Annotated in this window: 64 protein-coding genes (2 of these 64 only partly in view); 30 read left to right on the top strand and 34 right to left on the bottom strand. The window is 57.2% G+C overall.

Going from position 1 to position 53,340, the window contains the following annotated elements:
• From GOV88_RS19180 to GOV88_RS19170, 3 genes are all read left to right on the top strand, one after another.
• Window positions 1–70, top strand: the end of a protein-coding gene (locus GOV88_RS19180) for an Lrp/AsnC family transcriptional regulator (RefSeq protein WP_171241407.1). Its footprint begins 383 nt before the window's first position; the window shows 70 of its 453 coding nt (coding positions 384–453); the start codon falls outside the window, past its left edge; its stop codon occupies window positions 68–70.
• A gap of 116 nt (window positions 71–186) precedes the next feature.
• The gene (locus GOV88_RS19175) at window positions 187–765 is read left to right on the top strand and encodes a PA14 domain-containing protein (protein WP_171241406.1); all 579 of its coding nucleotides are present in this window, start codon (window positions 187–189) and stop codon (window positions 763–765) included.
• Between the two features lie 704 nt (window positions 766–1,469).
• On the top strand, window positions 1,470–2,687 hold the full coding sequence (locus GOV88_RS19170) for a hypothetical protein (protein ID WP_171241405.1): 1,218 nt from the start codon (window positions 1,470–1,472) through the stop codon (window positions 2,685–2,687).
• Window positions 2,688–3,097: 410 nt separating this feature from the next.
• Here GOV88_RS19170 and GOV88_RS19165 read toward each other — a convergent pair whose 3' ends face one another.
• Complete coding sequence (locus GOV88_RS19165) at window positions 3,098–4,105, bottom strand: AraC family transcriptional regulator (RefSeq protein ID WP_171241404.1); 1,008 nt, start codon at window positions 4,103–4,105, stop codon at window positions 3,098–3,100.
• 132 nt (window positions 4,106–4,237) lie between these two features.
• Here GOV88_RS19165 and GOV88_RS19160 point away from each other — a divergent pair, with 132 nt between their 5' ends.
• The 4 genes from GOV88_RS19160 (at window position 4,238) to GOV88_RS19145 (ending at window position 8,096) form a co-directional block, all read left to right on the top strand.
• Entirely contained in the window at window positions 4,238–5,635 is a 1,398-nt protein-coding gene (locus tag GOV88_RS19160) for an amidohydrolase family protein (protein WP_170337131.1), read from the top strand.
• Between the two features lie 26 nt (window positions 5,636–5,661).
• A complete protein-coding gene (locus GOV88_RS19155) occupies window positions 5,662–6,426 on the top strand; it encodes a DUF3299 domain-containing protein (RefSeq protein WP_170568696.1) in 765 nt (254 codons plus the stop codon).
• Window positions 6,423–7,601, top strand: coding sequence for a carbohydrate porin (locus GOV88_RS19150; protein WP_170568695.1), 1,179 nt, complete (start codon window positions 6,423–6,425; stop codon window positions 7,599–7,601). The genes GOV88_RS19155 and GOV88_RS19150 overlap by 4 nt, the downstream gene beginning before the upstream one ends.
• 114 nt (window positions 7,602–7,715) lie before the next feature.
• Window positions 7,716–8,096, top strand: a complete 381-nt coding sequence (locus tag GOV88_RS19145) for a hypothetical protein (protein WP_170568694.1) — start codon at window positions 7,716–7,718, stop codon at window positions 8,094–8,096.
• Window positions 8,097–8,743: 647 nt separating this feature from the next.
• On the opposite strand, the gene GOV88_RS19140 is transcribed toward GOV88_RS19145, so the two are convergent.
• Window positions 8,744–9,706 carry an L-malyl-CoA/beta-methylmalyl-CoA lyase gene (locus tag GOV88_RS19140; RefSeq protein ID WP_171241403.1) on the bottom strand — a complete coding sequence of 321 codons (963 nt, stop codon included), beginning with the start codon at window positions 9,704–9,706 and terminating at the stop codon, window positions 8,744–8,746.
• A gap of 295 nt (window positions 9,707–10,001) precedes the next feature.
• Between GOV88_RS19140 and dgcN the strand changes: the two genes are divergently transcribed.
• The 3 genes from dgcN (at window position 10,002) to GOV88_RS19125 (ending at window position 12,905) form a co-directional block, all read left to right on the top strand.
• Complete coding sequence (dgcN, locus tag GOV88_RS19135; RefSeq protein WP_171212662.1) at window positions 10,002–11,003, top strand: N-acetyltransferase DgcN; 1,002 nt, start codon at window positions 10,002–10,004, stop codon at window positions 11,001–11,003.
• 65 nt (window positions 11,004–11,068) lie between these two features.
• Window positions 11,069–12,034 carry an N-acetyl-D-Glu racemase DgcA gene (gene dgcA, locus GOV88_RS19130; protein WP_171241402.1) on the top strand — a complete coding sequence of 322 codons (966 nt, stop codon included), beginning with the start codon at window positions 11,069–11,071 and terminating at the stop codon, window positions 12,032–12,034.
• Window positions 12,035–12,044: 10 nt separating this feature from the next.
• Window positions 12,045–12,905 (top strand): D-amino-acid transaminase, encoded by an 861-nt coding sequence (locus GOV88_RS19125; protein WP_171241401.1) that lies wholly within the window; start codon window positions 12,045–12,047, stop codon window positions 12,903–12,905.
• Window positions 12,906–12,949: 44 nt separating this feature from the next.
• Here the strand turns inward: GOV88_RS19125 and GOV88_RS19120 are convergent, their stop codons facing one another.
• From GOV88_RS19120 to GOV88_RS19110, 3 genes are all read right to left on the bottom strand, one after another.
• On the bottom strand, window positions 12,950–13,264 hold the full coding sequence (locus GOV88_RS19120) for a DUF1244 domain-containing protein (protein ID WP_171241400.1): 315 nt from the start codon (window positions 13,262–13,264) through the stop codon (window positions 12,950–12,952).
• Between the two features lie 74 nt (window positions 13,265–13,338).
• On the bottom strand, window positions 13,339–13,578 hold the full coding sequence (locus tag GOV88_RS19115) for a DUF6868 family protein (protein WP_171126911.1): 240 nt from the start codon (window positions 13,576–13,578) through the stop codon (window positions 13,339–13,341).
• 59 nt (window positions 13,579–13,637) lie between these two features.
• Window positions 13,638–14,375, bottom strand: a complete 738-nt coding sequence (locus GOV88_RS19110; protein WP_171241399.1) for an N-formylglutamate amidohydrolase — start codon at window positions 14,373–14,375, stop codon at window positions 13,638–13,640.
• 133 nt (window positions 14,376–14,508) lie between these two features.
• Between GOV88_RS19110 and pyk the strand changes: the two genes are divergently transcribed.
• The 5 genes from pyk to rplT all read left to right on the top strand — a co-directional run bounded on the left by pyk (window position 14,509) and on the right by rplT (window position 18,953).
• Window positions 14,509–15,954: a pyruvate kinase gene (gene pyk / locus GOV88_RS19105; protein ID WP_171212658.1), complete on the top strand. Its 1,446-nt coding sequence runs from the start codon at window positions 14,509–14,511 to the stop codon at window positions 15,952–15,954.
• 234 nt (window positions 15,955–16,188) lie between these two features.
• Complete coding sequence (locus tag GOV88_RS19100; RefSeq protein WP_171241398.1) at window positions 16,189–16,626, top strand: universal stress protein; 438 nt, start codon at window positions 16,189–16,191, stop codon at window positions 16,624–16,626.
• A gap of 13 nt (window positions 16,627–16,639) precedes the next feature.
• Complete coding sequence (locus GOV88_RS19095) at window positions 16,640–18,190, top strand: sodium:alanine symporter family protein (protein WP_171241397.1); 1,551 nt, start codon at window positions 16,640–16,642, stop codon at window positions 18,188–18,190.
• Between the two features lie 182 nt (window positions 18,191–18,372).
• Entirely contained in the window at window positions 18,373–18,573 is a 201-nt protein-coding gene (gene rpmI, locus GOV88_RS19090) for a 50S ribosomal protein L35 (protein WP_010443552.1), read from the top strand.
• A 14-nt stretch (window positions 18,574–18,587) separates the two neighbouring features.
• Window positions 18,588–18,953: a 50S ribosomal protein L20 gene (gene rplT / locus GOV88_RS19085; RefSeq protein WP_008756009.1), complete on the top strand. Its 366-nt coding sequence runs from the start codon at window positions 18,588–18,590 to the stop codon at window positions 18,951–18,953.
• Window positions 18,954–19,069: 116 nt separating this feature from the next.
• On the opposite strand, the gene GOV88_RS19080 is transcribed toward rplT, so the two are convergent.
• A complete protein-coding gene (locus GOV88_RS19080) occupies window positions 19,070–19,843 on the bottom strand; it encodes an ankyrin repeat domain-containing protein (protein WP_171241396.1) in 774 nt (257 codons plus the stop codon).
• 181 nt (window positions 19,844–20,024) lie between these two features.
• Window positions 20,025–21,416, bottom strand: coding sequence for an aspartate aminotransferase family protein (locus GOV88_RS19075; RefSeq protein ID WP_171241395.1), 1,392 nt, complete (start codon window positions 21,414–21,416; stop codon window positions 20,025–20,027).
• 221 nt (window positions 21,417–21,637) lie between these two features.
• Here GOV88_RS19075 and GOV88_RS19070 point away from each other — a divergent pair, with 221 nt between their 5' ends.
• The gene (locus GOV88_RS19070; RefSeq protein ID WP_171241394.1) at window positions 21,638–23,266 is read left to right on the top strand and encodes an acyl-CoA synthetase; all 1,629 of its coding nucleotides are present in this window, start codon (window positions 21,638–21,640) and stop codon (window positions 23,264–23,266) included.
• Here the strand turns inward: GOV88_RS19070 and GOV88_RS19065 are convergent.
• The 9 genes from GOV88_RS19065 to hmgA form a co-directional block, all read right to left on the bottom strand.
• A complete protein-coding gene (locus tag GOV88_RS19065) occupies window positions 23,263–23,604 on the bottom strand; it encodes a DOPA 4,5-dioxygenase family protein (protein ID WP_171212654.1) in 342 nt (113 codons plus the stop codon). The genes GOV88_RS19070 and GOV88_RS19065 overlap by 4 nt on opposite strands.
• 87 nt (window positions 23,605–23,691) lie before the next feature.
• Window positions 23,692–24,327 (bottom strand): maleylacetoacetate isomerase, encoded by a 636-nt coding sequence (gene maiA / locus GOV88_RS19060; RefSeq protein ID WP_171241393.1) that lies wholly within the window; start codon window positions 24,325–24,327, stop codon window positions 23,692–23,694.
• An 18-nt stretch (window positions 24,328–24,345) separates the two neighbouring features.
• Window positions 24,346–24,543 (bottom strand): DUF2783 domain-containing protein, encoded by a 198-nt coding sequence (locus GOV88_RS19055; RefSeq protein WP_171241392.1) that lies wholly within the window; start codon window positions 24,541–24,543, stop codon window positions 24,346–24,348.
• Window positions 24,544–24,548: 5 nt separating this feature from the next.
• The gene (locus tag GOV88_RS19050) at window positions 24,549–26,159 is read right to left on the bottom strand and encodes an FAD-dependent oxidoreductase (protein ID WP_171241391.1); all 1,611 of its coding nucleotides are present in this window, start codon (window positions 26,157–26,159) and stop codon (window positions 24,549–24,551) included.
• 136 nt (window positions 26,160–26,295) lie between these two features.
• On the bottom strand, window positions 26,296–27,246 hold the full coding sequence (locus GOV88_RS19045; RefSeq protein ID WP_171241390.1) for an MBL fold metallo-hydrolase: 951 nt from the start codon (window positions 27,244–27,246) through the stop codon (window positions 26,296–26,298).
• A gap of 3 nt (window positions 27,247–27,249) precedes the next feature.
• Window positions 27,250–27,786, bottom strand: coding sequence for a dihydrofolate reductase family protein (locus GOV88_RS19040; RefSeq protein WP_171241389.1), 537 nt, complete (start codon window positions 27,784–27,786; stop codon window positions 27,250–27,252).
• A gap of 3 nt (window positions 27,787–27,789) precedes the next feature.
• Window positions 27,790–29,046 (bottom strand): fumarylacetoacetase, encoded by a 1,257-nt coding sequence (fahA, locus tag GOV88_RS19035; protein WP_171125374.1) that lies wholly within the window; start codon window positions 29,044–29,046, stop codon window positions 27,790–27,792.
• Between the two features lie 24 nt (window positions 29,047–29,070).
• Complete coding sequence (locus GOV88_RS19030) at window positions 29,071–29,691, bottom strand: LysE family translocator (RefSeq protein WP_171241388.1); 621 nt, start codon at window positions 29,689–29,691, stop codon at window positions 29,071–29,073.
• A complete protein-coding gene (gene hmgA, locus GOV88_RS19025) occupies window positions 29,691–31,046 on the bottom strand; it encodes a homogentisate 1,2-dioxygenase (RefSeq protein WP_171125370.1) in 1,356 nt (451 codons plus the stop codon). The genes GOV88_RS19030 and hmgA overlap by 1 nt, the downstream gene beginning before the upstream one ends.
• Window positions 31,047–31,103: 57 nt before the next feature.
• Between hmgA and GOV88_RS19020 the strand changes: the two genes are divergently transcribed.
• Entirely contained in the window at window positions 31,104–31,556 is a 453-nt protein-coding gene (locus tag GOV88_RS19020; protein ID WP_171125368.1) for a MarR family winged helix-turn-helix transcriptional regulator, read from the top strand.
• A 61-nt stretch (window positions 31,557–31,617) separates the two neighbouring features.
• Complete coding sequence (locus tag GOV88_RS19015; protein WP_171241387.1) at window positions 31,618–32,847, top strand: adenylate/guanylate cyclase domain-containing protein; 1,230 nt, start codon at window positions 31,618–31,620, stop codon at window positions 32,845–32,847.
• Here the strand turns inward: GOV88_RS19015 and GOV88_RS19010 are convergent.
• Window positions 32,844–33,653 carry a division plane positioning ATPase MipZ gene (locus GOV88_RS19010; RefSeq protein ID WP_171125364.1) on the bottom strand — a complete coding sequence of 270 codons (810 nt, stop codon included), beginning with the start codon at window positions 33,651–33,653 and terminating at the stop codon, window positions 32,844–32,846. The genes GOV88_RS19015 and GOV88_RS19010 overlap by 4 nt on opposite strands.
• A 210-nt stretch (window positions 33,654–33,863) precedes the next feature.
• Between GOV88_RS19010 and GOV88_RS19005 the strand changes: the two genes are divergently transcribed.
• Together GOV88_RS19005 and GOV88_RS19000 are read left to right on the top strand one after the other, a co-directional pair.
• Window positions 33,864–34,751 carry an AEC family transporter gene (locus GOV88_RS19005; protein ID WP_171241386.1) on the top strand — a complete coding sequence of 296 codons (888 nt, stop codon included), beginning with the start codon at window positions 33,864–33,866 and terminating at the stop codon, window positions 34,749–34,751.
• Window positions 34,752–34,829: 78 nt separating this feature from the next.
• Window positions 34,830–36,413 carry an MFS transporter gene (locus GOV88_RS19000; protein ID WP_171241385.1) on the top strand — a complete coding sequence of 528 codons (1,584 nt, stop codon included), beginning with the start codon at window positions 34,830–34,832 and terminating at the stop codon, window positions 36,411–36,413.
• Between the two features lie 152 nt (window positions 36,414–36,565).
• Here the strand turns inward: GOV88_RS19000 and rpmE are convergent, their stop codons facing one another.
• Window positions 36,566–36,787, bottom strand: coding sequence for a 50S ribosomal protein L31 (rpmE, locus tag GOV88_RS18995; RefSeq protein WP_170388151.1), 222 nt, complete (start codon window positions 36,785–36,787; stop codon window positions 36,566–36,568).
• 11 nt (window positions 36,788–36,798) lie between these two features.
• Entirely contained in the window at window positions 36,799–37,182 is a 384-nt protein-coding gene (gene rplS / locus GOV88_RS18990) for a 50S ribosomal protein L19 (protein WP_039541573.1), read from the bottom strand.
• A 380-nt stretch (window positions 37,183–37,562) separates the two neighbouring features.
• Here rplS and GOV88_RS18985 point away from each other — a divergent pair, with 380 nt between their 5' ends.
• Window positions 37,563–38,360, top strand: coding sequence for a GH25 family lysozyme (locus GOV88_RS18985; protein ID WP_171241384.1), 798 nt, complete (start codon window positions 37,563–37,565; stop codon window positions 38,358–38,360).
• Here the strand turns inward: GOV88_RS18985 and trmD are convergent.
• The 11 genes from trmD to GOV88_RS18930 all read right to left on the bottom strand — a co-directional run bounded on the left by trmD (window position 38,357) and on the right by GOV88_RS18930 (window position 45,352).
• Window positions 38,357–39,154, bottom strand: coding sequence for a tRNA (guanosine(37)-N1)-methyltransferase TrmD (gene trmD / locus GOV88_RS18980; RefSeq protein ID WP_171126891.1), 798 nt, complete (start codon window positions 39,152–39,154; stop codon window positions 38,357–38,359). The two genes, GOV88_RS18985 and trmD, sit on opposite strands and share 4 nt — an antisense overlap.
• Window positions 39,151–39,966, bottom strand: a complete 816-nt coding sequence (locus tag GOV88_RS18975) for a hypothetical protein (protein WP_171241383.1) — start codon at window positions 39,964–39,966, stop codon at window positions 39,151–39,153. The genes trmD and GOV88_RS18975 overlap by 4 nt, the downstream gene beginning before the upstream one ends.
• The gene (rimM, locus tag GOV88_RS18970) at window positions 39,966–40,469 is read right to left on the bottom strand and encodes a ribosome maturation factor RimM (RefSeq protein WP_171241382.1); all 504 of its coding nucleotides are present in this window, start codon (window positions 40,467–40,469) and stop codon (window positions 39,966–39,968) included. The genes GOV88_RS18975 and rimM overlap by 1 nt, the downstream gene beginning before the upstream one ends.
• Complete coding sequence (locus GOV88_RS18965) at window positions 40,462–40,608, bottom strand: hypothetical protein (protein ID WP_171125351.1); 147 nt, start codon at window positions 40,606–40,608, stop codon at window positions 40,462–40,464. The genes rimM and GOV88_RS18965 overlap by 8 nt, the downstream gene beginning before the upstream one ends.
• Before the next feature lie 4 nt (window positions 40,609–40,612).
• Window positions 40,613–41,248 carry a 5,6-dimethylbenzimidazole synthase gene (bluB, locus tag GOV88_RS18960; RefSeq protein ID WP_171125350.1) on the bottom strand — a complete coding sequence of 212 codons (636 nt, stop codon included), beginning with the start codon at window positions 41,246–41,248 and terminating at the stop codon, window positions 40,613–40,615.
• A gap of 12 nt (window positions 41,249–41,260) precedes the next feature.
• Window positions 41,261–41,650, bottom strand: a complete 390-nt coding sequence (gene rpsP, locus GOV88_RS18955) for a 30S ribosomal protein S16 (RefSeq protein ID WP_170350323.1) — start codon at window positions 41,648–41,650, stop codon at window positions 41,261–41,263.
• Window positions 41,651–41,747: 97 nt separating this feature from the next.
• Complete coding sequence (locus GOV88_RS18950) at window positions 41,748–42,044, bottom strand: chorismate mutase (RefSeq protein ID WP_170380494.1); 297 nt, start codon at window positions 42,042–42,044, stop codon at window positions 41,748–41,750.
• Window positions 42,041–42,592 carry a GNAT family N-acetyltransferase gene (locus GOV88_RS18945; RefSeq protein WP_171125348.1) on the bottom strand — a complete coding sequence of 184 codons (552 nt, stop codon included), beginning with the start codon at window positions 42,590–42,592 and terminating at the stop codon, window positions 42,041–42,043. Before GOV88_RS18945 ends, GOV88_RS18950 begins: the two co-directional genes overlap by 4 nt.
• The gene (locus GOV88_RS18940) at window positions 42,589–43,125 is read right to left on the bottom strand and encodes a GNAT family N-acetyltransferase (RefSeq protein WP_171241381.1); all 537 of its coding nucleotides are present in this window, start codon (window positions 43,123–43,125) and stop codon (window positions 42,589–42,591) included. The genes GOV88_RS18945 and GOV88_RS18940 overlap by 4 nt, the downstream gene beginning before the upstream one ends.
• A gap of 3 nt (window positions 43,126–43,128) precedes the next feature.
• Window positions 43,129–44,634 (bottom strand): signal recognition particle protein, encoded by a 1,506-nt coding sequence (gene ffh, locus GOV88_RS18935; protein WP_170418150.1) that lies wholly within the window; start codon window positions 44,632–44,634, stop codon window positions 43,129–43,131.
• A 208-nt stretch (window positions 44,635–44,842) separates the two neighbouring features.
• Complete coding sequence (locus GOV88_RS18930; RefSeq protein ID WP_171241380.1) at window positions 44,843–45,352, bottom strand: hypothetical protein; 510 nt, start codon at window positions 45,350–45,352, stop codon at window positions 44,843–44,845.
• Between the two features lie 90 nt (window positions 45,353–45,442).
• Between GOV88_RS18930 and GOV88_RS18925 the strand changes: the two genes are divergently transcribed.
• Window positions 45,443–45,973, top strand: a complete 531-nt coding sequence (locus GOV88_RS18925; RefSeq protein WP_171241379.1) for a prolyl-tRNA synthetase associated domain-containing protein — start codon at window positions 45,443–45,445, stop codon at window positions 45,971–45,973.
• Here GOV88_RS18925 and GOV88_RS18920 read toward each other — a convergent pair whose 3' ends face one another.
• Window positions 45,974–46,714, bottom strand: a complete 741-nt coding sequence (locus GOV88_RS18920; protein ID WP_171241378.1) for an aspartate/glutamate racemase family protein — start codon at window positions 46,712–46,714, stop codon at window positions 45,974–45,976.
• Between the two features lie 73 nt (window positions 46,715–46,787).
• Window positions 46,788–47,369: an FMN-dependent NADH-azoreductase gene (locus tag GOV88_RS18915; protein ID WP_171241377.1), complete on the bottom strand. Its 582-nt coding sequence runs from the start codon at window positions 47,367–47,369 to the stop codon at window positions 46,788–46,790.
• Between the two features lie 121 nt (window positions 47,370–47,490).
• On the opposite strand from GOV88_RS18915, the gene GOV88_RS18910 reads away from it, so the two are divergent.
• Genes GOV88_RS18910 through GOV88_RS18900 form a run of 3 tightly spaced genes read left to right on the top strand, consistent with a single transcriptional unit; the run spans window position 47,491 to window position 49,743 of the window.
• Window positions 47,491–48,369, top strand: coding sequence for a LysR family transcriptional regulator (locus tag GOV88_RS18910; protein WP_171126881.1), 879 nt, complete (start codon window positions 47,491–47,493; stop codon window positions 48,367–48,369).
• On the top strand, window positions 48,366–49,286 hold the full coding sequence (locus GOV88_RS18905) for a DMT family transporter (protein ID WP_171241376.1): 921 nt from the start codon (window positions 48,366–48,368) through the stop codon (window positions 49,284–49,286). Before GOV88_RS18910 ends, GOV88_RS18905 begins: the two co-directional genes overlap by 4 nt.
• A 43-nt stretch (window positions 49,287–49,329) precedes the next feature.
• Window positions 49,330–49,743 (top strand): universal stress protein, encoded by a 414-nt coding sequence (locus GOV88_RS18900; protein WP_171241375.1) that lies wholly within the window; start codon window positions 49,330–49,332, stop codon window positions 49,741–49,743.
• Window positions 49,744–49,748: 5 nt separating this feature from the next.
• Here GOV88_RS18900 and GOV88_RS18895 read toward each other — a convergent pair whose 3' ends face one another.
• The gene (locus GOV88_RS18895) at window positions 49,749–50,081 is read right to left on the bottom strand and encodes a metalloregulator ArsR/SmtB family transcription factor (RefSeq protein ID WP_171125509.1); all 333 of its coding nucleotides are present in this window, start codon (window positions 50,079–50,081) and stop codon (window positions 49,749–49,751) included.
• A gap of 231 nt (window positions 50,082–50,312) precedes the next feature.
• Between GOV88_RS18895 and GOV88_RS18890 the strand changes: the two genes are divergently transcribed.
• The 5 genes from GOV88_RS18890 (at window position 50,313) to GOV88_RS18870 (ending at window position 52,883) form a co-directional block, all read left to right on the top strand.
• The gene (locus tag GOV88_RS18890) at window positions 50,313–50,645 is read left to right on the top strand and encodes an AtpZ/AtpI family protein (RefSeq protein ID WP_171212633.1); all 333 of its coding nucleotides are present in this window, start codon (window positions 50,313–50,315) and stop codon (window positions 50,643–50,645) included.
• A gap of 2 nt (window positions 50,646–50,647) precedes the next feature.
• A complete protein-coding gene (locus tag GOV88_RS18885) occupies window positions 50,648–51,406 on the top strand; it encodes a F0F1 ATP synthase subunit A (RefSeq protein ID WP_171126877.1) in 759 nt (252 codons plus the stop codon).
• Window positions 51,407–51,454: 48 nt separating this feature from the next.
• Window positions 51,455–51,679, top strand: a complete 225-nt coding sequence (locus tag GOV88_RS18880) for a F0F1 ATP synthase subunit C (RefSeq protein ID WP_005981269.1) — start codon at window positions 51,455–51,457, stop codon at window positions 51,677–51,679.
• An 86-nt stretch (window positions 51,680–51,765) separates the two neighbouring features.
• Window positions 51,766–52,317: a F0F1 ATP synthase subunit B' gene (locus GOV88_RS18875; RefSeq protein WP_171125327.1), complete on the top strand. Its 552-nt coding sequence runs from the start codon at window positions 51,766–51,768 to the stop codon at window positions 52,315–52,317.
• Between the two features lie 5 nt (window positions 52,318–52,322).
• A complete protein-coding gene (locus tag GOV88_RS18870) occupies window positions 52,323–52,883 on the top strand; it encodes a F0F1 ATP synthase subunit B (protein ID WP_171125325.1) in 561 nt (186 codons plus the stop codon).
• An 83-nt stretch (window positions 52,884–52,966) separates the two neighbouring features.
• On the opposite strand, the gene GOV88_RS18865 is transcribed toward GOV88_RS18870, so the two are convergent.
• Window positions 52,967–53,340, bottom strand: the 3' portion of a protein-coding gene (locus tag GOV88_RS18865) for a hypothetical protein (RefSeq protein WP_171241374.1). It continues 301 nt past the right edge of the window; only the last 374 of its 675 coding nucleotides appear in the window; its start codon lies off the right edge, out of view; the stop codon is at window positions 52,967–52,969.

Here is a 53,340-nt window from a genome sequence, read left to right as displayed (position 1 = left end):
AACGCTGCCCCATGTCACGTCGATTACGTCTTATGTCGTCATGGATTCGCCCAAAGATATGCGTGCTTAGCCTTGCGATTGTGATGTTTAACCGTCTTGCGGGGTTAATTTTCACACCCTAGTGTCAGTTAATGACCTAATTTGACGGGGAACATACCCCGCGGGATGACTCTCAGGGAGGAGAAAATGAAACTCTTCAGAACAGGGGCGCTCGTCGCAGTATTCGCGATGATTGCCGGTGCGGCCATGACAGCGCCGCTCAAGCTGCAACCTGCCAGCCCCCAGCCCAGTCCAAAAGCGGGGCTTAACGTGAAATATGCATGGGAGGGTAATCCTCCACGCAAGATCCAAAACCTGTCCAAGGTTGATTTTCTGCTGAAAAAGGCCAAGCCGGGTCAGCCGTTGCGCGGGTTGGACTACCGCGATACGTCAGAAGGCGACCCGGTGCTGACGTTCAACGAAGCGTTCAACGTCGCGGCTGAGATCACCGGGTATATCAAGTTCAACGCGCCCGGTGTCTACGAGCTTGAGACATGGTCCAATGACGGGATCGACGCTTGGGTCGGCGGGCAGCAGATCGGGTATTTCAATGGTCGTCAGGGTTGCGATGCAAACCAGAGGACCGAGGTCGAAGTCCCGCAGCCTGGATGGTACCCCCTGAAGATCAAGTATTTTCAGAAATACGGAACGTCTTGCCTGATGATGAAATGGGGCAAGAAAGGCGAGCGGTTCACCTGGACCCCCAACGACGTCTTTGGCCGTTAAGAAAAAGGCGCCCTTCGGGCAAGGCCTTGTAGCTAAATGTTGACGATATCCCACCCAGCGGCAAGCCTGCTGGGTGTTTTCGTTGAATATTAAGGGGATGTTGTTTGCCTAACTTGTCGGACCTCTCGCAAAAAGCTGCGAGGCAGGAGCGATATCGCCTACCTCGGCTTGTTGGCGGCTATTCAGTCAATTTTTGTCGCAACCCAGTTTGCGAAATGTTCGGCGTTCTACCCGACCGCAGGGATGGTCGAGGTCGACGCTCCCAACCAGGTTCGAACATCGGACGAGGCCGCGTAATCGGTTCTGGTGATGAGCGAACCTTTGTTTGCCCCGCTTGCGACCGATCCAGCATCGTAAAATCCAACAAGGCTATTTTCGAAGAGTATGCGAGACTGTCTCGACTGCATAGGAGAACAAAACGTGAAAGTTGTCCAAGTGTTGCGTGTATCAATCATGGGGCGACAATTTCACTTATGCCTAGCCGCTACAGAAAGTTTGGCAAGACCGCAAAGGGCGACCCGAGGTTTCAATGTAAAGCTTGCAAGAAAACCTTCTCTTTGGGTAAGTCAAGCAGACGTCATTTCCGCAACGATCTGAATGGGAAAGTTCTGAGGAGTATTGTTAATGGAATGACGATCTCTGCGATTTGCCGGACACTGGATGTCTAGCCGGCAGAAGTTTACCGCAAGATCGACTTTATTCATGTGCAGTGCCAAGCCTTTGCTGCCGAACGAGAAAGGCTGTTACCAAGTGCCATTGCGGGTCAATCACCCTACTTCGCCACTGATACGCAAATTCTTCAGGTAAATTGGCCGGACAGGGGAGTTCGAAAGGCTGTTGAAGTTCGCCATATCTGCACTGTCGCGCGTGACAGTAATTACGTGGTCGCCTCTACAACAGATGTAGATCCCGACGTTCAGCCAGCGGCAATTGAAAAGGTCATGGAAATTGTAGGTGACCTAGAAAAGCCCCGCTCAATGAGAGAAAATGCGAGGGTCTGGTTTGCGACCGAATACTTAAAAAATCTGCGTGATAAGCATGATGCTTTGAACAAGTCCCGAGGCGGGACGGAGAAGGGAGCCTTCACGGCATCCGAGGAAGATGTGAAGCTTCTGGAGAAAGCAGCAAGGGTAAGACAGGACGCAGCTGAATTCGCCCATATCATGCTGGTCAAGAAAAAGCTGGGGAGCAAGTATGCAAAGTTGAATTTTTCAACTGACCGTGATGCTGGCCTTTCTGCTGCATACGCAGCTGTATTTGCAAATGAAGTAAAGGCCAAGCGTGTCAGAATTGCGGATATCGCAATTACGAAATATCTGGTTACGGACCAGCGAAAGGCGTTGGTCGCAGAAGGAAACAAGGAATACAGCAGACTTCAGAGAGCTCTTGATCGCTCAAACGTCGTTCTGGGTACAGGCGATCCGGTGTCACCCAGGAAGCAAGACGGTGTCATGGAAGTTTTAGTGCGCTCCTTATTGCAGCAACGCCCGCCAGAGGACTATCTGCACGAATTGATGAATTATTTCGGCGAACGAGAAAGCAGGGATGAGGGGCTGCTATATCCGTTCCATTTCATCAATGAACCTGAGAAGCGCGTAATCTTCAAAACGAACCCAAATGACTTGAACTATACTCAAATTGCCCAGTTCGCTGTGAGGTCCGGGACTCATCCCGTTGATATGTATCATGCGCGGGCCAGAACGAAGATCATGGGTTTTGAACGCGGTCTGGTATCTTCTGGACGCGGTCGGCTCTGGTACTATAAGCAATATTACAACCCCGTCATGGTTTCGAAAATGGTCGATATTCTGAGGTTTGCCCACAACTATACGAACCTGATGAACAAAGCTAAGGATACACCAGCCATGAAGATTGGGCTCGCCAAGGGTTTTGTTTATGAGCGAGACCTATTTGCGTTTTAACACGTCAAGCGACCCAGTGTTCTAAGTAGCGAAATGCCAAAAACTTCGATTGGGTTATCGCGACTGGTATCCACAAACTGACCGCCCTGATGGCTTTCAACTGTTTACAGAACTCTGAAACGGCACCAGAGCTGACCTTCGCTGCACGGTCCACGAATTGGAAAGACGCGGACAAAGTTGCCATAGGCTCAATGGTTGTTGAGGACCGGTCTCAGCCCGAAGCGGACCTTCGCAACCAAGCTTTGCTAACTCCGAAATACACAACGAAACGGCCAGTTGCAGAGGTTGTATCGGCGGTGGCAACCAACCATTCATGTCGTCGACTAACCTGTTCAACGTCGCACTACAACTTCTCCGAACTGATCCCACGAGGACCTAATCTTCGAAGCGTTCATTTGGCTCGACCACATTTACTTGCTTCGGAACTTGGTCGGTGTCATTCCGGTCTGACCTCGGAAAAAGCGAGTGAAATGAGACTTGTCGGAATAGCCGAGCATCAGACCAATCTCTGCAATTGTCATATTATCATCTGTGAGGTGCTCCTTGGCGACATCGATACGCAGCCGTTTGATTTCGCGCGGTAGCGTTGTGCCTTGTTTTTGAAGCGCTTTCAGAAACCGTTCCGGTTGTATTCCCAGCATTCCAGCCACCATCTCTGGTCCCAAATCGGTTTCATCCAGTTTGTCGCGTAAGACAGATCGCAAAGCTGCCACCACGGTTACTTCTTCATCTTGTCGAAGTGATGCTATGGGCTTGGCAGAACCCTCAGAGACGTGGTGCAAAAACAACCATTCCACAGGAAAACTAATTTGCATTCCGGGATCAGTCCCAAGGCCAACCTCGATCCCTTTGTAGTCGATAGGCAGCCCATTGATGTATCTGCTTTCCCATCGCACACGGGAAGAGTCCCAGGACTCTCCGACGACGGTCTGCAATAGGCGTACATAGATTGCGGCACCAAAACCGGTCACCTGAATGGGTGGGACGGTTGGTTCCTGTTGCCTCTCGATACGATAAGTCGCTTTGTCTGCTTCAATGACAAGGCTGTGCCGCACAGAATTGGACTCCTGCGGCACGAGCTCAACAAAGCGGGTAAAAAACTCGAACAGCGTTTTTGTAGATTGCAAGGCTTGAGCGAAGGGCGGCCATCCTTGTAGGTCAAACGCTTCCCCTACATTCAGTCCTAGGTATCGATCCCCTGATACTTCTGAGAAAGCATTTACCAAGCCGTAAACCAACTCGGAGTGAACGAACACGGATGGGTTAGTCATCAGTTCAGCTTTCAAGCCGACCTGATCCAATGCTGGTTGCGGGTTGATCTTACGTTCGGTGAGATATTGCAGAAAGGGAGCGGCTAAAGAGAGGCGAACAAAGCCCTCGCTACGCTCTCGGGAGGTGGAGTTGAAAGGCAAGCTCATAACCCTTGTTGGATTAGCTTTAAGAAGTGGCCATTTTTGCAGTCACATTCGTACATCCTAATTCAAAAGGGGCAACCGAGCCAATGAATTCCAGACTATAGTTGGCAAAACATGAATATGAAGGGAGTACTTATGTCCGGCTTACGAATGTCTCTTTGCTCGACGGCAATTGTCGCGGCAGTTCTTTCTTTTTCGGCGACCGCGCAGGCTCAGGATCAAGAAGAACCCCAAACGCTGTTTACCAACGTGCATGTCTTCGACGGTGTGAATGAGCAACGCATTGAAAATGCCAGTGTTCTGGTCGAGGGCAATCTGATCAAGTCCGTCTCAACCGATGCCATTGATGCGCCGAGCGCGACGGTTATCGACGGCGGTGGGCGCACTCTGACACCGGGCTTTATAGAGAATCACGCGCACCTGATGCTCATGGGGCCATCGATTGCCGAGATGGAAACCAACTCGACCTGGGAGGATTTCGCCATCCACGGGACCCGGATGGCCGAAATGTACCTGATGCAGGGCTTCACGACCGTTCGCGATGCCGGGGGCGCTGGCGGCGGGCTGCGGCGCGCAATTGACGCCGGCCAGATCGTCGGCCCCCGCTTTTATCCTTCCGGGGCATTTCTCGGAACACGTGGTGGTCACGCCGATTTCGCATCCTTCACATCTCCGCCGGGTGGGGTGACCAACTTTGGGACTCTGAATATGGCCCAACAGGTCAACGGTGTTGACGAAATTTACATGTATGGCCGCAACAACCTGCGCATGGGTGCCACGCAATTGAAGTTCATGCAATCAGGTGGGGTGATTTCGGCATTCGATCCATGGCAGTTGCTCGCCGGTTCGAAAGAAGAGATCGAGGCCGCTGTTCAGGTTGCCAACGAGTACGGCACCTATGTCATGGCACATTCCTACCGCAAAGAAGCGATCATCAATGCCCTGAATGCAGGGGTCAGAACCATTGAACACGGATTTCACTTTGACTGCGAGATTTCTGCTTTGATGAAAGAAAAAGGAGCGTACATCACGACGAACATCACAGCATTTGATCCAGGCCTACTTGATGTTCCTTCCGTGAAAAACAACCCCAACAGTTTGAGGAAGGCCAAATCGGCCTCGGCGACCTTCGAAGCCTACATTCCAAGTATGAAGGAATGCCCGGCGCCGCGCGGTTTCCAAACCGATTGCGTCGGCTCGGTCGAAGCGTGCAACATCCAGATCGCCTACGAGAAACATCTGAATAACCATTTCTTCGGCCCCTATGCGTCGATGGTAACCCTAACTTCGGTAGGTGGCGAGATCGCGGCACTTAGCGGTGATTTCATGAACCCCTATCCGGAAGGCAAACTGGGTGTGATCGAAGAAGGCGCCTATGCCGACATCCTGCTGATAGACGGCAACCCCCTCGAAGACTTCTCTGTCGTTGGAACAGGCGATCAGTGGTTCGGTGCGGACCCGAGGCCGGACAGCCCGGAAACAATCCGCCTGATCATGAAGGACGGTGTGATCTACAAAAACACACTGGATTGACCAGATAAAGCAGCCGGAGAGCATTCATGCGAAATTGGTTTTGCTCCGCAGTATTTGCAGGGTTGGTTTTGTGCGGTTATGATGCTGCGGCGACGCCTGGAACCGCGTTGGACTGGGCAGATCTGCCAGATCCGTCTGCGCAGGTCTTTGATGACCCCTATCGTGAACTCAGCCCCGAACAGTTCGACGATGTTCTTTTCGTTGTGCGTATACGCGGCAGGTTGCAGCAGGAGGTTGGCAGCGCCGAAGAACGGCAGAAATGGCAATTGCTTTTAGCAGAGACCGAAGACGCCTTGGTGTCAGACGGAATTGACGTCGACTGGTTACTCGATCAGCGCGAGGTTGTGACTGAACGTCGAAGAAAGGCTGGAACGAGCGGAAACCCGCAATTCGACGGCAGAACAATCACACTCGCGGGCTTTGCCATTCCTGCTCCAAGCGATCCGGACGGTCGACCTGTGGCGTATTTGGTGCCAGAAAGAGGGATGTGCAGCCACGTGCCTCCACCTCCGCCTAACCAGATGATCCGTGTGCGGTTGAACGGGGACTGGGCGCCTAGCTATTTCCACGAACCCGTTCGGCTGACAGGCACGCTGACTATCGATCCTTCCGTTCACAATATGATGGTTGTGGATGGCCTCATGCCTATGAATGCGACTTTCCAGCTAGAGGCGGAACGTGTCGAAACTCTGGAAACCGAGGCAGACAGGTTGGAATGGAAGCAGCGTGCTGCTGATCGCATCCGCGCGGCAGGAAATCGCAAGACCGGTGGGGCACAGGCGTCAAAATGATAAGACTTCTGGTTGCCGCATTGAGCCTTGCATTTGCTGGCGCAGCGTCGGCTCAGGGACTATCCGGGCCATCTTCAGTCGAAGCCGATCTTGCGCCCGGAGACGGGCTCACCGATCCGCAATATCGTTCCGATTTTCCACGCAACATCGCACCGGGTTGGTTTCAGTGGAAAGACCGACTGGCTGAGGGTGGTTTTCGGTTCAACATTGACTACCTGGCATTGGGCCAAACCACGGATGCTGATCTGGGAACCGGCGAAGCAGCCAGCGGAATTGCGCGGTTCTACGGCAGTTGGCAGGCAACTGAACGGGGGTCTCTGACATTCAAGATCGAAGACAGGCACAGTTATACTGACGTTGCTCCGCAATTTCTCGGGCTGGATGGCGGAGCCCTTTCAATCACGGGAACAGCCTTCAATGACAACGGTTTGCTTCTGACCAATTTGTTCTGGACCCAAAGGGCTGAGAATGGGTCGTGGGCGCTGCAAGTCGGCCAGATTGATGTAACGGACTTTGTGGATATCTACGGGTTGGTAAGCCCCTACAGTGGTTTTCAAAACCTGTCTTTCAATACCAACCCGACAATCAACACGCCCAACCAAGGCCTTGGTATTGCCGGTGGGGTAAAGCTGAGCGAGAACCTCTACGCCGTTGCCAGCGTATCAGACGCAAACGCCGACCCGTCCGATCCAAACTTTGATGTGTTTAGCGACGGCAATCTCTTCAAGTCGCTCGAACTTGGGTACACGTCCGACTTTGATCGCATCTACTTCGACAATATCCATCTGACCCTCTGGCATGCGGATGCGGCTGACGATGGCAGTCGAGCAGAAGATTACGGCGCAGCGTTTTCCGCCGCATGGTTTGTTGACAATAAATGGATGCCGTTCTTCCGTGCAGGGGCCTCTAAGGGAACCGCAGCGCTTTATGAACGGTCGATTTCTGCCGGTCTCGGTTACTATGGTCGCAACACCGATTTGGCCGGTCTGGGCCTAAACTGGGCCGAAGCAAGAGGCATAGATGGCGATCAGTTCACGCTTGAAGCTTTCTACCGCTTTTCAATCTCACCCGGACTGCAGATCACGCCATCGGTACAATTCATTTCCGACCCGCTTCTAAATCCCGATCAGGACCGGATTACCCTGTTCGGTCTAAGAACCCGGATCGTTTTCTAATGCGGGGTGAAGGCAGTCACTAAGGGGTGTGCCAAAGGGCAACTAAGAGAGATCAAGCGCGTGCCGGAATTTTCAACGCCGGTCGAATGAAGTTGGGAAGCAAAGGAACAATCTATGAAGATTGCATACGGAATTCTTGCAGCCTTAGCAGTTGTGTTTTTCATCCTTGGAGGCAGCGATGCCCATGCCAAAGACAACAAGGGTAAAAAGCCGAACAAGGGGGGCAAGAACGGTGATGTCAGCATTCAGATAGAAGACAAACCCGGCATAGGCCCAAAAGCTGTACCACCTGGACAGATCAAGCGCTACACGCGCGGTGCCAAGCTCCCATCTGACCTGGAGTTCGAGGATATTGGGGACCTTTCCAAATGGAAGCTTGGGGAGCCGGGCAAAGGAAACCGCTACATTCTGGTCGATGACGAAGTCCTCGAAGTTACGAATGACCTGTCTACCGTGGTCGATGCCGTCGGCATCGTCGGTGATCTTCTAAATTAGGCGAAAGTACGATGTTTCAGGGCAAGAACTACCTCGTTTGCCCTGACGCTGGCCGGGGCGATCATTTGTGAACCCCGGCCCAAGTTCAAAACCCGGATCCGAGGCGCTACGATGATAAAGGCCCTTCTTGTTCTTTTTGCGCTTGCTACCTTTTCGTCAGCACGCGCCCTACTCGCTCAGGAAAACGGTGCAACTGAAGTCCCGCAAACAATACGCTTTGAGGGCTATGTATAGCCCAGTCGCGAAGCAGAACTGTCGCCTTTGGTGGACAATGTGGTCAACCGGACTTTGCAAAGTCTGCTTTCTGCGCATTGCTGTCATTGGAGTTTCGCGCAGCATCAGTCAATTTTGGGCTCTCTCGTTGGCTCCGCTGCGCTTTGCCTGAACGGCTGCTTATCCGAAAATCGCTTAGAGGGGGATTAAGCAAAGAGCCGCACATTACCCTTCTAACAACGGTCTAGAGACGCTGTTCATGAAATCTGACAAGCAAGCAATGGAACTGCTAAAGAGCGGTAAGAACATTGATTTGGGCGAGCTGGATGCCGTTTGAAATTCGAATTCAACCTTGAAGCAGAAATGGGAGGCCACTTTGACCTCCCATCAACATTTTACCACAAGGCCTTGCCCTTCGGGGCGCCTTTTCAGTTTCAACCGTTTGCGGCGATCAATTCAGCCTGCGCCACGATGACCTCGGCCTGTTTGATCGACGCGATGTCTACCAGACGCCCCTTGTAAACCGTTGCGCCTTCGCCGTTGGCCTTTGCCTGTTCCATCGCAGCAAGGATTTCGCGGGCCTCGGACACGGCCTCGTCCGACGGGGTGAAGACCTGATTGGCCAGCGCGATCTGCTTGGGATGGATCGCCCATTTGCCGACCATGCCCAAAGTGGCCGAGCGTTTGGCCTGCGCGATATAGCCTTCGTCATCCGAGAAATCGCCGAACGGCCCATCCACGGGCAACACGCCATGGGTGCGGCAAGCGGCGACGATGGCGGCCTGCGCCCAGTGCCACGGATCAGACCAGTGCTTTTCGCCCTCGCGCAGCATGTAATAGTTTTCCTGCGTGCCACCGATGCCGGTGGTCTGCATCCCCATCGAGGCGGCAAAGTCCGCAGCACCGAGGCTCATGGCCTGCATACGGAGCGAAGAGGCCGCAATTTCCTCTACATGGGCGATGCCTGCGGCGGATTCGATGATGACCTCAAAGCTGACGGGCTTGGTGCGGCCCTTGGCGCGCTCGATCGCTGTGACCAGCGCGTCTACAGCGTAGACATCTGCTGCGCATCCGACTTTAGGGATCATGATCTGGTCCAGACGATCGCCTGCCTGTTCCAGCAGATCAACCACGTCACGGTACCAGTAAGGTGTGTCCAGCCCGTTGATGCGGACGGACATATACTTGCCGCCCCAGTCGATGGTGTTCAGCGCTTCGATTACATTGGCGCGGGCTGCATCCTTGTCACTAGGTGCGACCGAGTCCTCAAGGTCCAGATTGATCACATCGGCTGCAGACGCGGCCATTTTCGGGAACAGTTTGGTGTTTGATCCCGGCCCGAACAATTGGCAGCGGTTGGGGCGCGCGGGGGCGGCGGGTTGGATGCGAAAGCTCATCTGGACCTCGTGCAAGAAAGGAAATTGCGATTTTCTTGCCTCTTGAGGTATTAAATTGCGCGGTGCTGCGCAAGCGTCTTTGTGCAGATGCGGCAATGCAATCGCAGCATTCACCGTAATACGCTGCGTCGCTGGAGGTTAAAGTTTAATCACTTTGAAAACTTGGGATGATTTTGCGCGTCAGGTAAAAATTACGCAAAATTATCCCTCGCGACCCGGCGTCCTTGCGGGAAAACGCGAAACACTCGTTCGGTTGCTTCAATAATCTGCGCCGGAATCAAAGGAGTGCACCGCTATGATCGAGACACCGTATCTGTTGTTTTTGGGCGATGCGCCCGACCAGTTGGCGGCAAAGGTTGCCATCGGAATTCGCGACTGGCGGCCGGAGAACGCCGTGGGTCAATACCGAATGGACGGCTGTAAGGCCGATCTTGGCATGACGGATATGACGCTTGCCGAAGCCAAGGCAGCCGGGGCAAAGACGTTGGTGATCGGCGTTGCCAATCGCGGCGGTGTGATCAGCGCGGCGTGGAAGAAGGTGCTGATCGAAGCGCTGGAGATGGGCTATGATCTGGCGTCCGGCCTGCACAACCTGCTGCGTGATGAGGGCGATCTGGTCGCGGCTGCTCAGACTCATGGTTGCACGTTGCATGATGTGCGGGTGCCGACCGTTGGGTATCCGATTGCAAACGGTCGTAAGCGCGCAGGCAAGCGCTGTCTGGCCGTTGGCACCGATTGTTCAGCAGGCAAGATGTATACCGCGATGTCGATGGATGCCGAGATGCGCAAGAGGGGTATGAAATCCACCTTCCGCGCCACCGGTCAGACGGGCATTCTGATCACCGGGCAGGGCGTTCCACTGGACGCGGTCGTCGCCGATTTCATGGCGGGTGCGGTTGAATATCTGACGCCCGAGAATGACGCCGATCACTGGGATCACATCGAAGGGCAGGGCTCGCTTTACCATGTGTCATATTCTGGTGTGACCATGGCGCTGATCCATGGCGGCCAGCCGGATGCGCTGATCCTGTGCCACGAACCCACCCGGACCCATATGCGCGGCTTGCCGGAATATTCTTTGCCAACGCTGCCTGAACTGCGCGACGCCGCCCTTCCGATGGCCCGGATCGCGAATCCGGCCTGTCAGGTTGTCGGGGTGTCGATCAACACGCAGAACCTAAGCGAAGAGGACGCTTTGGCCTATATCGACGAGGTTGAGGCCGAGATGGGCCTGCCCGCCACTGATCCCTATCGGTTTGGTGCGGGTAAATTGGTGGATGCGCTAGCCGCGCTGTGATCTAAGAGCTGGGCCGTTGGCGTTTGTTGCCGGCCTTTTCGACACTAAACTGAAAGGGTAGGCGCGTGCAGATAGAGGTCTCTCGTGATGTGTTTCGGCTGGCGCAGGTGTTCACCATTTCGCGCGGGTCGCGGACCGAGGCGAAGGTTCTGACGGTCCGGTTGTCGGATGGCGTGCATCAGGGCTGGGGCGAATGTGTTCCTTACGCGCGTTATGACGAAACGCTGGAGTCAGTCGAGGCCGAGATCGCGGGCCTGCCAGCCGAATTTACACGCCAGTCGCTGATGGACCTGTTGCCCGCCGGGGCTGCACGAAATGCGGTGGATTGCGCTCTGTGGGATCTGGAATGCAAACGCGCAGGGAGACGTGCCTGGGACCTAGCTGGTCTGCCGGTTCCGGGGCCAGAGATTACCGCCTATACCCTTTCGCTGGACACGCCCGAGGCGATGCAGGCGCAAGCGGCGCAAAACGCGCATCGCCCGTTGCTGAAGATTAAGCTGGGCACGCCGGACGACATGCCCCGTCTTGAGGCCGTTCGCGCAGGCGCGCCTGGCGCGCAGATCATTGTCGACGCGAATGAGGGCTGGTCTGCCACCGTCTATGCCGATCTGGCCCCGCATCTAGTGCGTCTGGGTGTTGCGTTGGTCGAGCAGCCCTTGCCCGCAGGTGAAGATGACGCGTTGATCGGGATGGAGCGTCCGGTGCCGGTCTGTGCTGACGAATCCTGTCATGACCGCGCCAGCCTGCCCGGCCTTAAGGGTAAATACGACGTGGTCAACATAAAGCTCGACAAAACCGGCGGCCTGACCGAGGCGCTGGCCCTGCGTGATCAGGTGCTGGCCCAAGGCTATAAGGTCATGGTTGGTTGTATGGTCGGCAGCTCGCTTGCGATGGCCCCTGCGACCTTATTGGCGCAGGGTGCGATGGTAACGGACCTTGACGGCCCGCTTCTTCTGGCCGAAGACCGAACCAACCCGCTGATTTTTGATGACGCCGGAGTGCATCCGCCTTCAAGCGCGCTCTGGGGCTGAGGAGAACAACATGACCCGCACCGTTTACGTGAACGGAGAATACCTGCCCGAGACCGAGGCCAAAGTCTCGATCTTTGACCGTGGATTCCTGATGGCTGACGCTGTTTACGAGGTGACCAGTGTGCTGGACGGCAAGCTGATCGACTTTGAAGGCCACGCGGTGCGTCTGAAACGGTCGCTGGACGAATTGCAGATGGCCGAGCCATGCAGCAAGGATGAGTTGCTAGAGATTCACCGCAAACTGGTCGAGCTGAACGGGATCGTCGAGGGTTTGATCTATTTGCAGGTCACACGCGGCAGCGATGGCGACCGGGATTTTGTGTTCCCTGCGGCCGACACCAAACCAACGCTGGTTCTGTTCACGCAGAACAAGCCGGGACTGGCTGACAGCCCTGCGGCGCAGAAGGGGGCCAAGATCATCTCGATCGATGATATCCGTTGGGGCCGTCGCGACATCAAGACAACGCAATTGCTGTATCCGTCCTTGGGCAAGATGATGGCCAAGGCCGCTGGATGCGATGATGCGTGGATGGTCGAAGATGGGTATGTTACCGAAGGCACCAGCAACAATGCTTACTTCGTGAAAAACGGTAAGATCGTCACCCGCCCTTTGTCCAACGACATCCTGCACGGCATCACCCGCAAGGCCGTGCTGCGCATGGCGGCTGAGGCGCAGATGGAGGTTGAGGAACGTCTGTTCACCATTGACGAGGCGAAAGAGGCAGATGAGGCCTTTACCACTTCGGCCAGTGCTTTCGTGATGCCAGTGGTTGAGATTGACGGGATTGCTCTGGGCGATGGCACGCCGGGGCCGATTGCAAAGCGTCTGCGCGAGATCTACTTGGACGAAAGCCGCAAAGCGGCGATCTGATTTAAAAGGCTCGCTGGAATGGCGGGCCTTTTAGCTATATGTCCTCAGCCTTTTTTGCCGACGTTTTCTTCAAAGGCGACCTCGAAGGCGGCCTGTTTTTCGGGGCTGGCCTCGGTCTGATAATTGGCTTTCCATTCATCCATGGTCATACCGTAGAAAATCTGGCGGGCCTCGTCCTTGCCCATCTCAATGCCTTTTTCATTGGCGGCTTCTTGATACCAGCGCGACAGGCAGTTGCGGCAGAACCCGGCCAGATTCATCATGTCGATGTTCTGGACGTCGGTACGGTCTTCCATCAGGTGCTTTTGCAAGCGGCGGAAAGCGGCGGCCTGAAGTTCGATTTCGGTTTGCTTGTCCATGGTCTGGCTCCGGGTAAACACTCTTGTTTTCTATGACCTAGCGGTCCGGTGGCGATGTTTCAACAAACAGGACGTCATGCCAGTTTCAACGCCAGCCACGGGACGATGCAAAAGATCAATGTCAGAATCTTGTAGTTGGCGAGATACCTGAAATAGGCCCGTTTCACGTCCGGGCGTTCCATCTGGAACATCCTGCCGTGAATACCGGCAATCCAGTCCTGCAAAAGCAGGACCATTGCTGTGGTAAACAGCAATACCGCGATATTGAGCACGGCCATCCAACCAAAGACGGAGGTGAGGAATTCCTGAGTCATAGTCGCCCCCTTTCCCACGATATATATGGGTTGGCGGCGAACCCCACAATGTCATGCGCTTAAAGGTCGCTGTCCTCCAAAGCATCCTTCAGAACAACCGCCAACCGTTCAGCCCATGCGCGCTGTCCTGCATGATCGGCGATCAAGTCGTTGCGTAGCTCGATCAACGCATTGGGGCGGCCAAATCCCGTGCAGTGCTTGTTGATCGCGTCGCCGGGCAGCACGCCGGTATAGGGCTCGTTGATGCCGACGCACAGATCGTCTTCGGCCTGCAGCCGGTTGATCAACGGGCGCGCAAAACGTTCGTCCGGGGTGTGGAGAACACCCACGTGCCAAGGGCGCGGATCACGGCCGCGAAGCTGCCGGGTGAATGAATGCATCGACACAATCACCGCGTGGGGCAGGGCGGCTAATTCAGCAAGCGCATTGTGATATGGGCGATAGCACATGTTCAAGCGGCGTTCGCGCTCGGCGTTGTCGGCGTGGCGGTTGCTGGGAATGATCGAGCCATCATAGAGCTTCATCAGCAAGGTCGGGTCATCCTCACCCCGGTTGGGGTCGATCACAAGGCGCGAGAAATTGGCGGCAATGACGGGTGCGTTCAGGATCTCGCCCAGATGCTTGGACACCTCATAGGCGCCAACGTCATAGGCGATGTGACGTTCCATATCCTCGCGCGGCAGGCCGAGGTCCCCGCCGTTGATATCGGGCGGAACGGTGTTGGTTGCGTGGTCGCATGTGATCAGCCAGCGCGACGGGCGATCAGCGCCGTGGATAAAAAACGGAGAATACGTCATAAGCCTGTCATCTAGTTTGTCGCAGGTGTAGGGCAGTTGCTTTGAAAAGGGAATTGCGCAATAAGCAGCCTGCGGCAATGTTTGCGATAACATTTTCGCGAAGCCAAAAGACGACGTGAGGAGAGCAAGACCAATGCGACGCCTGAGAAGTGTAAAGATCGTGGCGACGCTGGGACCGGCGTCCAACGATTATGATACCATTCGTGCCCTGCACGAGGCCGGGGCGGATGTGTTCCGCCTGAACATGAGCCATGGCAGTCATGATGAAATTCGCGAACGTCATCAGATCATTCGGCAGGTAGAGAAGGATCTGGACAGCCCGATTGCGATCCTTGCCGACCTTCAGGGCCCGAAACTGCGCGTGGGCGTCTTTGCCAACGATGCGGAAGAACTGGTTGAGGGAGCAGCTTTCCGGCTGGACCTTGATCCAAAGCCTGGGGATATCAGCCGCGTGTGCTTGCCTCATCCCGAGATTTTTGCCGCGCTGGAGCCAGGTGCGCGTCTTTTGGTGAACGACGGTAAAATCCGTCTGGTCGTGCAGGATTGTGGGCAGGACTTCGCTAACTGCTCTGTCGAAGTGGGCGGGACGATTTCAAACCGCAAGGGTGTGAACGTACCCGACGTCGTGCTGCCGCTTGCGGCATTGTCCGCCAAAGATCGCGACGATTTGGAATTTGTCTGCCAGTTGGGTGTCGACTGGCTGGCGCTGAGCTTTGTGCAGCGCGCGAAGGACGTGTTTGAGGCTCGCGCATTGGCTGATGGCCGCGCGTCTATCCTGTCCAAGATCGAAAAACCGGCGGCGGTTGAAGCATTTGACGATATCCTTGATGCGTCTGACGGTATCATGGTCGCGCGGGGTGATCTGGGCGTCGAGCTGCCGGTGTCAGCCGTGCCGCCGATTCAAAAGCGTCTGGTTCGGAAATGCCGTGGTGCGGCCAAGCCGGTAATTGTGGCGACGCAAATGCTGGAGAGCATGATCGAAAGCCCAATGCCAACGCGCGCCGAGGTGTCGGACGTGGCCACCGCAATTTACGAGGGCACCGACGCTATCATGCTCAGCGCTGAATCCGCTGCGGGCTCTTACCCGATCGAGGCGGTTCAGACGATGAATAAAGTCGCCATCGAGGTTGAGGCAGACCCAACTTATTCTCAGATCATCGCGTCTTCGCGCTCGGCCAAGGGTACGTCTGTGGCCGACGGCATTGTTGCCGCCGCGCGAGAGATCGCAGAAAAAACTGAAATCAAGGCGATCTGCTGCTTTACGCAAAGTGGAACGACCGCCTTGCTGACTGCACGCGAGCGTCCGGCCGTTCCGATCCTTGCGTTGACACCAGCTACGGGTACGGCCCGCCGCCTGTGCCTGACATGGGGGTGTCATTGCGTGATGACGCCCGAGCTTGAGCGGTTCAAGGGCGCGGTGGTGAACGCAGCCCGAGCCGCCCGTTCCGGGGGGTTTGCAGCCGAAGCGGACCAGATCGTTGTCACGGCGGGTGTGCCCTTCAACGTGCCGGGTACGACCAACATCTTGCGTATCGCGCCCTGCGACGAGCGGTTGATCTACAACACTGATCCGGGTTGAACCAAGCGGGAGCGATCCCCAGTCAATGCCCATAGCCTAAAAAATGGGCAAAAAAAGTATATATAAAGCAACAGCATATCTAAATGGAGGGTGAATCTTTCAGTTTCCCCTCTATTTTTTGGTGTTTTTCTTGGATACTGATCCGCAAGGGCGGTCTACTCAATAAGTTCCAGGTTCCGGCTGCCCGGCCGGGGGCACGGGCCCCGGTATAATCAACAAAATCGGAGGAACGTCATGACAACCAAAATTGTCATTGGACTGGACGGGACAGAAACCGGAGAGCGTGCGATCGCTTTTGCCAAGGATTTGGCTGAACGGATCGGAACGTGTGAGTTGCTGGTGGTTTACGTTATCGAATGGTCCCCTTTCACTTTCCAAACACCTGAAGAAAACGCGTTGCGGCACAAGCGGCGCGAAGAAGAGGTCGACTTGGCGACGACGCGGATCGTAAGCCCGGCCGTGGATGCGCTGGCCTCCGCCGGGTTTACGGCGCATGGCATCGTGCGTCACGGCGATGTGGCAGAAACGCTGAATGCAATCACAGTTGAAAATGGCGGGACGCAGATCATCGTTGGCCGCGCGTCGGCTGACGGGTTCAAGAAACGGCTGTTTGGCAGTTCAACGCAGAACCTTGTGATGCATGCCGATGTTCCGGTCACTGTAGTGAATTGAGGGGGTGACGATTATGAACATGTTGAAACACTTGGGTCTGGCCATAGCTGCCATGTTCCTTGCTAGCCCCGCTCTGGCGCAAGATGCACCGGGGCTGGACGACAAAATCAACCAGGCTTTCGCCGATTTCACCGGGCCGTTTGTCAGCTTTATCTTCGCGCCCTTCCCGGGCACCGGGTTCCCTTGGATCGTGGGATGGCTGGTCGTCGCGGCAACGGTTTTCACGCTGTATTTTGCCTTTGTTCAGCTTCGGTTCTTCGGTCATTCGATCAGTCTGGTCAAAGGCGACTATTCCGACCCCAACGACGCGGGTGAGGTCAGCCACTTTCAAGCGCTGGCAACGGCTCTGTCCGGGACGGTTGGTCTTGGTAACATCGCTGGTGTGGCGGTGGCTGTCGGGATCGGCGGACCGGGAGCCACATTCTGGATGATCGTTGCGGGCCTTTTGGGTATGGCGTCGAAATTCACCGAATGTACGCTGGGCGTCAAATACCGCAATGAATACGAGGACGGCACGGTTTCGGGTGGTCCGATGTACTACATGTCCAAGGGCTTTGCCGAATTGGGTCTGCCCGGTGGTAAAATCCTTGCGGTTTTGTTCTCGATCTTCTGTATCCTTGGTGCGCTGGGCGGTGGCAATATGTTCCAGGCGAACCAGGCGCATCAGCAGATCGCGGGCATCGTCGGCGACTATCCGGGGTGGATCACTGGTCTGGTCTTTGCGGGTATCGTGTTTGCTGTGATCGTCGGTGGCCTGAAGTCCATCGCGCGTGTGACTGAAAAGGTCGTACCTTTCATGGGCGTCATGTATGTATTGGCCGCGCTGGTCATCATCATCATGCACGCAGATCAGATCGGATGGGCCTTTGGTCAGATCTTCGCGGGTGCCTTTACCGGTCTTGGCGTTGCTGGCGGTATGGTCGGCGCGCTGATCCAGGGCTTCCGCCGTGCGGCGTTCTCGAACGAAGCGGGCGTTGGTTCTGCGGCGATTGCGCACTCGGCGGTGCGGACGAAAGAGCCGATCACCGAGGGCTTTGTGTCCCTGCTGGAGCCGTTCATCGACACCGTTGTGATCTGTACGATGACCGCGCTGGTGATCATCATCACCCAGCAGCTGATCATTGATCCGGCAACCGGCAACTACATGCTGAACGAATCGGGCAACGCCATTGCGACGGTCGATGGAAACTCGGGCGTCAGCCTGACCTCGGCAGCCTTTGCCAGCGCCTTTGGGTGGTTCCCCTATGTGTTGGCCATCGCTGTGGTTCTGTTCGCCTTCTCGACCATGATCAGTTGGTCCTACTACGGCCTCAAGGCCTGGACCTACCTGTTCGGCGAAGGTCACACCAAAGAGCTGATCTTCAAGATCATCTTCTGCGTTTTCGTGGTGATCGGTGCGGCGGCCAACCTTGGCCCGGTTATCGACTTCTCGGATGCAGCGATCTTTGCAATGGCAGTTGTGAACGTCTTTGCGCTCTACTTCCTGATGAAAGTGGTGCGCGAGGAACTGGCTAGCTACGCAGCCCGGTTAAAGAGCGGCGAAATCCGCAAATTCGGCCATTAAGTCTTTCTACCGGGGCGGCGCGTGTCGCCCCGGTACCTGACCGCCCTGCGAAAAGCGCAGATTCTGGTCAAAACCCCCTTGCCAGTATGATCGAACTTGCGTAAACGGCGCTTCTGATCGCGTGACCGGCCGGATGGCATGCCGAGTCGCGTTTTGTACCGAACCCGAAAAAGGAGACGGAAATGCCTAAGATGAAGACCAAGTCGAGCGCCAAGAAGCGCTTTAAGGTGACTGCGACCGGTAAGGTCCTTGCTGGCCAGGCCGGCAAACGGCACGGCATGATTAAGCGGACCAAAAAGTTTATCCGCGACGCCCGTGGCAACACCACCCTGTCCGCCCCCGACGCCAAGATCGTCAAGGGCTACATGCCCTACGACCGCTAAGAGGAGATTAAGAGATGTCCCGCGTTAAAGGTGGAACCGTAACTCACGCCCGTCACAAGAAGGTTATCAAGGCCGCCAAAGGTTACTATGGCCGCCGCAAAAGCACCTTCAAAGTTGCACGTCAGGCCGTCGACAAGGCCAACCAGTATGCAACCCGCGACCGTAAGAACCGCAAGCGCAACTTCCGCGCGCTGTGGATCCAGCGTATCAACGCCGCTGTCCGTTCGCATGACGAGGCACTGACATATTCCCGCTTCATCAACGGTCTGAACCTGGCCGGTATCGAAGTGGACCGCAAAGTTCTGGCTGATCTGGCCGTACACGAACCGGAAGCGTTCGGTGCGATCGTCGCCAAAGCTCAGGCCGCTCTGGCTGCCTGATCCTCTGAAAAGAGACAGTGAAAGAAAGGCCGTCCCATTTGGGGCGGCTTTTTTCTTGGGGGCATTAGCGTGTCGGGCGGGTTCGAGAGAAATAAGGTTGCAGTGCTCGTCGAGTATCAGGTCTCGGTCATGTAGCGGTCAAAGACGGCCAGTGTTGGAGCATGCCCTTCAGCGAAGGACCGCCCGGTTTCACCCGCCAGGCAAACATCTGAAACCTTGCCTGAGCGGGAATGAATGTCAGCGCCGGCCAAGATAAGTGCTTCGACGACCACCGGGTTCCATTCCGAGGCGGCTGTGATCAGAGGCGTCCATTGCAGATTTTTTGACCGCTGCTCGATATCTGCGCCCAAGGCCATGCATCGTTTGATCACTTCAGTCAGTTCATTCCGTTCGATTGCGTCACAATTGCCGAAACCAAGTCCGTGCAGAACATTGTAGTCCGACCCCAACCCGAGCTTCGGATCAGCGCCCCGATCCAGAAGAAGGCGAACGACCTCCAGCGACACGCCAAACATGCAAGACATCGCCATATAAAGCGCTGTTGCTTCTAATTCTCCGTGGGTCGCGTTGATTTCCCAATGGTCCAATGCGTCCGCGACGGCCCCGAGATCGCCGTCGCTGATTGCATCAAAAATCAGTGGCTCCGGTACATGCTCTTTTACTGCTTTTTCAGCGAATTGGTTTGCGAGGTCTTGGCTGAACGATTTCTCGTTTAGCAAGTCAAACTGAGCGGCCAACTGCCCTAACTCTGGAATGGTGTCACCATATTTGGCAATCGCCGCGTCAAGTTCCGCCCGTAAAGCCTTTGCGTCCTCGGTGTTGCCTGATCCGTCGGTGATTTGGCTAATGAGAAAGTCGGAAATTCGCTGCTGAATAGAAAGGATATCCATGGTGCGGCAGTCTAGCGCGGAGTATGGCGAATTTAAGGGGAAAAAAGAAAGCGCTTATATTTGCGCTCTTATTCGATTGTGCATTTTCGGTAGAATTGTTCCCGGTGCTACGAAATATAGTCAAAACACAAGAAAACCGGCGCAATGAAGCGCCGGTTTTGTTACTTCACCGCGGTAAGGATCAACCAAACACACGCCCCAGCGCACCGTCGACCGCGTCGGTGATCTGGTCGATATCGTCCGCTGTCGCGATCAGTGCGGGCGAGAAGCACAGCGTGTTATTCTTGCCTGGCACTGAACGGTTGGTCACGCCGATGATAACCCCCTGCGCCATACAGTCCGCCACAACGGCCTGTGCCAGTTTCTCGTTCACAGGCTCACGGTTTGAGCGGTCCGACACCAGCTCGGCCCCAAGAAACAGACCCTTGCCGCGCACGTCACCGATGACCTTGTGCTTCTCCATCAGCTCTTGCAGGTTGCCCATCATGCGCGCGCCCATGTCGGTGCAGTTCTGCAGCAGGTTCTCATCCTCGATGATCCGCATGTTTTCGATCGCCGCCGCCGGACCAGCGGTGCAGCCACCAAAGGTCGAGATATCGCGGAAATAGTTCATCGGGTCGTCCGCGTTGTCCTTGAACATGTCAAAGATTTCCTCGGTCGTGACCATGCAGGCAATCGCCGCATAGCCCGAGGCGACACCCTTGGCCATGGTCACGAAATCAGGCTTCACCCCGTATTGCTGATAGCCAAACCAAGTGCCGGTGCGGCCGACACCACAGACGACCTCATCAATATGCAGAAGGATGTCGTATTTGTCGCAAATCTCCTGCACGCGCTGCCAGTAGCCCTCAGGGGCTTCAATCACGCCGCCACCTGCGGTCACAGGCTCAAGGCACAGGGCGCCCACGGTGTCGGGGCCTTCACGCAGGATGACTTCTTCGATTTGATCAGCCGCCCATTCGCCGAAATTCTCTTCGGGGGCGCCGTCCAGCTCATGCTTGCGGTATTCCATGCAATGCGGGACGCGCACGAAATCGGGTGCGAATGGGCCGTATTGCGCGTTGCGCTCGTCCTGACCACCCGCCGACATCGCCGCCAGAGTTGATCCGTGATAATCGCGGTCGCGATACAGGATCTTGGTCTTCTTGCCGCCGTATTTCTTGTGGGCGATCTGGCGGACCATCTTAAAGGCTTTCTCATTCGCCTCAGAGCCCGAGTTCATATAATAGACGCGGCTCATCCCCGGCATCTTGCTGATCAGCTTTTCCGCAAAGATCGAGCCCGGAATGGACCCGGCCGAGTTTGCGAAATAGCACAGCTTCATCAACTGGTCATAGACAGCCTTGCAGATCGATTCGCGGCCATAGCCCACGTTGACAGTCCAGACCCCGCCCGAGACCGCATCCAGATGTTCCTTGCCGTTCTGATCCCAGACGCGCATGCCTTTGCCTTCGACAATGATGCGCGGGTCGTTGGTTTCAAAGGGTTTATGTTGGATCAGGTGATGCCAGATATGGGCGCGGTCTGCCTCGACCACGCGGGAAAGATCGTTTTCGTTGAACGTGCCGTCCATGACATGTCCTTTCAGAATTTCTTGGGTGCGCAGGATGCCGGAGCTTAATCCCGGCCCGTGTGTTTTAGATGGCTCAGATCACCGCGAAAGACCATCGGTAGATAGGGCCAGATTGCATCATCGCATATTGCCAGTCCAGACCTGCGCCGTATTTCTACGGGTTTGTCAGCCGGGCAACTTTGTGATCAAGTCGCGCGATCAGACAAAGGGAGGGGAAACCGATGACTGTCGCCAACATTTATGAACGTCATCTGGATCAATGCCGCGCGAACCATACGCCGCTATCACCGCTCAGTTTCCTTGAGCGGACGGCGCAGGTTTACCCCGATTACCCGTCCGTCGTGTATGGCGAACGCAGATATACCTGGGCCGAAACATATGCCCGGTGTCGGCGTCTGGCGGGGGCACTTGCTGCGCGTGGCATTGGCAAAGGCGACACGGTTTCGATCATCGCCGCCAATATCCCTGAGATGTACGAGGCCCATTTTGGTGTCCCGATGACCGGTGCGGTGTTGAACGCGATCAACACACGGCTGGATGCGCCGATCATTGCCTTCATCCTCAACCACGCTGAATCCAAGATACTGCTTGTCGACCCTGAGTTTTCGGGCGCGGTGAAAGAGGCATTGAAGCAGGTCGATCATGATCTGCTGGTCATAGATATTGAAGATGCCAGTTTTGATGGCGGGGAAAAGCTGGGGTCCCTGACCTACGAAGCGCTTCTGTCCGAGGGCGATCCAGACCATTCTTGGTCTTTGCCGGATGACGAGTGGGACGCGATTACGCTGAACTATACCTCGGGCACGACCGGCAATCCCAAGGGCGTTGTGTATCATCACCGAGGTGCCGCGCTGAATGCGCAGTCGGACCTGTTGGACTGGGATATGCCCAAACACTCGGTCTATCTGTGGACGTTGCCGATGTTCCACTGCAATGGCTGGTGTTTCCCATGGGCGATGGCGGCGAATGCCGGGGTATCGGTCTGTCTGCGCGCTGTGCGGGATGAGCCTATCTATGCGGCCTTTCGGGATGAGAAGGTCACGCATTTCTGTGGCGCGCCGATTGTTCTGAACATGCTGGCCAATGCGCCGGATCACCTCAAGGATTTCGATCACCAGATCAAAGTGATGACTGCAGGTGCCCCGCCACCAGCCGCCGTGATCGCGAATATGGAGGGGATGGGGATCGAGGTCACTCATGTATACGGTCTGACCGAAACCTACGGCCCATCGGTTGTCTGTGCATGGAAGGACGAATGGAATGACAAATCCGCCGATGAGCGCGCCGCGCTGAAGGTCCGGCAGGGGGTTCGCTATATCGCTTTGTCGGGTTTGATGGTGGCCGACCCCGAAACGCTGGAACCGGTGCCCGCCGATGGTAAGACGATGGGCGAGATTTTCATGCAGGGCAATGTGGTGATGAAAGGGTATCTCAAGAACCCGGATGCCACGGACAAGGCGTTCAAAGGCGGGTGGTTCGCCTCTGGCGATCTGGGGGTCGTGCACCCGGACGGCTATGTCGCGCTAAAGGATCGGTCAAAGGACATTATCATCTCGGGCGGCGAGAATATCTCGTCGGTCGAGGTGGAAGATATCCTTTATAAGCACCCGGCCGTGATGGAGGCCGCAGTCGTTGCCCGCCCGGACGAGAAATGGGGCGAGACGCCCTGCGCGTTTGTCGAGCTAAAGCCCGATGCGCAGGCGACAGACGCCGAGATCATAGCCTTCTGCCGGGATAATATGGCGCATTTCAAGGCGCCCAAGACTGTGGTGTTTGGCCCATTGCCTAAGACATCAACAGGAAAGATTCAGAAGTTCAAACTGCGGGATCAGGCACGGGAACTGGACTAACTCCCCATCCTGTCAAAGATTGAAAGGTCCAGCGCAAGCATCTCGCCCATCCAGATGGCGCGGTCTCGATGATCCTCAAGATGTTGCCCGGTTTCGGGGTGGGTGAAGATGGTAAGCCCCTGCCGGTTCAGCATCAGCCAGGGGATGACCTGATCAAAGGCGTCTGCGGCGAAGGCCAACTGGCAACTCCAGCGCGGATGGGGACCGACGTTCTTGGTGTGCATTCGGCCCATCTCAACTGGGTACAGGCGCGCGGCGTCTTTACAGAGCTGCTGGGCGGTCTCTTGCGTGTCGGCGTTGAAATAGACATGGGCGTGGTAGCCGGTGATCTCGGGCATGGGAGCCTCCATCATTAGGTATGGTGAAGGTAGGTCTGCGCCGCCCGGATGCCTATGGCCATGTGCACACAGACCCTGTGCAGCAGATCAGGCGGGTACATGCCGGTCGGGGTGGGCATCTGCAAAGGCGGGGTGTACCGCGCAGGCGGCCTCGACGCTCAGAATGCGGGACAGGTTGGTCAGATCAACGTCCCAGCGGCGGGCGTTATACATCTGCGGCATCAGGCATAGATCGGCCAGACCTGGTTGCGGCCCGGTGCAATAAGGGACCTGTTCGAATCCGCCCAGAAGGGCCTCGAACGCCAACAGGCCGGGGCGGATGAAATGGCGCATCCAATCGCCCGGCATCCCTTCGGTATTTCCGCTCAGTTCTGTTGCATGGCGCGCGACCGAAAGGTTGCAGACCGGGTGCAAGTCGACGGCGATGGAGTGCGCCAGCGCAAGTGTACGAGCGCGGGCGGCAGGTTCCGCAGGCAGCAGGCCCATGCCGCGCGTCTGGTCCAGATAGTCGATGATTGCGAGTGATTGTGTTAGTTGCAGGCCGTCAATCTCGAGGACTGGCACCAAACCCTGTGGATTGCGCGCCAGATGATCGCCGGATTTGTGATCACCTGCGACCAGATCAATGGAAACCGGCTGATAGGCGATCCCGGCCAGATTCAACGCGATCCGCACCCGGTAGCTGGCTGAAGACCGCCAGTAATCATACAAAACCGTGTTCATTAGGCTCTCCTGCCAGGGTCAGTTGTCTTGGAGTTTGGCCGCTTTCAAAGCTTGGGATAACACCTCGGCATCTCCAATGTGATTGGCCAGCACCAAAACCAGCCGCGCGTTCAGGGCGTCACTTTCGGCCCTGTCCAAACCTTCATGGGCCGTCAACAGACTCGCATAGAAATTATCGGCACTGTCCAGATTGGGGGTGAGGATCAAATCGGTCATTTCGCTTACTCCTTACCGGTTGCCCGGCGGATTGCCTGGCGGAAAGCGTTTTCTTCGAAGTTGTCGCGCCGGGCCGCGACATGCTGGTCCGGACGGATCAAGTAGACGCCGCTGGTCGCGTCACCCAGATATCGGCGTTTCAAATCCAGTGTCGGATCATCCTTTACAGACAACGCAAGCCGCGTGGCTACGACGCCGTCTTCTTCCAGGCTGTCCGGTGCGTCGGCATCAATCGTCAGCAGGGTGAACTTGCCCGCAAGCTTGGGCAGCAGGAACGCATCGCCCAGCGGTGCATCGGGACAGGCCGAGCCGGGTCGTGTGATGTCAGGCCCGTTCAGGGCATCAGCCGAGTTCAGGGAAGACCCCGTGTAGGTGCAAGGGGTGCTCAGACGTCCGGAATTTACCAGCGGGCGGGCAAAGTCATAGTGTTCGCTGAGGTCCAGAACCGCATCTCGCAACAGGCGCGACATCTCGGACTTGGGCGTGATGAAATCGGTTGAGCGCGTGGACATGCTGATATTCTCATCCGCTGCCTGCACGCGTTCGCGGCTGTAGCTGTCCAGCAGCAATTCGGGTGCCTGCCCGTCAATCACCAGCTTCAGTTTCCAGCACAGGTTGTCCGTGTCCTGAATGCCGGAATTGGCACCACGCGCACCAAACGGGCTGACCTGATGGGAGCTGTCCCCGGCAAAGAGGACGCGACCATAGCGGAAACGCTCCATCCGGCGGCATTGGAAGGTGTAGATAGAGACCCATTCCAGATCGAACTCAACATCTTCACCCAGCATTTGTTTGAGGCGCGGGATAACGTTTTCCGGCCGTTTCTCACGCTCTTTGTCGATGTCCCAACCCAGTTGCAGGTCAATACGCCAGACATTGTCTGGCTGTTTGTGCAGCAACGCGGATTGGCCGCGGTTGAAGGGTGGGTCGAACCAGAACCAGCGTTCGGTCGGAAAATCGGCCTCCATCACCACATCGGCGATCAGGAAATTGTCCTCGAACACACGCCCGTCAAAGTCCAGCCCCAGCATCCGGCGGGTCGGAGAGTGCGCACCGTCACAGGCGATCAGCCAGTCGGCTTCGACATTGTAGGGACCTTCCGGCGTTTCAACCTCAAGCTTGACGTGGTCGTCATGGGTGCCGATGGCCTCGACCTTGTTGCGGCCACGTATTTCCACGGGCGCACCCTCAGCCTGAAGATCTCGGATGCGATCGACCAGAATGCGCTCCAGATGATATTGCTGAAGGTTGATGAAGGCAGGGTTTCCATAGCCTTTCTCAGGTTGAAGGTTGAACTCGTAGACCTTGCGATTGTCAAAGAACACTTTGCCCGCGTCCCACTGGACGCCGGTATCAACCATGGGTTTGCCGCCGCCCAAGCGATCGGCAATGTCCAGCGTGCGCTGCGAGAAACAGATGGCCCGACTGCCAAAACTGACCTTGTCGTTTTCGTCCAGCACCACGACCTCAACCCCTTGTTGCGCAAGGTCGATTGCCGCGGCAAGCCCGATGGGTCCGGCCCCGATGACGATTACCTTGTGGCGCACCGGGGTAGACGCATCCTGATCGGGGCTGCGGTCATAGGCGTAAAGCGGCGTTTCGAAAATCTTGTTCATGGGTTCTCCCCCGATGCTTTAGCGCGACTGGCGCAAAACTCTGGTCCCTGGGCATTGCCATGCCGGAGGTCATACACGATGATTTCACTGATTTTTCCGGCGCAAAACGATCTGGATCAAATGCGACGGTATGTCCCTAGCCCTGCAATGCCTCCCACATTTCAAGATCGCGCTGCGCGGTCCAGATGCGCGGAGTGTCGATGCCGCGCGCTTCGTCATAGGCGCGGGCGACGTTGAATGGCAGGCAATGTTCGTAGATTGCGTAGTCCGAGAATTTGGGATCGCATTCGGCGCGAACGGCATCCCAAGCTTCTTTCAATGAACCGCCACGTGCGGCAACCCTGGCCGCCGGACGATAGGTGCTTTCCACAAAGTCGCGTGTGTTTTCAATCGCGGCATTCACCATGCTTTTGCCAACCAACGCGTCCCCGCGTCCCGGTGCAATTGCATCGACATCGAACCACTTGATTTCGTCCAGCGTGTCGCCCCAATCGCTGAAATGACCATCACCGCAGTAGCAGGCCGAGTGATATTCGACGATGTCACCGGTAAACATAACGTTCTGATCGGGCACGTGGATCACGATATCGCCTGCCGTGTGCGCGCGGCCCAGATGCATCAGATCAACCCGGCGGTTGCCTAGATAGACGGTCATCGTGTCGCTGAAGGTGGAGGTGGGCCATGTCAGGCCGGGGATGCTTTCGTGTCCTTCGAACAGCCGAGGGAAGCGTTGGAATTCGCTGTCCCAGTCTTCCTGCCCGCGTTCCACGACCATGGCTCGGGCCATGGCGGACATAATGATCTGTTGCGCACCAAAGGCGCTGGCACCCAGCACCCTGACAGCGTGATAGTGGGTCAGCGCGACGTGGGTAATGGGTTTGTCCGTAACCGAGCGAACGCATTCGATGACCTTGTTTGCCAGACGCGGCGTTGCCTGTGCCTCGATAATCATCACGCTGTCGTCGCCGATGATGACACCAGAATTCGGATCCCCTTCGGCGGTGAAGGCGTATAGGCCTTCGCCTACCTCAGTAAACGAGATGTTCTTTTCAGACATGTCCCCTTGGGACGCGAAAGCTTTTGCCATCGTTCAACCTTTTATTTTGTAGTCGATTTGCAGAATGCCGCCCGGCAGTTTTGTGACGTCCAGCAGCGTCAGATCGTGCTGTTTTCCGGCGGCAAAACAGGGCAGTCCCTGACCAAGCAGGGTTGGCATGATAAAAACACGAAGCGTGTCGAACATTCCGGCGTCAATCGCTGCCCGCTGTGTTTTGCCACCGCCAAGAATCCAGACCTTCTTATGCCCGGCTTCCAAAATGGCAGTTTTCAGGGACTCTATGCTGCCCGCAGCGGCGATGTGTGGGCCTTTGATCTTGGTCTGCCGGGTCAACACATAGGCGGGCCGTTCGTCATATGGCCAGCCCCATCCAAGAACCTGATCATAAGTCGCGCGACCCATGATCAGCGCGTCGATGGACGATATGAATTCTCCATAGCCCCCGTCGCCCCCGTCCGAGGCCAGGGCTTCGTTGAACGGGTTCAGCCAATCGACACTGCCGTCGGGATCAGCGATGAATCCGTCCAGGCTCATCGCGATGTATCCGACATACGTGGGGTTCGCCGTCATGGGTTAGCGCCCGTAAGGGTCTTGCAGGGCAGGCAGGACCGTGCCCACGCAGTCACCAAACCCGATTGTGTAGCCTTCGCCCTTCGCCTCACCGGTCAGGGTCAGGGTATCGCCGTCTTCGATAAAGGTACGGGATTCGCCCGTGTCCAGAGTAAGCGGTTCTTTCCCGCCCCAGCTCAGTTCCAGAAGCGAGCCGCGCTCGGGCTTTGTTGGCCCCGATATTGTGCCGGACCCCAGCAGATCGCCTGTGTTCATCGGGCAGCCCGAGGTCGAGTGATGGGCCAGTTGCTGCGCCGAGGAATAGTACATCTCTTTGTAATTCGTTCTGGCGATTGTTGTGGCGGGCTTCCCTTCGGGTGCCATTGTTACCGACAGATCAATGTCATACAGCATCGGGCCGCAGTCTTTCAGGTGATCCAGCAACTCGAATTCGCGCGCAGGGGTGTCGCATCGGAACGGTTCCAGTGCCGCCTTGGTGACAATCCAGGGGCTGATGGATGTCGCTGTGGCCTTGGCTTGAAAGGGTCCAAGCGGCTGATATTCCCACGCCTGAATGTCACGCGCGGACCAATCGTTCAGCAGGACATAGCCAAAGATATTATTGTCGGCTTCTTGCACTGTGATGGGCCCATCCGAAGGCGTGCCCACGAGCGCGCCCATTTCCAGTTCTATGTCGAAACGACGGCTGGGCAAAAAGGCCGGGCGGTCGTGGTCGGGCGATTTCAACTGACCCCAAGGGCGGCGAATATCGGTGCCGGAAACCACCACCGAAGACGCGCGACCGTTATAGCCAATCGGAATGTGCAACCAGTTCGGCGGCAGGGCGTTATCGGGGCCACGGAACATGGTGCCGACATTCTGCGCGTGATGCCGTCCGGCGTAAAAATCGGTGTATTCGCTGACCGCGACAGGCATGTGCATCTCGGCGTCGCTTTGGGCGACCAGCAGGTGTTCAATGTCGGACCGTGTCTCGCTGCCCTCGGCCAGAAGGTCTGTCAGCCGGTCCCGCAGCGCAGCCCAGACCGCTGGGCCTTGTTCCATCAGCGGGTTCCAGAAGGGCAGGTCGAACAGCGGCTCGTCCGCCAATTGGATCAAACCTTCGGCTTCGGCGGCGGTGACATCAAAGATCATGTCACCGATCGCCACGCCGCAGCGCGGTTCATCGCCTTCGGTCGAGAATACGCCATAAGGCAGGTTGTTCAGCGGAAATGGGTGGTGGGCGTCATTGGCCGAAGCCACCCAGGATGTCTTTAAAGGCATCAGTGATCCTTGTTTTCTGATTTTTTAAGTATCCCGCAGGGATTTCAGGCCCAGCAGAAGGGCCGCCAAAATCATGAAGCTGCCACCGGCCCGATCCAACCACAGCCTGGCGGACCCTCTCAAGCGCGTGGCCAGCCAACTGGCGCTGCCGCCATATGCGGTCAGGAATAGCCCATCGAGTGTCAGGTATGTGGCCGAGAGGATTGCGAATTGTGGCCAGAACGGAAGCGCCCCGTCGATGAACAGGGGAAACAGCGCCGCGAAAAAAACCACGGCCTTGGGGTTCGCGGCCGAGGTGACAAAGCCCTGCGTCCAGAGCGCTTTGCGACTGGCAGGTCGCGCCGATTGGGTCTGCTTCCCTCCGGTTTTCACAATCATGCGAAGTCCAAGATAAACCAGATAAGCAACGCCCAGCCATTTGATCACCGCCAGCGCTGTGCCCGACGCTGCGATGATTGCGGCAAGGCCCAGTCCAGCCGCCAGCATCTGCAGCAGGTTCGCCGTCAGATCGCCTGCCGCTGTGAATAGGCCGCGCTTCAACCCGTTGGCCGCCGAATTCGACAGCATCAGCAACTGGCTGGGGCCCGGTGTACTCATCAACAGCAGCACTGTTGCGATATAGGTGATCCAGATATCGAAGCTCATCACTTTTTCCCCGGCGTACCGTCAAACTTTTTCTCAAGAGAGGTCCAGCAGTCAATGTAGTCATCCTGCAGCGGGGCTTCACTTGCTGCAAATCGGGTCAAATGCTGAGGGAACCGGGTTTCGAACATGAAGGACATGGTGTTGTCCAGCTTGTCTGGCCCAAGGTTGGAGTTTGACGCGTTGTCGAACGCCTCGCGGTCGGGGCCGTGCGGCAGCATCATGTTGTGCAGGCTCATTCCACCGGGAACAAAGCCCTGAGGTTTGGCGTCGTACTGGCCGTAGATGTTGCCCATCAGCTCGGACATGATGTTCTTATGGTACCACGGCGGACGGAACGTGTCTTCGGCCACCATCCAGCGTTCTCGGAATAGGACAAAGTCGATATTGGCCGTACCCGGCTGACCTGATGGGGCTGTCAGCACGGTAAAGATTGACGGATCGGGGTGATCGAACAGGATCGCTCCGACCGGGCAATACGTGCGTAGGTCGTATTTATAGGGCGCGTAATTGCCGTGCCATGCCACCACGTCCAGCGGGCTTTGACCGATCTTCGTCGTATGGAACTGACCACACCATTTGACAGTGACGGTCGAGGGAACCTCACGGTCCTCAAACGCAGCGACAGGGGCTTTGAAGTCGCGCGGATTGGCCATGCAATTGGCCCCGATTGGACCGCGGCCGGGCAATTCGAACTTTTGTCCGTAGTTTTCGCAGACAAACCCGCGCGCGGGACCTTCCAGAACCTCCACCCGGTACACCAGACCGCGCGGGATGATGGCGATCTCTTTCGGCTCGAGGTCGATGATCCCCAATTCGGTCGCAAAGCGCAGGCGGCCTTCCTGCGGCACAACCAGCAGCTCGGAATCGGCTGAGAAGAAGTAGTCATCCACCATGGATTCGGTGACCAGATAGATATGGCTGGCCATGCCCACCTGCGTGTTCACGTCGCCAGCCGTGGTCATGGTGCGCATCCCAGTCAGCCATGTCAGCCCTTCGTCCGAATGGGCCACCGCGTCCCAGCGGTACTGGCCCAGACTGATCACATCCGGATCAACAGAAGGTGCAGATTTCCAATAGGGCAGGTCGATCTTTTCGTAGCGATGCGAATGTTTTACCGAAGGCCGGATACGATAGCACCACGTCCGCTCGGGCGGGTTGGCCGTAAAGGCGGTGCCGCTGAGTTGCTCACCATACAATCCGTAATTGCAGCGCTGCGGGCTGTTCATCCCTTGGGGCAAAGCGCCGGGCAGGGCCTCGGTTTCGAAGTCGTTGCCAAAGCCGGGCATATAGCCTTCGTGCGTCCCTACCGGGCTGCTGGCTTGTGTCAGGCTGTGCGGATCAGTCGGACGATTCATCCCGTGTTCCTCCATTTGCTACTTGTCCGATAATAGTTGATTTTGTAACTAACAAGCATGACTAGCGCGGATTCCGACAAAAAAGATGAATTTGATCTGCGGGTTTTCCTGCCCTATCTGCTGAACCGGGCGGCCGAGGAAAGTTCGTTGGAGTTTCAGCGCGCCTATAAGGACCGGTATGGGATGTTGCGCACCGAGTGGCGCGTTTTGTTCCATCTGGGCAATTACGGCGAAATGACCGCGAAAGAGATTGGTGAGCGCGCGCGGATCCACAAGACTAAGATCAGTCGTGCGGTCAGCAGGCTTGAACAGCGCAGATATCTGGTACGCAAACGAAGCGACACAGATCGCAGGGTTGAAATACTGACGCTGACAGCCGCCGGGCAAACGGTTTATCGCGAATTATGCGATATTGCCCAGCGATACGACGCAAAGCTGGCGGGGATGTTCAGTGCGGACGAGGTTACCCTGTTGCGCCAAATGCTGCAGCGACTGGCGGATATGATGTGAGGACTGGTAATCTGTTCGTGATGACCCCAGATGAAACCCTGAGTGGACGCAGGATTTAGACATGACAGCCCCGGACCCCAACGCGGCGAAAACGAACGATCTTATCAATTGGCTGGTATCGCGCGGCCTAGCTGGTGCCGAAAAGGAAGAGCTTCTGGACGGGTACTGTACGCGCCTTGTCGATATGGGAGTGCCGCTGATGCGGTTTCACGCGGCGCAATCCGCGTTGCACCCGGTTTATGGCGGTACAGGCTATAGCTGGTACCAGGGGCGCGGCGGGGATTATCAAAAGTTCGAGTACTCGGAAGATGTCAGCGAGGATTGGCAGCAAAGCCCGCTTTTTGCCATTCTCAACGAAGATGTCGAGGTTGTGCATGAACGCATGGTGGATCAGAACGAACCCAGCCGGTTTCCCCTGATCAATGATCTCAGAGAGAGTGGGGCGACCGAATATTACGCGCGTGGGGTGACGTTTGATGTCCCGACCCATAACGCGCCGCGGGACGCCAAGAAGCCTGTGGATGGGGTGTTGCTGTCCTGGACGTCCAACGCACCAGAAGGGTTCCGTGACGGCGATCTGGAGTTGATAAATACCGCGTTGCCCCATTTGGGGTTGGCCCTGAAATCGGCGTCGAATGCGCGGGTATCAAAGGACCTGATGCGTGTCTATCTGGGGCGCGAAGCCGGTCGTCGTGTTCTTTCGGGCGAAATACGGCGAGGGTCTTTGCAGCAGATTGATGCCGTGATCTGGAACTTTGATCTGGAGGGGTTCACCAGCCTGTCCGAAGAATTGCCGGGCAGCGAAATTATCGACATGCTGAATGACTACCTGGCTGTGGCCGTCGGAGTGGTGCATGACAATGACGGAAACATCCTGAAGTTTATGGGCGACGGGCTGATGGCCATGTTCGACGTGGGCGAAATTGACGAAGACGCCCGTGCGGCCTTGAAGGCCGTGCCTATGCTGCAGGAACGCATCAGGACGCTGAACGAAGAGCGCAGCGCCGCTGGCCTTCCGGTTGCCAATTTCACGCTGGCCCTTCACGCGGGTGAGATTTTATACGGCAACATCGGGTCGGAAAGCCGCCTTGATTTCACTGTGATCGGGCCTGCGGTAAATCAGACGGCAAGGATCGCAGGTATGCACCGGTCGCTGGGTCAGCGCATTCTGATTTCAGACGATGTGGCGCAAGCGGCTATGCCCTGCAGTCAGGATTTGATCTCGGTCGGTCGTTACATGCTGCGCGGCGTGGCGGAACCGAAAGAGCTGTTTACCGTGTACAACGGTTAAAAGTCGATCTCGACGCCCGGCAGGTTCAGCTCTTTCATCATGTCACGCAGTTCCTGACGCGCGGCGATGTTCGAGATGTTGAGCTGCTTGACCCCGATATCCTTGAGGTCCAGCAAGGTCAGGCCACGTGGGAACAACTCGCGGAAAATCACGCGTTCGGAAAAGCCCGAGGCGACGCGGAAGCCAATGCGCTGCGATAGCATCTCGATCGCGCGTTGCATCTTTTCCTTGTTGACCATGCGCTGCGTGCCTACACGGTTGCGCACGACAACCCAGTCGATCGGTTTCAAACCCGCCTGCGCGCGCAACTGACGTGCGTTCCAGACCATCTCGGAATAGACCGACGGGCCGAGGATTTTCTCGCCCTTTGAATCAATCCGCGCCAGCAGGTCAAAGTCGATGAAGCTGTCATTCAGCGGCGTGATTAGCGTATCGGCCAGCGAATGCGCCACTTGGCTAAGACGTGTATGCGAGCCGGGGCAGTCAATCAGGATGAAATCGCTGTCGCTTTCCAATTCGGCAACTGCAGCAGACAGGCGGTGGTCATAGATGTTCTCGCCCGGCTTCAATTTGGTCGCGTCGATCTCGGGCAGGTCGTGGTGACGCGGTGTCGGCAGGGTCAGGTCCGAATTTTTAAGGAAATTAGAGCGATTTTCGAAATAGCGCCCCAAGCTGCGCTGCCGAAGATCAAGGTCTAGCGTGCTGACCTTATGGCCCAACCGTGCCAGTGCTGTGGCGACGTGCATCGAAACGGTCGACTTGCCTGCGCCGCCCTTTTCGTTCCCCACTACGATGATATGTGCCATGCCTGTATTCCCACATCCCGCCGTGTTTGACCACACGTTGTTGAAAACCACTATATGTTGTGGAAACGGGGAAGGGAAGAACCCGAAACACTGTGAACGCGCAATAAAATTCGCTGTTGCTGAAATCTCAGGGTGGATTTGGTCGCGCGCTTGCCAAACATTGCCACCTGTTTCACTGTCAAAATTACGAATTTGGATCAGGGGCTTGCAGTGGACCATCTGTTTCTGAATGTGCTGAACGTGGTCCTTCCCGTGCTGATCTGCGCCGGGATCGGGTACAGCCTGGCGTTGTTCAAAGCCCCGTTCGACAACAAGGTCATCGGTGGGATTGTGTCTCGGGTTGGGTATCCGACGCTGATCATCTCGCACCTTTCGACGACAAAGATCGCAGTGGCCACGTTCTTGGACGTGATGGCTGCGGCGGCGCTGGCGATTGCAGGCTTTGGCGCATTGGGGTTTGTGGCGCTCAGGGCCATGCGCCTGCCGGTTCGCGCGTTTCTGGCGCCCTTGATGCACGGCAATGTCGGCAATATCGGTCTGCCGATTACGCTTTTGGCGCTGGGCGACGCTGGGATGGCCTATACGATGGGATTTGTGGTGGTCGTCCTGATCAGCATCTTCACCGTGGGTATGTGGATTCCGGCAGGTGAATTTTCCCCGAAGAAACTGGCCACGTCCCCGATCATCTACGCGGTTATTGTTTCACTGGCGCTGATGGCGACGGGGTACAGCCTGCCGCAACCTGTGGCCAAGTCGTTTGATCTTCTTGGCGGTCTTTCCATCCCGCTGATGCTTTTGACACTTGGTCACACGCTGGCAAGCCTTCAGGTGCACCGCCTCGGCCGCGCTGTGATCCTGACCGTGTTGCACCTGATTATGGCGACTGTGATAGCAACCGCTTTGGTTTGGGCATTCGGCTTTACCGGGGCAGAGCGCGGGGCGGTTATCCTTTGCTGTCTGATGCCGTCATCGGTGGCGACCTACCTGTTTATTGATCAGCACATGCCGGAATACGGCCCGGACGTGGCCGGATTTATTCTGGTATCCACACTGGCAACGATCGTCGTTTTGCCGTTGGCCCTGTCCTATTGGATCTGAGGCTGTGCGCTGGGCAGAAACCTGCTAAGGTGTTGATGTGGCGTCCCAAAGACGTCAGGTGGGTTTGAGGGCGGAGCGATGTCACAGACGAATTCACATCCCAATGGCGCACGGGTTGTTCTGGCTATGACCGCGATCTGCATGATGGTTGTTGGGTTCAACACCACGGCAGTCGCGACCATCCTGCCCAACCTCAAGGCCGAGTTCGACCTGACCCCGTCGGGCCTGCAATGGGTTATGGCGACTTACACCGTCGCCAGCGCCACCTTGGTGACTATCGTCAGTCGGTTGGGGGATATCACGGGCAAGATGGGCGTGTTCTTCTTTGGCATGGTCGTCTTCGCGGTTGGGTCCTCTCTTGTTCTTTTCGCCCAAGATGGCACGATGCTTTTGCTTGGGCGCGGCGCACAAGGGGCGGGCGCTGCGGCGTTGTTTGGCACTTCTCTGTCGTTGTTGACTGCGGCGACGCCCGAGGAACAACGCGCCAGCGTGACCGGAGCCTGGGGCGCCATCGTAGGCTTGGCAATTGGCGTTGGTCCAATTGTTGGTGGTGCCTTTGCCCATTACGTCAGTTGGCGCGCCGTGTTTGCAACCGATCTGATCCTTTTGGTGATCGCGTTTGTCATCGGTTTGAACGTCAGCAAGCAAAAATATGTCCCGGATACGCGTCTGGCCGGGGCGCGGTTCGATTTTCTGGGGGCCATTGCAATCCTGCTGTTTCTGGGGCCGTTGTCTTTTGCGCTCAGCAACGGGGAAAGCAACGGTTGGGGCACGCCCATGACGCTGGTGCCGCTGGCCGTCGCAGCGCTGGCAACTGTCGGTATTGTTCTCGCAGCGCGCCGCAGTGATGATCCGCTGATCGAGCTGAGGTATTTTCGCCATCCACGCTATTTCATGGCCGCGGCAGGGATGTTTTTCACCGGCTTCACGCTGTTTGGGTTCTTTGTCTATTTTAACACTTTCGTACAGTCGCCGGACGCCTTTGGGTATTCCTCCGTAGGCGCCGGGCTTGCGATCATGCCGCTCAGCCTTAGCATGTTCGTGATTTCGGTCACGGCACCGCGGTTTCTGGCCCCCTACAGCTTCCGGTGGCCCGTTGTCATCGGATTGGGGGCGATGGCGTGCGGGTTCCTGTTGCTGATGGCCACAACGAATAACACGCAGTATGGCGAAATCTGGTGGAAGCTAATGGTCGTTGGGATCGGGCTGGGCATCTGTTTCTCGCTTTTGCCGCGCCTCGGCCTGCGACTGCTGCCGGAAGAGCATGTGGGGCAGGGGTCGGGCGTGATAAACGCATGTCTCTATTTTGGGGCAACTCTGGGGGCGGTCGTGTGCGGACTTGCCGAAGCGATCACCACCCGTCGCGGCCTGTCTGAGGTGATTAACGCCTTGCCCGCAGGCTCGACGCAGCGCGAAGATCTGGCCCATGCGCTGACGCACGGTACGCCCAACCAGATTCAGCAGTTGATCGCCGGGATGGATCCGCAAAGTGGAACGGCATTGGCCAAAGCCTTGCGGGATTTGCAGGACAACGCCTTTGACAGCGCGATGATGATCACGGCCATTGCTGCACTGATTGGAATGGTGCTGGCGCTGCTGCTGCTGCGTGGGCCGGTGCCGCCATTGCACAGCGCGGCCGGGTTAACGCGTAAGGCGCAGTAAGCAGGCTCTGGATGCCTCCTCGGGTTTTTTCGTCGCCTGCGCTGACACTATAGTTCTTTGTGCAGATAGCAGCGTCCAAAGACCCTTGCTGTGTCGGAAAAAGAAAAAGGCCGCCCGAAGGGACGGCCTTTTGCAATTGAACCGGGTTAGGCTTAGAAGCCTAGACCTTCGTATTTCTTCTTGAACTTCGACACGCGGCCGCCGGCGTCCATCAGGCGCGCGCCGCCACCGGTCCATGCGGGGTGCACGGAGGGGTCGATTTCCAAGGCCAACTGGTCGCCTTCGGCGCCCCAGGTGGATTTCATCTGAACCACGGTGCCATCGGTCAGTTTGACGTCGATGATGTGGTAGTCGGGATGGATGTCTTTTTTCATCTTTCCGCTCCTTACGCCTCGGCGCCAGCCTTGGGCTTGTAGTTGGTGACCTCTGCGATACGTGCGGATTTACCGCGACGGGTGCGCAGATAGTACAGTTTGGCGCGACGGACGCGACCGCGGCGGACAACGGTGATGCTGTCGATGTTGGTCGAATGCAGCGGGAACACACGCTCCACGCCTTCGCCGAACGAAATTTTGCGGACGGTGAACGAACCGGCGATGCCGCTGCCACCTTTGCGCGCGATGCAGACACCTTCGTAGTTCTGCACACGGGTACGCGACCCTTCGGTCACTTTAAAGCCGACACGGATGGTGTCACCGGCTTTGAAATCGGGGATATCTTTCCCCAGGGCGGCAATCTGTTCCGCCTCAAGCTGTGCGATCAAGTCCATCGCATTCACTCCTATCTGCTCGTGGTTGGTCCACGAAGTTTGGGCACGGGCTGAGAGCTCTTGGTCTTCACCGGGTCCTGCGTACAGCCCGCCAGAGGTCAGATCGAATGTTCCTTGGTGCGGTTTGTTCCGCCGCGCCGGGGCCGAAGAAAGCCGGGCGTCACGACATGGACCAAACCAAAACACCGGAGTCGCGCAAATGCGGCACCGGATTGCGGTCGTTTAAGGGCTTTGAACGCAGGGATCAAGCCCAAATCGTCATATTTTACAGGGCCGGTTGGTGAGTTTTCGCCACCCAAAAACAACACCGTTGCCTTACGGGGTCGATCAGGCATTCTGGAAGGCAATTATACGAGCAGAAATTTATACAGGAACAGATCATGCGCACAGCTCTGATGCTGGCATTCATTGCCTTTGCGACCCTGTCTTGCGGTCGCAACAGCCCTCCGCCGCAGCAGGTCGAGGCCAAAGCCTTTCTGGATACAACGTCGCCTTCGGTGGTCTTCCCATCCTTTGGCGATGCCGACCCCCATGACTGGGAGGGGCGGCATCCCGGTCAATACCCGGTGCACGGGCTGGACGTGTCGCGGTGGCAGGGGCCAATCGACTGGCGGCGCGCCAAGGCGTCAGGTGTCAGCTTCGTATTCATCAAGGCCACCGAGGGCGGGGACGTCGCAGACCCGATGTTTGAAGCGCATCGCGGCGGCGCGCGCGCGGCTGGGGTACCATGGGGCGCGTATCACTATTACTATTTCTGCCGTCCCGCCCATGAGCAGGCGCGCTGGTTCATCCAGAACGTGCCCCGAGGATCAGACCTGCCGCATGTGCTGGACATGGAGTGGACGCCGCATTCCAAGACCTGCACTTTGCGCCCCGATGGCGCAACCGTTCGGGCCGAGGCACAGCGGTTCCTTGATATTTTGGAACGTCACTATGGGCGCCGTCCGATCGTCTATACGACCGTGGATTTCTATGGCGATACAGAAATCGGCCGCCTGCCAAAGACCGAATTCTGGCTGCGGTCTGTCGCGGGGCATCCGCGCACCGTTTATCCCAAAGCGGTCTGGCGGTTTTGGCAGTACACCGGAACCGGGCTGGTTCCCGGCGTAGATGGGCCGGTGGATATCAATACGTTCAATGGCCCGCCCGATATCTGGACGCGGTGGAAAGCAGGTTAGTCGCGCGACTTGCGATAGGCGTCCCACAGGTCGGGCCGGCGTTCGCGGGTGATCTGCTCGGACATGTCGTGCCGCCAATCAGCGATGCGACCGTGGTGACCGGACATCAGGATATCGGGGATTGCACGCCCCTTCCATTCGGCGGGGCGAGTATATTGCGGGTGTTCCAACAGCCCGGATGAAAAGCTTTCCTCCTCGGCTGAGGCTTGGTTGCCCAAAACGCCGGGGATCAGACGCACCGTTGCGTCAATCAGCGCCTGAGCGGCGATTTCGCCGCCTGTCATGACAAAATCGCCCAACGAGACCTCCTGAACGCCGTAATGCTCAAGCACACGCTCGTCCACGCCCTCAAACCGACCGCAAAGCAGGGTCATGCCGTCACAACGCGCAAGGTTCTGCATCATGCGCTGGTCCATCCGGCGTCCGCGCGGGCTGAGATAGATCAACGGCCAATTCCCACGCACCCCCGCCATCGTATGTTCAATCGCCTCGCCCAAAACATCGGCGCGCAGAACCATTCCTGCGCCGCCTCCGGCTGGGGTGTCGTCCACATTGCGGTGCTTGCCAACGCCGAACTGACGCAGGTCGATTGTCTCTAGCTGCCACAACCCTTCTTGCAATGCTTTGCCAGTCAGACTTTCGCCCAGCACACCGGGAAAGGCCGACGGGAACAGCGTGATGATCTTTGCTTTCCACACGCCGTGCAGGTCCGGTGTTGGGGTCAGCAGTTCACGCGGTTTCAGGGTCGGTCGGATCGCCTTGCGACCGTGGGACTTTGAAGGTTTGTCAGTCATATCGTGCCAATCAGAGCCTTTTGCGCGTGTTCGACGATGGCCTTCTTTTGCGCGACCAGAGCGGCCTCGTCCAGACGAGAACGATTCAGGTCCAGCAATTCTGCCAGAACGTCCTCTGGCAGTCTGGGGTTGGAGTGTGCAGGCGGGGCCAGCAGGTTGGCTTTTTCTTGGTGCAGGTCCAGAAAATCTGCAAAAGGCGCACCCGGGCCAAACCGCAGCTTTTGCAAATCTTCCAGCCACTCGGACAGAACCGTGACATTCGGAAGCGCTTCGCTAATCCGGTCCACTGTGGCTTGCAGCGGGGCGAGGGTCTCCATGCTTTCGCAATATGTTTCGAGATCCTGCACTTGACGCATACGTTGCAGATCGTGCGCCCAAAGGCTGCGCAGCCAGCTTCCGCGCTGCCGAAGGGACAGGTAGACGGTAATCTCGACCTCTTGCCCGGAAAACCTATGCCGGACAGCGTTCACAAGGCTGGCCGCAAGCTCGGGCGCGGCGGCGTAACCTTGTTCCAGATTACGGCTGGGACGGAGGCCCGCGAAATTCTCTTCGCTGACAATCAACCCGCGCTTTTCACCGAAATCGAGCGTATCCAGAAAGGCCGATATCTGGCGTTCGAACTCTGAAAGAGTCCCGGCCAGCCCATAGACGGAATGATTGGTGGCGGCCCGTGAAAGACCGGAATTGCGCGTGCGGTAAGGAAGCACCAGCGCAAAGTGGGGCCAGATCAGTTCGCGGTTTTCGAAAAGAAAAGACTGTGCAGCTGTAGTGCCTGTTTTATGTAAACCCAAATGCAGCAGGATTCGCCGCATCAGATCAAACCTTCAGGGGGATCGGCGACGATACGGCCTTTTTCAAGGTCAACGGTCGGAACGGCCTCAAGCGTGAAAGGCAGCAGGACGGTGGATTTCAGCCCCGACCCGTGCAATTCCAACAAATCAGCGGCGCCGTGGTTTTGCACCGACTTTACCCGGCCCAGCAGGGTGCCGCCGGTGTCATAGACCTCAAGCCCGATCAGGTCGGTATGATAGAACTCATCATCCGGCAATGAAGGCAATTGATCACGGCGCGCAAACAGGCGCAGACCCTTCAGCGCATCAGCCTGTTCCTTGGTCTCGATGCCGCCCAACCGGGCAGCGAAACCATTCTTGATCAAACGGGTCAGGACCAGAGGGTACCGCTCGTCGCCCGCCTCGTTGGTCAGGGGCGAATAGGCTTCGATATCTTCGGGGACGGCGCAGTAGCTTTTCAGCCGCACTTCGCCGCGCACGCCATACGACCCGGCAATACTGCCGACGCAGATCAGATCACTCATTTGTCCCATCCGTCACACATAGCCCGTCTTCCCATTGCCCGCGTGTTTCGCACACCTCGCGCTGGTTCGAGCGTTCGAAGAACACGCCGACAATAAAGGCGATCATCATCAGAATGGGAAGGCGTAACAATCCGAACATCTGCTTAGCGCACCTCGACAGGCAGGCTGTCGTTGCGGTTTTCCCATCCGACTTGCTCCAGTTCGGGCGTGTCCGATACGTCTTTGGGATATCCAACGCAGAAATAACCGATCAGCCGCCAATCATCAGGCACATCCAGATCGCGCGCCATCTGGTCAGGGTCAAGAATGGACACCCAGCCCAGCCCCAGCCCCTCAGCCCGCAAAGCCAGCCAGAACAGGGTTATGGCTGAAACTACGGAATAGCGCCGCATCTCGGGCATTGTGCCTGCGCCCAGACCTTGCCCCTTGTCGGTGGCGTCGTCGCAGAACACGGCCAGTTGCACCGGGGCCTCTTGCATCCCCGACAGTTTCAGGCGGCTGTATAGCTGCGCCTTTTCGCCAGAATAGCCTTCCAACGCCTGCGCGTTGGCGGTTTGAAAATTTCGCAGCGCCGCGTCGCGCGCGGGCTGACTTTCGACGCGGATCACGCGCCAGGGTTCGCTCAGCCCCACCGAAGGGGCCAACCGAAACGCGTCGAGGCAGCGCGTCAGCACTGCCTCGTCAATGGCGTCGGTGCGGAACCGGCGCACATCACGCCGGAGCCGCAGCAACAGGTCAAACTGCGTGCGAAAATCGTCGGTGAACGTCTGATCCCGCACGCGCCCGCCTGCTTATTCTTCTGCAGCCGCTTCTTCAGCCGGTGCAGCAGCAGCTTCTGCCGCTTCAGCAGCCTTGGCCGCTTTTTCTTCGGCGCGCTCTTGGGCTTTCTTGCCCGGGGTACCCTTGTTGGGGTTGTTGCGCTCGGCTTTGTCACGGGTGCCGGCAGCTTCCAGCATACGTGCGATCCGGTCGGTGGGCTGGGCGCCCTGATCCAGCCAGTACTGGATGCGCTCCATGTTCATTTTCACGCGCTCTTCGCTGTCTTTGGGCAGCAGCGGGTTGTAGGTGCCCAGTTTCTCGATGAAACGGCCGTCGCGGGGCATACGGCTGTCGGCCGCCACGATGCGGTAGAAAGGACGCTTTTTCGAGCCGCCGCGAGCGAGACGAATTTTCATTGCCATGGTGGTATCTCCTTTGAATGGCATCACGCCAGAGGCGTGTATTTTTTAAAGACCGGGGTCTTGTCCGGCTATTCTTGGTATTTGTGGAAACGGCAGGTTATTCCTGATGTTTCCGGTGGTGTCGGATGACTTCCTGAATGATGAAATTCAGAAAAGCCTTGGCGAAGTCAGGGTCCAGATCGGCCTCTTTCGCCAGGTCTTCTAACCGAGCGATCTGCGCGGCTTCGCGCGTAGGATCGGACGGGGGAAGGTCGTGTTCTGCCTTGAGCTTGCCAACGGCCTGCGTGTGCTTGAACCGCTCGCCCAGCGTATAGACAAGGATCGCATCCAGCCGGTCGATGCTTTCGCGATGCTCTTTCAACAGCGTGGCAGCCTGTGTCACGGGGTTGGTCATTGGGCGGTCCTCTCAGGCGTCAAAGCAGGGTCGGAAATATCGAGTTTCGGGTGCCGCCAAACCTGGCAGGGGGTGCCGACAACCTCGCCTTCGCGCTCGTACGTGGCACCAAGACGTTCCGCAAGCGCGCGCGAGCGGTCATTGTCATGGGCGATGTACGAGATCGGAGCGTTCAAACCCTGATGGCGTGCGGCATAGGCGCGGGCTGCTTTTGCGGCTTCAAAAGCGATGCCTTTGCCTTCGAACCCGTCCATGACGACCCAACCCAGTTCGGGTTCGTCCCAGCCCGGCGCGTTGATCATTCCTGTCCAGCCCGCAAACGCGTTGCTGGCCTTCTCGACGATATGCCAGCCGCCATAACCCAGCACCGCCCAGTGCCCGAACCGCCCCATGAACGAACGCCATGTTTCCAGCGCCGTTTTGGGGCCGCCGACCATGCGGCTGCGTTCGGATGCAAAGAATGCTGTCATCGCAGGCAAATCGTCTTGATGAGGGGCGCGCAGGATCAGATTATCGGTCTCGACAGTGGGGATGGTGAAAGAGGTCATGCGTAAGCCTCCATCCCGCCTTGCAGCTCATCCGGGTGAGGATGGCGATACACAACATCCGCAGGGTCCGGGCGCGCTGAGGATTTGTCTTCGATCGCACCCAAACGTTTTGCCAAAGCAATCGAGCGCGCGTTGTCGTTGTCGATATAGCTGACCAACGTGCTAAGCCCTGTATTTTCAAAGGCCCAATCGCGCGCCGCGCAAGCCGCCTCAAACGCTAGTCCTTGACCCTCAAAGCCTGGGAAGATGCACCACCCCAATTCCACTTCGGGGAAACGCGGCGGTTTGTTGACGCCAACCTGCCCAATGAGTTCGCCAGTTTCGGTCAGATCTACGGCCCAACTGCCATAGCCCAGCCATTGCCAACTGGTGACTTCCGCACCCAGCCAACGCCACAAATCGTCATCTGAAATGGGCCCACCCATATACTTTGCCCACTCCGACGCGAATAGCGCAGCCATTGGCTTGAAATCCTCAAGCCGATGATGGCGCAGCGTCAGGCGCGCAGTGGTTATGGTGGGGGCGACGGTCACAGTTTACTTCTTCTTCCCAAAGCCGCTGAGGCCCGGAGGCAGCGCCATGCCGCCACCCATTCCGGGCATGCCGCCGGGCATCTTGCCCATCGCCTTTGCCGCCTGTTCCAGTGCCTTGGGGTCCATGCCCGCAGCCATTTCCTCGGGCGAGGGGCCGCCTTTGCCGAACATGCCTTTCATGGCCTGTTTCAGCATCTTGCCTTTGCCCATCTTGCCCATCTTTTTCATCATGTCCGACATCTGCCGGTGCATCTTGAGCAGCTTGTTGAGGTCGCTGACTTCCATCCCCGAACCCGCCGCGATCCGCTTTTTGCGGCTGGCCTGCAATAGCTGCGGATTGGCGCGCTCGCGTTTGGTCATCGACTGGATCATGGCGATCTGGCGCTTGAGCACCTTGTCGTCCATGCCTGCTTCTTCGACCTGCTTGGCCATTTTGCCCATGCCCGGCATCATGCCCATCATTCCCTGCATGCCGCCCATCTGGATCATCTGCTCTAGCTGCATTTTCAGGTCGTTCATGTTGAACTGACCCTTGACCATGCGCTTCATCATGCGCTCGGTCTGTTCCATCTCCATCGTTTCCTGGGCCTTTTCGACCAAGGCAACGATGTCGCCCATGCCCAGAATACGACCGGCGATCCGGTCCGGCTCGAAGGTTTCGAGCGCGTCCATTTTTTCGCCCAGGCCGACAAAGCGAATGGGCTTGCCAGTGACCGCGCGCATCGACAGCGCCGCACCACCGCGCCCGTCGCCGTCCATACGGGTCAGGACCACGCCCGAGATGCCGACCTTGGCGTCGAACTCTTCGGCGACTTCAACGGCGACCTGACCGGTCAGACCGTCGACGACCAGCAAGGTCTCGCGCGGATCGACCGCGTTGCGGACCTGCTCGACCTCGTCCATCAGGACTTCGTCGATATGCAGTCGACCCGCGGTGTCCAGCATGTAGACGTCATAGCCGCCTAGCGTCGCCTGCTGTTTGGCACGCTTGGCAATGTCGACGGGTTTCTGGCCCGGCACGATTGGCAGGGTATCGACGCCGACCTGCGTGCCCAGAACGGCCAACTGATCCATCGCCGCCGGGCGATAGACGTCGAGCGAGGCCATCAGGACCTTCTTGCCCTCTTTCTCTTTCAGGCGCTTGGCCAGCTTACCGGTGGTGGTCGTCTTACCCGAGCCTTGCAGGCCGACCATCAGGATCGGGGCGGGCGGGTTGTCGATCTTCAGTTTGCCGGGGTCTTCTTCGCCCCGCAGGGTATCGACCAGCGCGTCATGTACGATCTTGACGACCTGCTGACCGGGGGTGATCGACTTGGTGACGGCCTGACCGGTTGCCTGTTCCTGTACCTTCTTGACGAATTCACGTGCAACCGGCAGCGAGACATCGGCCTCAAGAAGCGCAACGCGAACTTCGCGCAGAGCGGTCTTGACGTCTTCTTCAGACAGCGCGCCCTGTTTGGTCAGCCGGTCAAAGACGCCAGAAAGGCGTTCGGATAGATTTTCAAACATGCCTTCGGCCTCCTTAGCCGGTTATCTGGTGGCGCTTCTCAGATAAGAAGCACGGGTTAAATGCACAATTGCCCCCTCCCACTGAATTAGACGTGGGGGTAATGCCAAATGGCATTGCCCCCACGGGCGAAACTCGCTGGTGGGGGGCGATCCCTGAACGACTCAAGGGACCGGAAGGTCAGACGCTTCCGGATGTTTGGATGGGGCTTTAGGCCGATTGATCGTCAGAGTCAACCGCGCGTGCTGGAAGCCAATCATTGACGGCATCGACCATCCGATGAGACCCGTGCCCGCTGACATAGGCGCTGACGATGGGGTGGCGTCCCGCGCTCATGCCTTGGTCGAGGATCAAGACGGGCCGGTGCATCGTGCTGGAGCCGTTGTTGCCGTTCGACGTAGTGGTCTCGACCTCGGCATGTGAAAGGTTGGACAAAACATGCCGTACCGTTTCATAGCCAAAGATGGATTGCCGCCGGATCAGAATGCTGTCGGTTTTGCGGTCCAGAATGACCTGCACGCGGCGAACAAATACGCAGAACGCAATAAATCCCATGCCGCCGCCAAACAGCGCGACGAAAATGCCGGACCGGTCGCCTTCGGCAATCATCGACAGGCCAGCCCCGACAAAGCAGAGAATGAAGAAGACCAGCATAATGCCAATCAGCCACGGCCTGTTGGACAGGATCAGTTGGTTTGGTGTCTTGCACGTCACTTTCATGGCCGGACGCTAACATTGAAATCCCATGCTGTCGTGGCTTGAAATTACCGCCACGGTACGCGATGAGCGCAAAAAATTCAGGAGAGTATCATGGACGCCTCATCTGCCTTTCAGGATACATTGCCGCTCAGCTCTGACGCGTTGCTGGCCAAATTGGATGAGTGGGGGCTGGCCTACAGGCTGCACACCCATGTCCCTCTGCGCACGGTGGAGGAGTCAAAGGCGGTTGAAGATCAGTTCATGGTCCCCGGTGAGAGCGCGCTGCGCCTGAAAAACCTTTATCTGCGCGATAAGAAAAAGCGGAACTATCAGGTGACGTTGGAACAAAGCCGAGACATAGACCTTAAGGCGTTGGGCGCGGAACTGGGCGTTGGGAACCTTTCGTTCGGTTCGGCGGATCGGCTGATGCAGAACCTTGGAATTCGGCCCGGCGCGGTCAGCCCGCTGGCGATGATAAACGGTGTGGAAAACAACGTCCGGTTCTTTATGGATGCAGCGGGGCAGCAGGCCGACGTGATTTATATGCACCCGCTGGTCAACGACCGCACCGTTGCAATGGCGCGCGGGGACCTGATGGCGTTTTTCGACCGGATCGGCTGTGACGTGACTTGGCTGCCCTGATCAGGCTCCAAGTGCCTCTTTTAACGCTGCTGCGACATGCGCTGCCGAGGGATTGACGAATAGATGCCCGTCCGCCTCGAACACGGCGTCGTCCAGATTGTCGGGGAAGGCCAGCGGCAGTTCGGTGCAGGCCAGTAGGATCGCGGTTCCGGGCTTGGCGTGTTTGTTGCAATAGGCCACCAGCCGGGCCCGCGCCGTTTCTGATGCGCCGCCGTAGAAATCCGTGTCGATCATATTCTGCATCTCGGCAATCTCGGCGTCCGGCAGGGGCGCGTTGGCATTAATCTGGGCCTTGGCCAACCTATCGGCATAGTTCGATGCCTGCATCGTAACAGTCGTGCCCAGAACCAGGGCCTGCGTGGGTTCGGTTGCGGCGGTTGCTTCGGCTGCGGCGTCGAAGATACTGAGGATCGGCATGGAAACGCCCTGCCGGATCGCGTGCAGGCGCATGTGCGGCGTGTTGGAGGCGATAATGCCGAAATCGCAACCCGCATGTTCCAGGGTCAGCAAGGCATCGCGAAAGACGGCGTCAAAGGTGGCCCAGCTTTCCTCATCCCCGGCGAGGCCTCTCAATGAGCGGGTCTTGGCCTGTGTGACAGATTCGATTGTCATGGGCGGGATCGGCAGGGGGGATTCATGACCACGCTCTGCAAAATATTGCCCGGCGCCTTGCGCGATGGCCCTGTAATAATCAACGGTTGAGGCCCAGCCCACACCGCCCAAAATTCCGATTTTCTTCATAATAAACGTCCAGTCTGCGCAATCGTGTTCAATTGCAGACTGGACGTTTGAATATGCAAAGACCAGAGGTCAATCAGGCGGCCAGTTCTGAAACAGCCTGACGCGCGTTGTCCAGCGTGGCTTCGGGGTCCAGTGCCATCTGATCAGCGGCAATAACATCGACAGCGTGAATGCCGATAAAGCCCAGCACGTGTTTGGCATAGTCAGTGGCAAAGTCTATGTCTGACCCCACAGCCGTTCCGCCCGACGCGATGGCCAGTACAGCGCGTTTGCCTTCCAATAGGCCTTTGGGGCCGTTCTCGGTATAGGAAAAGGTCAATCCAACCCTGGCAACAAGGTCTATCCAAGCTTTGAAGGCCGCCGGGACCGAGAAGTTATAGATCGGTAGGCCGATGACGATCGTATCCGTCTGCTGCAACTCTGCTACCAGTTCGTCAGACAGGGAAAGTTGGTCACGCTGAACTTCGTCGCGCTGATCGGCTGGGGTAAAGTTCGCAGCAATCCAGTCCTCGGTCAAAAGCGGCAGCGGAGTCGCCAGATCACGGCGAATGATACGTCCGGCGTTCAGGTGTTTCACGATCCGGTCGGACAAGTCACGGGTGGTAGATCCTTCGCGGCGGGCCGAGGCGTCTATATGCAGGATGGTCTTGGTCATTGGGTTCAGTCCTGATTGAGTAAGGTTTTTCGCTCTGATCCCAATATGATTGTTGCGTCTACGAACAAAACTCTGATACTCCAACAGTGAATGTTGAAATTTGCACAATGGAACCGATGCAATGGACAATTGGGATGAGGTGAGAACCGCCTATCAGGTCGCGCGAATGGGTACGGTCAGCGGCGCGGCCGAAATACTGGGTGTGCATCATGCCACGGTCATCCGGCATATCGATGCAATCGAGGCGCGGTTGGGGATCAAACTGTTCCAGCGTCATGCGCGCGGCTACACCCCCACTGAGGCCGGGGAAGACCTGCTGCGCGTCGCGCAGGCAACCGAAGATCAGTTCAACCAACTGGTCGGGCGCATGAAAGGTCGCGGGGATGATGTGTCGGGCGAGTTGGTTGTAACGTCACTGTCTTCTTTGGCACCCTTGGTCGTTCCGGTCCTGAGCGAGTTTCAACGCGTGCACCCGGACCTGATCGTGCGCTACCTGACCGGCGACAGGTTGTTTCGATTGGAATACGGCGAGGCGCATGTGGCCATCCGTGCGGGCTCGGCTCCTGATCAGCCAGACAATGTTGTGCAACCTTTCATCACGCAGGAAGTCGGTCTCTATGCCAGTAGGGATTATATTGACCGATACGGCAAGCCGGCGACCATCGAGGATTTTGCAAACCACTACTTCGTCAGCACGGATGATGAAAACAGCCGCGCTCCGTTTTCACGCTGGTTACGTCAGACAGTGCCGGTCGAACGGATCACGTTCCGCTGCACGAACAACTTTTGCATTCGCGAGGCTGTGCTGTCCGGCGCAGGTATAGGTTTCATGGCCCGGTGGGAGGCCGCTCGCGATCCGAGTCTGGTCGAGGTCATTAAGCCGATGCCGGAATGGTTCGGCAATTTGTGGCTGGTCACTCATGTTGACCTGCATCGCACGACCAAGGTGCAGGCGTTCCTGACCTTTTTGAAAGAACAATCCAAAAGTTGGTTGCCATGAGCCCGCAAGCCCGTGGCCATTTGGCCATGCTTATTTTTTCAGCGTTGGTGGCGGGCAGTTTCTCATTGGGTTCCATGATCGCCAACAAAATTGCCCCCGAGGTGGTTACGGCGGCACGGTTCGCAATTGCTGCGGTAGTGATCGGGGTTGCTGCGTTTTTGACAACCGGTCTGCCGCGCAGCGCAGCACGAGCGCCCTGGCGCTATCTGGTGCTGGGCGGGCTATTTGCCACCTATTTCGTTCTTATGTTCCATGGCCTGAAAACAGCCCCACCTGTCAGTGCCGCAGCCGTCTTTACCCTGACGCCGGTTCTGTCCGCCGTGGCGGGCTGGGTTTTGCTTCGACAAGTGACCACACCCCGAATGGCGTTGGCGCTTACCATCGGGGCAGTCGGCGCGCTGTGGGTTATTTTCAGGGCGGATTGGCAGGCATTTACGGCCTTCCAGATCGGGACCGGAGAAATCATCTATTTCTGGGGGTGCGTCGCGCATGCGATCTACACACCTATGGTGCGCAAGCTCAACCGCGGTGAACCGGCGGTCGTGTTTGCATTTGGTACGATATTGGCAGGGTGCCTGATGCTGACGCTGTATGGCTGGTCCGACATTCGTGCAACCGATTGGGCAAACCTGCCAATGATCGTTTGGGCCGGATTGCTGTACGTCTCGATTTTTGCCACGGCGGCTAGTTTTGTGCTGGTTCAGTTCTCGGCCCTGCACCTGCCGTCCGCTAAAGTGATGGCATACACGTATCTTGTGCCCAGTTGGGTGATCCTGTGGGAAATTGCGCTTGGAAATGGTGTCCCGGCTGCATTGATCCTGGTTGGTGTGGTTCTGACCTGTGCCGCGTTGCTCATGCTGTTGCGTCCGGACGAGGTACCTGATGCAAAGCCCGCTCTTGAGGCAGATCAAAGCTGATACATGCGGGTTTTCCTATGCTCGAGCCAAGGAGGGTTGCACCATGTATAACCACATCATGTTTCCGGTTGACCTGCATTTGCCGCCCGAGGTTCGCAAAGCCGCAAATGTCGCCGCCGAAATTGCCAAGTGGCAAGGTGCCAAGATCACAGTTGTGAGCGTCACGGGAACCCAGCCCGGTGACCCCGTCCAAACAGACGCCACAATCGGCGATAACCTACGGGAATTTGCGGATCATCTGGCCAAGAACAGCGGCACAGAAGTCGCCTTTCAAAATATCCATTCGGTTGACGTCGCGGTCGAGGTGGACGCAGATCTGGCCAAGGCAGCGGAAGACATCGGTGCGGACCTGATCATGGTCGGCACACATGCGCCCCGTATCATGGATTATATCCTATCAAGCCACGCCGGGTATCTGGCCAAGCACGCCCGCGTTTCCGTCTTTGTCGTGCGGTGACTGCGTTATTCTTCTGCAGTCGGTAGCTCGACTTCGAGGAACCGTTCGAACGCGTCTAGGTTTACCGGCTCGAACTGTCCAAACCCTTGCATCCAGACCGACGCGGCCCTCAGCGCGTCGGGCTCAAGCTTACACCACTTTACCCGCCCGCGTTTTTCCTGACTGATCAACCCGGCCTTGGTCAGGATCACCAGATGTTTCGAGATCGCCGCTAAGGACATCTCGAACGGTTCGGCTACGTCGGTCACGGCCATGTCGTCCTCAAGCAACATCGCAAGGATGGTGCGGCGGGTGGGGTCGGCGAGGGCGGCAAAGACTGTATCGAGATCGTTGGACATGGTTCCGCTGAACCACAGCGCCCGGGTTTGGTCAACCATTTGGTTGAATATGCGATTTCAGCGGTTTTGAGCGCAAGTCGTCCGGTGCGGCTGACGTGTCAGGCTGGTGGCGTGAAGGAAAATGAATTAAAAACAAATACTTAAATTGATCTTATCCGAGCGTTCAATGCCGTTGACTCTGCACGCCGTGCCCCTTAGCACCCTACCCAAGACTGTGCGAAGGAAACGCCCGTGACTGATGATGACCAAAAGCAGCGTATGGCGCAGCTTGAGGCCAAGATCGACGCGGCGAAAAAGGCCAAAGAGCCACCCAAGCGCGCAGACAGTGACATATCCGGCGGCGAGCTTGCCTGGAGGATGGTCATCGAAATGGTATCCGGTCTGGGGATCGGATTTGGCATCGGATACGGGCTGGACAGCCTGCTCGGGACGATCCCGATCTTTCTGGTGCTGTTCACATTGCTGGGCCTTGTCGCGGGCGTGAAGGTTATGCTCCGCAGCGCGAAAGAGGTTCAAGAGAAACAAGCGGCGGCGACGGCTGCCGAGAAGGACGAGAGGGACTGAACGTGGCAACTGAGACCACCGCAGCAGAAGGCAGCAGCCTGGTATTCCACCCAATGGATCAGTTCATCGTCAAACCGCTGTTTGGCGACGGTGCAGTTGGCATGTTCACCATCACCAACGTGACCCTGTGGCTGTTCTTTGCGATCGCCGCGGTTGTTCTGCTGCTGGTTCTGCCGACATCAAAGCGCGCGATTGTTCCGACACGTATGCAGTCGGTCGCAGAATTGACCTACGGTTTCGTCTACAAGATGCTGGAAGACATCTGCGGCAAGGAAGGCGTCAAGTTCTTCCCTTATGTCATGACCCTGTTCATGTTCATTGTCTGCGCCAACTTCCTGGGCCTGATCCCGACCTCGTTCACCACAACCTCGCATTTCGCGGTCACTATCCCGCTGGCGCTGGCCGTGTTCCTGACCGTGACCGTTCTGGGCTTTGTCAAAAACGGTGCCGCGTTCCTGGGCCTGTTCTGGGTCTCCAGTGCGCCTCTGGCGCTGCGCCCGATCCTGGCGATCATCGAGCTGATCTCGTACTTCGTGCGCCCCGTCAGCCACTCCATTCGTCTTGCCGGTAACGTCATGGCAGGCCACGCGGTGATCAAGGTGTTCGCAGGCTTCGCTGCGGTCGCCGTGATCTCACCCGTGTCCGTTCTGGCGATCACCGCAATGTATGGCCTCGAGGTCCTGGTGGCCTTCATTCAGGCCTACGTTTTCACCATTCTGACCTGTGTTTATCTGAAAGATGCGCTGCATCCGTCGCACTAAGGTCCGAACACCCAACATCGAAACTTCCAATTCGTAAGGAGATACATCATGGAAGGCGATCTCGCACACATCGGCGCAGGCCTGGCAGCAATCGGTTCCGGCGCAGCCGCAATCGGGGTGGGCAACGTAGCAGGCAACTTCCTGGCCGGCGCCCTGCGCAACCCTTCGGCGGCTGCTTCGCAGACCGCAACCCTCTTCATCGGTATCGCATTCGCAGAAGCCCTGGGGATCTTCGCATTCCTGGTCTCGCTGCTGCTGATGTTCGCCGTATAATCTGCGGAACCTGATCCTTACGCGCAGGTGGGCCCAAGCCATAGCGGTCCACCTGTTGTAAAGACAAGTTTCCGACGGAGGATATCATGGCGACTGAACCCCTTACAAAAGAGGTAGCTGGCTCGTGCGTCGACTCCTATGGCTCTGCCATCGGGATGCCGCAGCTCTGCTTCGATTGGTTCCCCAACCAGATTTTCTGGCTGGTCATTACGCTGGTCGTCATCTTTCTGGTCCTGTCTCGCGTGGCTCTGCCCCGCATCGCGGCAATCCTGGCTGAACGTCAGGGGACCATTACAAATGACCTGGCTGCGGCCGAAGATCTGAAGGCCAAGGCGGTCGAGGCCGAAGAGGCCTATAACAAGGCGCTGGCCGATGCCCGTTCTGAGGCACAGCGTATCGCAGCGGAAGCCCGTGCTGAAATTCAGTCCGGTCTGGATGACGCGATTGCCAAGGCGGACGCGGAAATCGCTGCAAAGGCGGCTGAATCGGAAAAGGCAATCGCCGAAATCCGTGCAGGTGCGCTGGAAAGCATTCAAGTGGTTGCCAAGGATACGGCGGCTGAACTGGTTACTGCACTGGGCGGCGAGGCGGATGCCAAAGCCATCGACAGTGCAATTGACGCGCAGACGAAAGGATAAGTGACATGCGGAATACTCTTGCCCTTATCCTGACCGTCGGTGCAGCTAGCCCGGCGTTTGCGGCCAAAGGTCCGTTCTTCTCGCTTGGCAACACGGATTTTGTGGTCCTTCTGGGCTTCATCGTGTTCATCGCGGTCCTGTTCTATTTCAAGGTCCCCGGCATGATCGGTGGCGCGTTGGACAACCGTGCCGAGGGCATCAAGTCCGAACTGGACGAAGCCCGCGCCCTGCATGAAGAAGCGCGCAGCCTGCTTGCCTCGTATGAGCGTAAGCAGCGTGAAGTGCAAACGCAGGCAGACGCTATTGTTGCGGCGGCCAAGGACGACGCGGCTCTGGCTGCTGAACAAGCCAAGGTCGATCTGGAAAAATCCATCGCACGCCGCCTGGCGGCTGCGCAGGATCAGATTGCATCGGCTGAGGCTTCGGCTGTGAAAGAAGTCCGTGATCAGGCCATCACTGTTGCAGTTTCCGCAGCAAACACGGTTCTGGCCAAACAGATGACTGCTACGCAAGCCAACAAGCTTATCGACGCGGCAATCGCCGATGTGGGCGAAAAGCTGCACTAAGCTGTTGCGCAATCCGAACAAGAAACCCGGCCGTTGAGCCGGGTTTTTTGTTTGTCACAGTTCGGATGGGGTATTGCCACTCATTACCCCGGCAACCTGCTGAGGGCGCTTTCGTAATCCGGCGAGGCCACAAACAATTCCGGCAAATCCGCCAGTGCCCTGTCGATGGGGTCATAAACCTGAGCAGCCTTCGCCAAAACTTCGTCAGGGATAGACTTGCGCGCCCGTTCAGCCCGCTCTGGCAAAGTGAACTTCAATCCCAGAAAATCTTGGACATCTTCTTGTTTGCGCCAGATCGCATCGTAGCTGAGGCACAGAACAGGGACATCCTGAAACGTGCCCCATCGCCTCATCTGTTCGACTTGATTGAGAACATCAAATTCGAACAGATCATCGAATGTGCCCTTGGCATGAAGGTGTTCAAAGTGCTGGTCTACCCAATCCCGCCCAAATCTCT

Origin of the sequence: Ruegeria sp. HKCCA5491, from assembly GCF_013034565.1 — a bacterium.
GTDB lineage: Bacteria > Pseudomonadota > Alphaproteobacteria > Rhodobacterales > Rhodobacteraceae > Ruegeria.
The sequence above is the reverse complement of the archived record's forward strand: the minus strand, read 5'-3'. Positions and strand labels throughout refer to the sequence as shown.

What these genes read in the sequence shown, in the direction of transcription:
- GOV88_RS19175 (WP_171241406.1), top strand. Translation starts at nt 187, where the DNA reads ATGAAACTCTTCAGAACAGGGGCGCTCGTCGCAGTATTCGCGATGATT.
- GOV88_RS19165 (WP_171241404.1), bottom strand. Translation starts at nt 4,105, where the DNA reads ATGAGCTTGCCTTTCAACTCCACCTCCCGAGAGCGTAGCGAGGGCTTT.
- GOV88_RS19160 (WP_170337131.1), top strand. Translation starts at nt 4,238, where the DNA reads ATGTCCGGCTTACGAATGTCTCTTTGCTCGACGGCAATTGTCGCGGCA.
- GOV88_RS19155 (WP_170568696.1), top strand. Translation starts at nt 5,662, where the DNA reads ATGCGAAATTGGTTTTGCTCCGCAGTATTTGCAGGGTTGGTTTTGTGC.
- GOV88_RS19150 (WP_170568695.1), top strand. Translation starts at nt 6,423, where the DNA reads ATGATAAGACTTCTGGTTGCCGCATTGAGCCTTGCATTTGCTGGCGCA.
- GOV88_RS19145 (WP_170568694.1), top strand. Translation starts at nt 7,716, where the DNA reads ATGAAGATTGCATACGGAATTCTTGCAGCCTTAGCAGTTGTGTTTTTC.
- GOV88_RS19140 (WP_171241403.1), bottom strand. Translation starts at nt 9,706, where the DNA reads ATGAGCTTTCGCATCCAACCCGCCGCCCCCGCGCGCCCCAACCGCTGC.
- dgcN (WP_171212662.1), top strand. Translation starts at nt 10,002, where the DNA reads ATGATCGAGACACCGTATCTGTTGTTTTTGGGCGATGCGCCCGACCAG.
- GOV88_RS19125 (WP_171241401.1), top strand. Translation starts at nt 12,045, where the DNA reads ATGACCCGCACCGTTTACGTGAACGGAGAATACCTGCCCGAGACCGAG.
- GOV88_RS19120 (WP_171241400.1), bottom strand. Translation starts at nt 13,264, where the DNA reads ATGGACAAGCAAACCGAAATCGAACTTCAGGCCGCCGCTTTCCGCCGC.
- GOV88_RS19115 (WP_171126911.1), bottom strand. Translation starts at nt 13,578, where the DNA reads ATGACTCAGGAATTCCTCACCTCCGTCTTTGGTTGGATGGCCGTGCTC.
- GOV88_RS19110 (WP_171241399.1), bottom strand. Translation starts at nt 14,375, where the DNA reads ATGACGTATTCTCCGTTTTTTATCCACGGCGCTGATCGCCCGTCGCGC.
- pyk (WP_171212658.1), top strand. Translation starts at nt 14,509, where the DNA reads ATGCGACGCCTGAGAAGTGTAAAGATCGTGGCGACGCTGGGACCGGCG.
- GOV88_RS19100 (WP_171241398.1), top strand. Translation starts at nt 16,189, where the DNA reads ATGACAACCAAAATTGTCATTGGACTGGACGGGACAGAAACCGGAGAG.
- GOV88_RS19095 (WP_171241397.1), top strand. Translation starts at nt 16,640, where the DNA reads ATGAACATGTTGAAACACTTGGGTCTGGCCATAGCTGCCATGTTCCTT.
- rpmI (WP_010443552.1), top strand. Translation starts at nt 18,373, where the DNA reads ATGCCTAAGATGAAGACCAAGTCGAGCGCCAAGAAGCGCTTTAAGGTG.
- rplT (WP_008756009.1), top strand. Translation starts at nt 18,588, where the DNA reads ATGTCCCGCGTTAAAGGTGGAACCGTAACTCACGCCCGTCACAAGAAG.
- GOV88_RS19080 (WP_171241396.1), bottom strand. Translation starts at nt 19,843, where the DNA reads ATGGATATCCTTTCTATTCAGCAGCGAATTTCCGACTTTCTCATTAGC.
- GOV88_RS19075 (WP_171241395.1), bottom strand. Translation starts at nt 21,416, where the DNA reads ATGGACGGCACGTTCAACGAAAACGATCTTTCCCGCGTGGTCGAGGCA.
- GOV88_RS19070 (WP_171241394.1), top strand. Translation starts at nt 21,638, where the DNA reads ATGACTGTCGCCAACATTTATGAACGTCATCTGGATCAATGCCGCGCG.
- GOV88_RS19065 (WP_171212654.1), bottom strand. Translation starts at nt 23,604, where the DNA reads ATGCCCGAGATCACCGGCTACCACGCCCATGTCTATTTCAACGCCGAC.
- maiA (WP_171241393.1), bottom strand. Translation starts at nt 24,327, where the DNA reads ATGAACACGGTTTTGTATGATTACTGGCGGTCTTCAGCCAGCTACCGG.
- GOV88_RS19055 (WP_171241392.1), bottom strand. Translation starts at nt 24,543, where the DNA reads ATGACCGATTTGATCCTCACCCCCAATCTGGACAGTGCCGATAATTTC.
- GOV88_RS19050 (WP_171241391.1), bottom strand. Translation starts at nt 26,159, where the DNA reads ATGAACAAGATTTTCGAAACGCCGCTTTACGCCTATGACCGCAGCCCC.
- GOV88_RS19045 (WP_171241390.1), bottom strand. Translation starts at nt 27,246, where the DNA reads ATGGCAAAAGCTTTCGCGTCCCAAGGGGACATGTCTGAAAAGAACATC.
- GOV88_RS19040 (WP_171241389.1), bottom strand. Translation starts at nt 27,786, where the DNA reads ATGACGGCGAACCCCACGTATGTCGGATACATCGCGATGAGCCTGGAC.
- fahA (WP_171125374.1), bottom strand. Translation starts at nt 29,046, where the DNA reads ATGCCTTTAAAGACATCCTGGGTGGCTTCGGCCAATGACGCCCACCAC.
- GOV88_RS19030 (WP_171241388.1), bottom strand. Translation starts at nt 29,691, where the DNA reads ATGAGCTTCGATATCTGGATCACCTATATCGCAACAGTGCTGCTGTTG.
- hmgA (WP_171125370.1), bottom strand. Translation starts at nt 31,046, where the DNA reads ATGAATCGTCCGACTGATCCGCACAGCCTGACACAAGCCAGCAGCCCG.
- GOV88_RS19020 (WP_171125368.1), top strand. Translation starts at nt 31,104, where the DNA reads ATGACTAGCGCGGATTCCGACAAAAAAGATGAATTTGATCTGCGGGTT.
- GOV88_RS19015 (WP_171241387.1), top strand. Translation starts at nt 31,618, where the DNA reads ATGACAGCCCCGGACCCCAACGCGGCGAAAACGAACGATCTTATCAAT.
- GOV88_RS19010 (WP_171125364.1), bottom strand. Translation starts at nt 33,653, where the DNA reads ATGGCACATATCATCGTAGTGGGGAACGAAAAGGGCGGCGCAGGCAAG.
- GOV88_RS19000 (WP_171241385.1), top strand. Translation starts at nt 34,830, where the DNA reads ATGTCACAGACGAATTCACATCCCAATGGCGCACGGGTTGTTCTGGCT.
- rpmE (WP_170388151.1), bottom strand. Translation starts at nt 36,787, where the DNA reads ATGAAAAAAGACATCCATCCCGACTACCACATCATCGACGTCAAACTG.
- rplS (WP_039541573.1), bottom strand. Translation starts at nt 37,182, where the DNA reads ATGGACTTGATCGCACAGCTTGAGGCGGAACAGATTGCCGCCCTGGGG.
- GOV88_RS18985 (WP_171241384.1), top strand. Translation starts at nt 37,563, where the DNA reads ATGCGCACAGCTCTGATGCTGGCATTCATTGCCTTTGCGACCCTGTCT.
- trmD (WP_171126891.1), bottom strand. Translation starts at nt 39,154, where the DNA reads ATGACTGACAAACCTTCAAAGTCCCACGGTCGCAAGGCGATCCGACCG.
- GOV88_RS18975 (WP_171241383.1), bottom strand. Translation starts at nt 39,966, where the DNA reads ATGCGGCGAATCCTGCTGCATTTGGGTTTACATAAAACAGGCACTACA.
- rimM (WP_171241382.1), bottom strand. Translation starts at nt 40,469, where the DNA reads ATGAGTGATCTGATCTGCGTCGGCAGTATTGCCGGGTCGTATGGCGTG.
- GOV88_RS18965 (WP_171125351.1), bottom strand. Translation starts at nt 40,608, where the DNA reads ATGTTCGGATTGTTACGCCTTCCCATTCTGATGATGATCGCCTTTATT.
- rpsP (WP_170350323.1), bottom strand. Translation starts at nt 41,650, where the DNA reads ATGGCAATGAAAATTCGTCTCGCTCGCGGCGGCTCGAAAAAGCGTCCT.
- GOV88_RS18950 (WP_170380494.1), bottom strand. Translation starts at nt 42,044, where the DNA reads ATGACCAACCCCGTGACACAGGCTGCCACGCTGTTGAAAGAGCATCGC.
- GOV88_RS18945 (WP_171125348.1), bottom strand. Translation starts at nt 42,592, where the DNA reads ATGACCTCTTTCACCATCCCCACTGTCGAGACCGATAATCTGATCCTG.
- ffh (WP_170418150.1), bottom strand. Translation starts at nt 44,634, where the DNA reads ATGTTTGAAAATCTATCCGAACGCCTTTCTGGCGTCTTTGACCGGCTG.
- GOV88_RS18930 (WP_171241380.1), bottom strand. Translation starts at nt 45,352, where the DNA reads ATGAAAGTGACGTGCAAGACACCAAACCAACTGATCCTGTCCAACAGG.
- GOV88_RS18925 (WP_171241379.1), top strand. Translation starts at nt 45,443, where the DNA reads ATGGACGCCTCATCTGCCTTTCAGGATACATTGCCGCTCAGCTCTGAC.
- GOV88_RS18920 (WP_171241378.1), bottom strand. Translation starts at nt 46,714, where the DNA reads ATGAAGAAAATCGGAATTTTGGGCGGTGTGGGCTGGGCCTCAACCGTT.
- GOV88_RS18915 (WP_171241377.1), bottom strand. Translation starts at nt 47,369, where the DNA reads ATGACCAAGACCATCCTGCATATAGACGCCTCGGCCCGCCGCGAAGGA.
- GOV88_RS18910 (WP_171126881.1), top strand. Translation starts at nt 47,491, where the DNA reads ATGGACAATTGGGATGAGGTGAGAACCGCCTATCAGGTCGCGCGAATG.
- GOV88_RS18905 (WP_171241376.1), top strand. Translation starts at nt 48,366, where the DNA reads ATGAGCCCGCAAGCCCGTGGCCATTTGGCCATGCTTATTTTTTCAGCG.
- GOV88_RS18900 (WP_171241375.1), top strand. Translation starts at nt 49,330, where the DNA reads ATGTATAACCACATCATGTTTCCGGTTGACCTGCATTTGCCGCCCGAG.
- GOV88_RS18895 (WP_171125509.1), bottom strand. Translation starts at nt 50,081, where the DNA reads ATGTCCAACGATCTCGATACAGTCTTTGCCGCCCTCGCCGACCCCACC.
- GOV88_RS18880 (WP_005981269.1), top strand. Translation starts at nt 51,455, where the DNA reads ATGGAAGGCGATCTCGCACACATCGGCGCAGGCCTGGCAGCAATCGGT.
- GOV88_RS18875 (WP_171125327.1), top strand. Translation starts at nt 51,766, where the DNA reads ATGGCGACTGAACCCCTTACAAAAGAGGTAGCTGGCTCGTGCGTCGAC.
- GOV88_RS18870 (WP_171125325.1), top strand. Translation starts at nt 52,323, where the DNA reads ATGCGGAATACTCTTGCCCTTATCCTGACCGTCGGTGCAGCTAGCCCG.